Here is a 54941-nt window from a genome sequence, read left to right as displayed (position 1 = left end):
GTTGGTGATGGTCGGCAGGCGGAAGTTCTGGCCCTGCTCGGCCTCGCGGTGCGACACGGTGCTGAACGAGTACAGGGTCAGGTCATCGTTGATCGGCAGTTCGGCGTTGTAGGCCAGGTTATACAGGTCGATCTTGGGCGTGCCGTAGCCACCGTAGGTGGAGGTGCCGGCCTTGTTCAGGGCCTGGGCGTAGGTGTAGCCGTTGGCGCTGGCCTTGTTGTCGTCGTTCTGGTTGCGGGCGTCCAGGGACAGGTGGACGATGCCGCCGTCGCCGATCTCGAAGCCCTTGTCCAGGCTCTGCTGCACGGTCTGCTTCTTGCCGTCATAGCCTTGGCCGACGTTGGTCACCGAGGTGCCGCTGGCATCAGCCTTGAGGATCACGTTGATCACCCCGGCGATGGCGTCCGAGCCGTACTGGGCGGCGGCGCCGTCACGCAGCACTTCGACGTGGTCGATGGCGCCGATGGGGATCATGTCCAGGTCGGCGGGCGCGGCGCCGGTGTTGATGCCGTTGATATTGAGGGTGGCCGAGGTATGGCGGCGCTTGCCGTTGACCAGCACCAGCACCTCGGCGGCGTTCATGCCGCGCAGGTTAGGCGCGCGGGCCATGCCGCTGGCGTCCCAACCGGTCTTCTCCGGCAGGCTGAGCGAGGGGATGACCGCGCTCAGCGCTTCCATCAGCCCGGGCTTGCCGGTGGCTTGCAGGGTTTTGGCGCTGACCACGTCGATGGGCACCGGGCTGCTGGTGACGGTGCGCTGTTCGGCGCCACGGTTGCCGGTGACCACGACGGTGTCCAGGGCGCTGTCATCGGCGTGGGCGGTGGCAGAAAAAAGCACGCTGGTGATGGCGAACGCCAAGGGGCTAAGGGCGACGGCTGGGCTGAAAGGATTGCGTCCACTGCGTTGGCTGACGAATTCCATAGGTGTTGCGACTCCCGTCCTGCACCTGCGGGCGGGTGCCCGTCCGGGGCACCGATAAGGCCGCAGGCCTGATCTGATGGATACCATCCGGGGGTGGGGGTAGGTGGTCTGGGAGTTAAGATAGGGGAATAAGTGGGAGGCGTATAATTCTATTTGAGCATATATATGTATGATTTTATTTTATTGTATTTTGCTTATTTCATGCCATTAACGAATCTTATGAAAGCGCCAAAAACCCACGTGGGAGCGGGCTCTGCCCGCGAAGAATACACCGCGATCCTGCAGACTGATCGCGTAACATTCTTCGCGGGCAGAGCCCGCTCCCACACAGGATGGATGACTGGTTGTTGGCGGCGACTTGGGTCAGGCAGATATTTTCTGCGGGTGGCGGCGTGCTTCGGTATGCCGATTCTCCGGCACCGGCAGGCCCAGGTGGCCACGCAGTGTGTCGTGGCTGTATTCCTCGCGGAACAGCCCCTTGGCCCGCAACAGCGGCAGCACCCGCTCGGTGAACGCCTTGAACTCGCTGGGCGCGGTCAGGCGGATGTTGAAACCGTCCGAAGCGCCCTGCACGAACCAGCGCTCGATCTCGTCGGCCACGGTCTGCGGCGAACCGACAAAATGCGAGAACGGCGTGGCAAAACGCAGCGCGGCCTGGCGCAGGGTCAGATTCTGTTCGCGCGACACCTGCTTGATGTGCTCGGCGTGGCCGCGGTAACCGTTGCTGCCCAACTCCCCCAGGTCGGGGAACGGCTCGTCCAGCGCATACTGCTTGAAGTCGTGGTAGTTGAACGGCCGCCCCAGATGCACTAGGGCCTTGTCCAGGTCCAGTTCGCCGTGCAGTTGCCGTTCGATGGCCCGCGCTTCCTCGTCGGTGTCGGCAATGATCGGCGCGATGCCCGGCAGTATCACCACATGATCGGGGTCGCGACCGGCCTGGGCAGCGCGGCGTTTGACGTCACGGTAATACACCTGGGCGTCTTCGAAGTTGTCGACGCCGGCGAAGATGCCTTCGGCGAAATCCGCTGCCAGCGCCCTGCCCGACTCCGAAATGCCGGCCTGGAAAATCACTGGCTGGCCTTGTCTTGACCGGGCGATGTTTAGCGGCCCGGTCACCTGGAAGAACTCGCCCTTATGGTCCAGGCGGTGCTGGCGCGTGGTGTCGAGGAACACCTTGCGCTGCTTGTCGCGCGGGAAGGCGTCGTCCTCATAGGAATCCCACAGGCCCTGCACCACCTCCAGGTGTTCGCGGGCCTTGCGGTAACGCTCGGTGTGGTCGATGTGTTCCTCGCGGCCGAAGTTGCCGGCGGCGCCTTCGAGGCCGGTGGTCACCACGTTCCAGCCGGCGCGGCCGTGGCTGATCAGGTCCAGCGAGGCGAATTGACGGGCGACGTTGAAAGGTTCGGTGTACGAGGTGGTCAGGGTCGCCACCAGGCCGATCTTCGACGTGGCGCCGGCGATGGCCGACAGCAGCGTCAAGGGCTCCAGGCGGTTGAGGTAGTGCGGGGCCGAGTCCGGGGTGATGTAGGGGCTGTCGACGATGAACACCAGGTCGAACTTGGCCGCCTCGGCCTGGCGCGCCTGTTCGCGGTACCAGTCGATGTCGACGCTGGCGTCACCGGGAATCTCGGGGCTCAGCCAGTCGGCCTGGCCGGTGCCAACGCCGGTGAGGATGGCGCCCAGCTTCAGTTGTCGGGTCATGGCTATCGTCCTTGATCAGTGTTTGTAGTCGGTGTCGGTGCGTTCCAGCTGGCGGATCAGCGCATTCCAGTGGCGCGCCACGCCCGGGCCGTCGCCAGCGGAATGCCCCTTGGCTTGTTCTTCAACCTTTTCCACCACTTCACGGGGCGGGAACACCAGCTCGACGTTGCCCGCTGCCTGGGCGGCGACCTGAATGGCGCAGGCGCGTTCCAGGCCGTGCAGTTGCTGGAAGGCGTGCTCCACGCTGACGCCACCGGTAAGCAGGCCGTGGTTGCGCAGGATCATTACGCTCTTGTCGCCCAGGTCGGCCACCAGGCGCACGCGCTCGTCCAGGTCCAGGGCGATGCCTTCGTACCCGTGGTACGCGACGCGACCGGAGAAAGCGATGGAGTGCTGGGAGATCGGCAGCAGGCCGTCCTTCTGCGCCGACACGGCGATGCCGTCGCGGGTGTGGGTGTGCAACACGGCTTTGAGGTCCGGGCGGGCGCCGTGGATGGCGCTGTGGATCACGTAGCCGGCGTAGTTGATGCCAAGGCCCGTCGGGTCGTCGACGATGGTGCCGTCCAGGTCGACCTTGACCAGGTTGGAGGCGTTGATTTCATCGAACAGCAGGCCGAAGGCGTTGATCAGGAAGTGTTCTTCAGGGCCAGGCACGCGGGCCGAGAAGTGGGTGTAGATGTGGTCGGTCCAGCGATGCAGGGCGGCCAGGCGGTAGGCGGCGGCGAGCTTGACGCGCACTTCCCACTCTTCGGGGCTGACGCGGTCGCGTACGTTGGTGGACACGGGTTGAAGCGGTAAGGATGTGACGCTGCTCATGGGCACTGCTCCCTGTGGGGCCGAGGACTGTCGTGCACGCAGCCTAAGCGCCCTTGGGAGCATTTAAAAATCACATTTTATTCTAAGCTAATTATCATATTTTTTTATGTTGTCAGGCGGCGTCGCGGGCTTTCTTCAGGGAACGTGCCGCCAGCTCGCCAAACGCCTGCACCGGGCCCTGCAGGTTGCCAAGGAAACGCGGGAAGATCAGCCACAGGTCCATCACCGGTTTAAAGTCCTTGAGCGGCACCACGGCCAGCAGGTCGCGATGGGCGCTGCGCTCCAGCAGGTCGCGGGGCACCAGACCCAGGCCCATGCCTTCGGCCACCAGGCCCAGTTGCAACTCGGTGCCGAAGGTTTCCAGGTTGATCTTCAAGCCCAGGCCCTGGTCGGACAGGGTGCGCTGCAGGCCGGCGCGGAAACCGCAGCCGTCGGGGTTGAGGATCCAGCCGCCGTCATACACGTCGGCCAGCTTGCAAGGCCGCTTGGGCACCCGGTCGCGGGCGCAGACCACCACCAGCTCCATCTTGCCGATGGACTCGCCAATGATGTTGTCGGGGAAAATCTTGCCAGCCGGGAACAGCGCGGCGGCGGCGTCCAGCTCGCCCTTCTCGATCTTACCCACCAGGTGGCTGCCCCAACCGGTGGCTACCTGGGCGCGCAGGGCCGGGTATTGCTGGCGCAGGTGCTTGAGGGCGTCGAGCAGCACCACGTCGCCGATGGTCTGCGGCACGCCCAGGCGCAACACGCCGGTGGGCGGTGCATCGCTGGCCACCAGCTCACGCAGCGCGTCCATCTCGCGCAGGATGGTGCGGCACTGTTCGTACACCTGATGGCCGATCAGCGTGGGCTTGAGCGGCTTGGTGTTGCGGTCGAACAACTCCACCCCCAGCGCCTGCTCGAAGTTCTGTACCCGGCGGGTGATGGCGGGCTGGGTCAACTGCAACGACTCGGCGGCATGGCTGATCGACTGGCAACGGATTACCGCGACAAAGGCATCGATATCATCAATTTTCATTCGGGCCGCACATGGTAGAGAGGGGACATGATGTGGGAAAAGCATAGTACCAAAGGCGTAGGGGGGCAATGGTCTCAGGGCCGCGCTACACCCTCATCAATCCCATGCCGAACAAACAAGGCTAAAACCTCGGTCCATCAGGCCATGGCACGTTGCAACCAATGTGGGACCGGGTTCTACCCGGGAAGCGCCGCGCGGGCGGCGCGCGGTCTCAAGAACACCCCAAAGCCCCAAGACATGCACCTCCACCAGACGCCGCCAACCCCGTAGCCGCTGCCGAAGGCTGCGCTGGCCTTCTGCCCCACTGGAGGTCTTCAGGGTTCACACCGGCCAGCGCAGCCTGGCGGCAGCGGCTACGGGATCGCATCATGGCTGGCGGGTGCCAGCCGATGGTTTTCCGGCGCTCTTAAGATCGAGCGCCGCCCGCGCGGCGCTTCCCGGGTAAACCCGGTCCCACATTGGTTGCAACGCACCATGGCCTGATGGACCGAGGTCTTAGCCTTTGGTGGCCAGGCGAGGGAGCGGCGCAACCGCGCCCCCCAACCCATCCCATCCTTGATACAATTGCCCCACCCTCGCCCCCACCCCCGGTTCACCCATGAAGGCACTGCGCATCTCCCGCTTACCCATTCTGCGCCACCTGCTACGCCCCCTCCTCGATCCGCACCGCCGCTACCTCTACGCCCGCTACATCCACGCCGGCCGCGTGGCCGTGGGCTTGCTGGCGTCGATCCTGCTGACCACCGGGCTCAATCTGCCCCATGGCGAATGGGCGTCGGTGACGCTGCTGATCGTGATCGGCGGCCTGCAGCATCAGGGCAATATCGGTCGCAAGTCGCTGGAGCGGGCCTACGGGACGTTGATCGGCGCGGCCATCGGGCTGCTGTTGGTGGTGCAGCAGGATTACCTGCATCAACAGTGGTTCACCTACGTGGCCATGTCGACGGTGTGCGGGTTCTTTGCCTATCACGCCATCGGCAAGGGCGGCTATATCGCGCTGCTGTCGGCGATCACGGTGTTTATTGTCGCGGGGCACGGCGACAACCCCATCAGCGACGGGCTGTGGCGGCTGGTGGACATTCTGATCGGCATTGTCCTGGCCTTGGCGTTTTCGTTCGCCATCCCGCTGTACGCGGTGTACTCCTGGCGGTTCAGCCTGGCCAAGGGCTTGCGCGGTTGCGCCAAGGCCTATGGGCGCATTCTCAACGGGCATTCGGTGACCGATGACGAGCACCTGAAACTGGCCGCGCAACTCAACGCGATCATGGTGCAGTTGCGTTCGCTGATGCCGTCGGTGTCCAAGGAGGTACGCATCCCGCTGACCGAGCTTGAGGTGATTCAGGGCCAGTTCCGGCTGTGCCTGAGCACCCTGGAACTGCTGTCGAACCTGCGCCCGCGTGAGCACAGCGATTGGCACGACTGGCTGCACCCCGAGCATCGGCAGATCAACCGTCAGTTGATCGCCATGGCCCGCGCCCTGGAAACCGGCGCCACGGATCGCCTGGCGCGCAAAGTCGAGCGCGGCGTGGAGATCGAGCACGCTCAAGTACCCGACAGCCAGGACGCCCAGGGTTTCCGCCTGCTGACGCTGCAACTCGCGACCACCCTGGAAGGCCTGCGCCAGCGCCTGGACAAGACGTCCCGACGCTGGAACCTGTAATCAGGCCGACTGCGCGGCGCCTTCGGGCGCGGCGTAGCGACCGTAGGCCACCAGCACCAGGCCCAGCAGGGCCAGCACGCCACCGGCAGGGGCGATCCAGGCGTAGCCCAGGCCCAGTGTCAGCACCCCTCCCCCGACGGCCGCGCCCAGGCCGTTGCCCAGGTTGAACGCACCGATGTTCACCGACGAGGCCAGCCCCGGCGCATCGTGGGCCGCCTGCATCACGCGCATCTGCAACGGCGGGATCACCGCGAAGCTTGCCGTGCCCCACGCCAGCATCAGCAGCGTGGCGCTGGTCTGGCCTTGCAGCAGCTCGGGGATGCCGAGCATCAGCACGGCCAGCAACAGCAGGAAACCGGCCAATGTGCCTTCCAATGAACGATCCGCCAGCTTGCCGCTGATGTAATTGCCCAGCGTGAAACCGATGCCAATCATCACCAGCATCAAGGTGACAAAGGTCGGTGTGGCGTGGAGCAGGTTCTGCAGAATGGCGGCCACGTAGGTGTAGAGCGTGAACATGGCGCCCGCGCCCATCACCGTGGTCAGCAACGCCCGCAGCACAGGTCCGCGCACCAGCACACGCAGTTCGGCGCGCACATCGGGCGTGCGACCGCTTTCACCCTTGGGCAACCAGCAGGCCAGCGCCAGCATCGCTACCGCGCCCAGGCCGGCCGTGGCGGCGAACGCCATGCGCCAGCCGATGGTCTGCCCCAGCCAGGTGGCCGCCGGGACCCCGCCGATGTTGGCGATGGTCAGGCCCATGAACATGGTGGCCACGGCACCGGCACGCTTGTCGGCCGGCACCAGGCTGGCCGCCACCACCGAGCCGATGCCGAAGAAGGCGCCATGGGCCAGGCTGGTGAACACCCGCGACAGCAGCAGCGTGTCGTAGCCCGGCGCCACGGCCGAGAACAGGTTGCCGACGGTAAAGATCGCCATCAGGCCCAACAGCGCGCTCTTGCGCCGGGCCGGTGCCAGCAGCAGGGTCATCAGCGGCGCACCCACCATCACGCCAATGGCGTAGGCGCTGATCAGCAGGCCGGCGGTGGGGATCGACACTTGGACACCATCGGCGATCACCGGCAACAGGCCCATGGGCGCGAACTCGGTGGTGCCGATGGCGAACGCCGCCAGGGCCAGGGCAAACAGGATCAGCTTCATGGGTGGACCTCCAGGTCGCAGGGGTAAAACTTACTCGTGAGTAGCATTTGCCTGAAAAGGCTACTCGTGAGTAAGATTACTCACAAGTAAAATTTCCCTGAGCGCAGTATTGCCGTCATGCCTACCCAGCTTCCTCTTACCAAAGGCGAGCAGACCCATGCTCGCCTGCGCCGCGCTGCTGCGGCCGAATTTGCCCGACGCGGCTTTCACGAGACCAAGGTCAGCGACATCGTCAAGGCCAGCGGCCTGACCCAGCCCACCTTCTATAGCTACTTCGAGAGCAAGGAAGCGGCGTACGAGGAACTGGTGGGTGAATTTCGCCGGCGTCTGGAGGCGTTGATCAGCACCATGCTGATCAAGACCTCGCTGGATGCGGATGAACTGGTGGACAGCGTGGCTACCAGTTTTCTGCGCTTTTTCGATTTTCTGGCGCAGGACCCGGACCTGACGCAGATCGGCTTCTTTCAGCCACCAGGGTGCACCAAGACCAAGGCGGGTATGGCGACCTGGATTGGCAACAACATCGCCAAGGAGCAGCAGATCGGGCTGTTCCGCCGTGATGTGCCTGCGCAGATGATCGGCAAATGTTTTGTCGGCATGGTCGACCAGATGGCCCGCGAGCCGGTGAGCGCCGAGCAACGCCGGGCAAACGCACGCGGGTGTGCGGTGTTGCTGTGTGAGGGCTTGCAGCTGGCTCCACGCCCGTAGCCGCTGCCGCCAGGCTGCGCTGGCCCTCATCCACGCTGGAGATTTTCCGGGTTCACGCGGGCCAGCGCAGCCTGCGGCAGCGGCTACAGGCCCGTACTGTATATCGATACAGGTTTTGCTTGCGCCTCGCGGCGGTTTTGCTCATTCTATGGGCTTCGTTGTGCCATTGAAGACTGACCACGGCCATGCGCCTCTACCTCTGCGAAAAACCCTCCCAGGCCAAGGATATCGCCAAGGTGCTCGGCGCCAACCGGCGTGGGGACGGCTGCTGGGTGGGCACGGACGTGACCGTGACTTGGTGCATCGGCCACCTGCTGGAAACCGCACCGCCGGATGCCTACGACGAGCGTTACAAGCGCTGGGTGCTGGCCGACCTGCCCATCGTGCCGGAAAAATGGAAGATGCTGGTCAAGCCCAAGACCGCCAGCCAGTTCAAGGCGGTCAAGCGCCTGCTGGGCGAAGCCAGGGAGTTGGTGATCGCCACCGACGCCGACCGCGAGGGCGAGATGATCGCCCGCGAGTTGCTGGAGCATTGCCGCTACCGCGGCCCGGTGCAGCGCCTGTGGCTGTCGGCGCTCGACGACGCCTCCATCCGCAAGGCCCTGGCCGCGCTCAAACCGGGGGCCGAGACCTTCAGCCTCTACCATTCGGCCCTGGGCCGCTCGCGGGCGGACTGGCTGATCGGCATGAACATGAGCCGCCTGTTTACCTTGCTGGGTCGCCAGTCCGGCTACCAGGGCGTACTGCCGGTGGGCCGAGTGCAGACGCCGACGCTGCGCCTGGTAGTGGACCGCGATCGCAGCATCGCGGCGTTCGTGCCGGCGCCGTTCTGGGCCATCGACGTGCAGCTGGACCCGCGCGGCCTGCCCTTCACCGCACAATGGTGCCCGCCTGAGGACGTGTGTGACGATCAAGGCCGCTGCCTGAATCAAGCACTGGCCCAGTCCGCCGCCCAGGCCATCCAGGACGCCGGCAGCGCACAGTTGGTGAAGCTGCGCACCGAGCGCATGCGCGAAGCAGCGCCGTTGCCCTTCGACCTGGGCACCCTGCAAGAGGTCTGCTCCAAGAAGCTGGGCCTCGGCGCCCAGGAAACCCTGGACATCGCCCAGGCGCTGTATGAGCAGTACAAGGTCATCACCTACCCACGCAGCGACTGCGGCTACCTGCCCAATAGCCAGCACAGCGAGGCACCGGCGATCATCGCCGCCCTGGGCCGCGCCGACCCGGCCCTGGCCGAGCTGATGAAGCACATCGACCCCAGCCGCCGCTCGCGGGCCTGGAACGACGCCAAGGTCAGCGCCCACCATGGCATCATCCCCACCGCCGCCGGCACCGACCTGGGCCGCCTGGCCGGTAAACAACGGGCGGTCTACACCCTGATCCGCGCCCGTTACCTGGCGCAGTTCCTGCCCAACCACGAATATGATCGCACCCAGGCCGATTTCGATTGCGCCGGCCAACGCCTGCGCGCCGTGGGCAAACGCATTGTCGAACCTGGCTGGCGCCGCGCATTGCCCGAAGCCCTGACACCGGCCAAGGGCCGGGAAGCCCCGGCGCCGCAAGCCTTGCCTGCGCTGCAGGAAGGTCAGCCCTACGAGGTCGGCGATGTAAAGCTCAAGGACCTCTGGACCCAGCCACCCAAGCCCTTCACCGAAGGCGACCTGATCAAGGCCATGAAGAACGTCGCCAAGCTGGTGGACGATCCGCGCCTGAAGCAGAAACTCAAGGACACCACCGGCATCGGCACCGAAGCCACCCGCGCCGGCATCATCCAGGGCCTGATCGACCGCGGTTACCTGACCAAGAACGGCAAGGCCCTCAACGCCACGCCCGCCGCCTTCAGCCTGATCGACGCCGTGCCGCGCGCCATTGCCGACCCCGGCACCACGGCCATCTGGGAACAGGCGCTGGACATGGTGCAGAGCGGCGAGATGAGCCTGGAGGAGTTCGTGGCCAAACAATCGGCCTGGATGAGCCGTCAGGTGGAGCGCTGCGCTGGCCTGAGCCTGACCATCAGCGGCCCTGCCAGCCCACCGGGCCGGGGGGCGCCGTGGAAGAAGAAGCGCAAGCCTGCAGCCCGCAAAAGCAGCACCCCGCGTGCGCGCAAACCCAAGGCGGCGGCCACCTGAACTCAGGCAAAGCTGATATCGTCTGGCGCCACTGAACCTACGGAAAGGATACTTCGATGTTTGATTTCATTGCCCTGTCGATTGTGTTTGGCGTGGGTGCCACGGCGCTGCTCGACCTGTGGAACCTGCTGCTGAACAAGGTGTTCGGCTTGCCAATTCCGGCGTGGCATTTTGTAGGGCGCTGGTTTGCAGGGCTGCCGCGGGGGCAGTTCGTGCATCGAAACGGGATTGCCAAGTCCGCGCCGGTGGATGGCGAACTGGCCATTGGCTGGCTGATGCATTACGTGACGGGCAGCGTCTTCGCTGCCGCGCTGTTGCTGATCTGGGGCCTGGGCTGGGCCGTGCAGCCTACCTTCGCCCCGGCCTTGATCGTCGGGCTGGTCACCGTGGGAGCCGGCTGGTTCATCCTGCAGCCGGGCATGGGCGTGGGCATCGCCTGCTCCGGCGCACCCAAGCCTGCGCTGGCGCGCATGCTCAATGTGATCGGCCATATCGTGTTCGCCATCGGTCTGTACGGCACGGCCCGTTTGCTGGCGTAACACCCGTAGCCGCTGCCGAAGGCTGCGCTGGCCCTGCGCCTCGCTGGACATCTCCGGGGTTCATACCGGCCAGCGCAGCCTGGCGGCAGCGGCTACAGGCTGGGCTACTGCACCGGCAGGAAATTCAGGAACAGCAGGCTCTGCGCGTAATTCAGACCAATACGTCTATATCGCTCATCCAGCATTTGCGCCACCAGATCCAGGCGCGCCACTATCTTGCCAAACTCAGTGGCAAAGCTCAGGTTACTGCCCTCCTCCGAAATCGCGTTGGAAAACAGCAACGGCTCGCCCTGGGCGTCCTGGCGCTGGCTGAGCAACCAGGTGGCCTTTTCGATGTTGCGCGCCGCGTTGTTGATGAATGTGGGGTTCAACGTATCGGTCATGTAGAACGTCAGCCGGTTGCCATGGGCCGTCACCAGCATGCTGCCGATGGCGTAGATAAACGCCCCCACGCGATCACCCAGAAACTCCGGGCTCATGGCGTAGCTCAGCGCTGCCAGGTCCTTGCGCCCGCCCAATTGCGGCAAAGGCTGTTGCTGTTCAATGGCCTGACGCACCTGGCGCTCGGCGGTGGCGGCGTCGAGGAAGCCGGAGCGCTTCCACTGCGCAGGGTTGCGCAGGTACAGCTTGTTCATCAACAGGTAGAGGCTTTGCAGGTTGTCGTGCATGGCCAGGGTGGCCATGCGATCGACGCTGGTCTGGAAAAATTCGTCAGGTTTGCCGTTGCTGATCTGGGTGGCGATGTCCTGACCTGTCTGGCGGCTGCAACCTTGCAGCGCCAGCATCAACGTCAGGGCATACAGCGGCAGGCGCAACATTCTGGGTAATACGACAAGCATGCAATTGGGGGCCTGGGAGGGGGAAAAACCACGGCGATGCCGCAGGCGAGGCGATGTATAGAGGGGCAAAACGGCAAAAAGTGCGATCCGCCGGGCAGTTGCGCAACTGGTCGGGATTCACGCCACTGTCACTGGCACCGCTTTGTGAATGGCCGCAGACCCGGTACCCTCTGCGCTCATGCCCACCCAGGACCACGCCCTTGATCACGCTGCACGCGTTGCCGGACCCCGATCCCGCCGTCACCTGCGACACCTGCGCAGCCAAATGCTGCCGCCTGGAAGTGATGCTGATCACCGACACCGGGGTGCCCGAACGCTTCATCGAAACCGATGACTGGGGCTCGCAGACCATGGCACGCCTGGACGACGGCTGGTGCGCAGCGCTGGACCGCCGCACCATGAGCTGCAGCATCTACCGTCTGCGCCCGCTGATTTGTCGCGAATTCGAAATGGGCGGCAGCGACTGCCTGGAAGAGCGCCTGGTCCCCTGACCGCCCCGCCTCGCTCACACCATCGCCCGACGTCGCGGTTTGACCAGCGCCAGCGAGGAGCGAATGCGCCCGGCCAGCGAGCTGTCCCCATGCAGATTGTCGTAATGGAACACCGCCGTGGCGCGGATGCCATTGGGGTCGGCTGGCAGGTTGGTGTGCAGCGACCGGTACCCCCAGAACAGGTACATGTTGCCCGGCTCCATGGCAATTTGCGTGAAACGGTCACTGCCGCGTTCGTAGGCCTTGACCAGATTGCGCTGGGACCAGCGGTTGTCGATCTTCAGCTTGTCGATCAGGTTCATGGCGTAGGTGCCACGCAGGGGACGCTTGCTGGGCAGCATCAACAGGTCGCCCTTGTTCCCCTCAGGCATGCATACCGGCAGGATGGTGGTCAGCACGAACGAGTCGTAGTGGAAGATCATCGATTCGCGCCGCCCGCTATCACCCACCAGGCAGCGCAGCACCTGGTAGAGCCCGTCGTCATTGGCCCCGCGGCCCGTGGCCTGGGTGACGATGCGTCGGCACAGGTCGAGAAACACCGGCGAGCGCCCCCAGTCGTACAGCAGCGAGCCGGCCACCGCCTGAGGCCCTGACAGCGCCACGTAGTGGTTGCCGGCCTGGGCTACCTCGCGCTTGACCAGCGCCTGTACTTCTTGAAGTTCTGCCGCGCTGGCCCAGTTGGGTAGCACGGCGTAACCCTGTTGATCGATCGAGGCGGTCAGCGCCTTGATCTGTTCATCACTGAAACTTTCGTACTGCATGCCCATCTCTCCCCAATGTGAGTGGTGACCCAAGGCGGTGGGCGACTGCCCACGCGGCCAGCCGCGTGCCGCCCAGATGGGCAGCAGGCAGGCAGGTTCGACAAGACAGGCGTCCGCATGACAATGCGTCGGCGGTGTCGGTACACCCACGGCGATGCACTGTCGGGGTGCCCCGCACTTCAGACGGCCGCTCTAACGGCGGGCACGCAAATCGGGACTCAGATGAGGTTAGCAGCGGTTCTCAATTGCACTTAGTACTTTCGTACATTTTTCCATACCAGTCGTCGACTTGGACGATGTGACTCACCCATGGAACGAACAGAGCCAAAAAACCGACACCCCGAAATCATACGTTATCAATCACTGCACTACCCCCGCTTCGCGCAACCGGCGGATCTGCGCTTCGTCCAACCCCAAGCCCTGCAGCACGCTATCGGTATGGGCACCCAGTGCCGGGCCTTGCCAGCGCACCTCACCGGGCGTTTCCGACAGTTTGGGCACGATGCCAGGCATCTTCACCTGCGTACCGCCTGGCAATTGCGCCGACAGCAGCATGTCGCGGGCCTGGTAGTGCGGGTCGTTGACGATATCGGCCACTGAATAGATTCGCCCGGCCGGCACATCAGCCGCCTCCAGCGCAGCGAGGATGTGCTCCACGCTGTGGCGCGAGCTCCAATCGCTGATGGCCTGGTCCAAAAGCCCGCTTTGCGCCGCACGGCCGTCGTTGTGGGCAAACTCGGGCCGCTGACCCAGGTCATCGCGGCCAATGGCGCTCATCAGGCGCTTGAAAATGGGATCGCTGTTGCCGGCGATGACCACGAATGCGCCGTCCGCCGAGGGATAGGTGTTGGACGGGGCAATGCCCGGCAGCGCGCCACCGCTGCGTTCACGTACATGGCCCAGGTGATCGTACTCAGGCACCAGGCTTTCCATCACGTTGAACACGCTTTCCACCAGCGATACATCGACGATCTGGCCATCGCCTTGCCCGGTCTTGACGCGCAGCAGCGACATCAGCGCGCCCATGACGGCGTGCATCGAGGCCAGCGAGTCCCCCAGGCTGACGCCGACGCGGGCCGGTGGCGAATCGGGGCTGCCGGTGGTGTAGCGGATGCCACCCATTGCCTCGCCGATGGCGCCGAAACCGGGCCGGTCACGGTAGGGACCGGTCTGGCCGTAGCCGGAAATGCGCACCAGCGTCAGTTTCGGGTTCAGCTCATGCAACACGTCCCAGCCCAGGCCCAGCTTTTCCAGGGCGCCGGGGCGCAGGTTTTCGATGATAACGTCGGTGTCGCCGGCTAACCGTTTGATGATGTCGATGCCCTGGGGCGACTTGAGGTTCAGGGCCAGGGACTGTTTGTTGCGCGATTGCAGGTACCACCACAGGGACGTGCCTTCGTGCAGCTTGCGCCATTTGCGTAACGGGTCGCCTTGCCCCATGGACTCGACCTTGATGACCTGGGCGCCGAACTCGGCCATCAGCCGGGCGGCAAAGGGGGCGGCGATCAGCGTGCCGATTTCCAGGACCTTGATACCCTGCAGCGGACCGGGCATGGGGGTGGCCTCTTGTTGTTTGAATGCCGGGCTGACGCGGGCCCGGATCAGGCACGGACAGCCGTCAAGGTGTAGCACATCGGCAACTGCGCTGCCTGCTGCTCGTAGCGATCGTAGACTTCCTCGCGGTTGGAGTGGGCGAACTCCTTGAACTGGTTGATGCGCAGGCCGGCGGCGATGAGACTGGTAAAAATGTCACTCAGAGTATGGATGTGCCAATAGGACGGCGCGCCAGTGGCCGAGGCCTCGCCTTCGTAGATGATGGCCGTATCGTTCACATGTGGCGCCTCACAGAAATACGAGTCGGTTGGGGTAAAGGGGTCCGCGCCCTCGGGGTCGAACATCTCCAGGAAGGGATGGGTTTCGTAAATCACCAGCCGGCCACCGGGGCGCAGGGTACTGGCCACGCAGCGCATGAAAGCGTTCAGATCGGGCATCCAGTTGAGCACGCCGATGGTGATCACGGCCACGTCGAATGCGCCCTCAAGGGCGGATGGCAGATGATGGATATCGGCTTCGACGAATTCGGCCGGGTGTGGCGAGCACTCGTTCAGTTCCCGAGCCTGCTGCAGGAAAGCGCTGGATTGGTCGACGCCTACCCCACGGCGGGCGCCCAGGGCGAACAGCGAGAACACTTCGCGGCCGTTATTGCAGCCCAGTTGGATGACGTCCTGCCCTTGCACGCAGGCCTCTGTAAGGCAGTGCGTGAGGGTGGCGTCCAGGCAGGAGAAATCGGCGCGACCGATGTGGGTGGCCAGGCGTTGCCAAGCTGGCGACTGACGGTGGTACTGGGCGGACTGGTCCCAGGCCTCCTTGTTGCTGGCGATCATGTGGGCGGGGGTAAGTGTCGTCATGACAATGTTCCATGTGGGCCAGCGCAGGCTGCGGCAGCGGCTGCAGGGCTGTTTTTGTAGCAGCGGCCGCCAGGCCGCGTCAAACCCACATCATGAGGAAATGTATCCAAAACCAGGGAACTGGCCTTTTGCCCTTATGTCTGAGCCCCGACACAGGGAGTTTTATCGCCATGCACAGCTTGCACCGTTTTCACATCCACTACCGGCTCCACGGTCGTCCTTGCCATTTCGAGCAACGCGACACGGTGATGACCGACGCCGATGCCTGGTATTACGCCTCGCTGCACTCAGGCACCAGCCCGGCGCTTCAGGACGAGGGCGATGGCCAGGGAATGCTGTGTGCAAGGGCGCGAGAGGCAGGGCTGAGTGATGTGCGGTGGTTGAGGCTGGACTGAGGTTGTAGGACTGCTCTTACGAGGGAAAAAGTTCTGGCTTACATGGGGTCTGAAGGACCTCACGGGCAGTTACAAAGTGGCGGGGTTCGGTGCTGGACTCTCGGGTTTGAGGCCGTATAGTGGGGGCATTCAACAACAAAGGCGGCAAGGAAAAGGCTCATGACGTTTGTGACACGTGACGTATTCGACGCAAAAATTGAAACCATCGAGACCCGAATGGACGCGCGGCTGGAAGCCATCAACGCAAAGTTCGACGCCACCAGCGCACGGATCGATAATTTCATGATCGTACAAGCTGAACGGGATCGCCGCTTCTACGAAGGCCAGGAATTACGCGATAAACGCCTCGACGCCATGTCCACCCAAATGGGCGACCTCGCCGTGGAAATGCGCGCCGGTTTCAGCTCCCTGCGCACCACCATCCTGGTCACCGCCGTCACCGCCACCATCGCGATCGTCCTCGGCGTAGCCTCGTTCAACGCGACGCTGACCAACATCATGCTTGCAGCGTTCCAGCTCGGCAAGTCCGTGCAAATCACCGACACCGCGCCCTACCACATCGCACCGCCCGCCCCCGAAAAAGCCCCGCAACCCGCTGACTAACGAGTCATTTTTCAGCCAACCAGTCCGTCTTTTGCCCCAAACCCCGATGAACACGGCACGCCGCCAATCACTATGTAGTGCCCGTAAAAAATCACTACAAAAGATGTTGACGCGCCGTTCAGCGCCTTGCATAGTGAAGCTGTCTCCCCGATCGGGAGCCAAGGCAAGGGTTTCAAAGCCACTCGACAAGCCGTCGTTTGGTTGCGTGATGTGTACTGCCCACAAGGCAGATTGATGAAAGCTAACCGGCAGGTTGCCCGTATCGGGTGACCAGGCTGGCAAGACGATCTCATGATACTTGTGGCTGACTGCAGTGCCGTCACCCGTGAAGTTCCAGATCCGTCGCGCCTTCCTCCCTGCTGTAGTGGGCTTCCATCAACGCTACACACATCCCATCCCTGGCCATCTGCAACCGGCGTTTGCCTTGCAGCGCAGTGTATTGGCCGATTGGGGGCCATGTTTGAACTCATCACCGACAAGACGAAATAACAGTTGAGGGGACTTACATATGAACTTGAACAATCAACCTACCATTGAAGAACTGGCTCAATTGTTCGCATCGCGCAAAGACACGCTGGACAACCACATCCTGTGGGTCTGCGAATCGGGCGAAGTTCATATCGATGGGATGGCGCGCCACGCAGGCGAAGCGGAATTCGAGCAAAGCAAACCGACCATGCGGGCGCGTCTGCGCACCTACCGCCGCGGCCAGGGGTACATCGGTCGCAAGGCGGCGGCCGACCGGGAGTTCATTGGCCGGGTGCTGCATACCCTGGAAGACGAATGGCCACAGGCGCGGCAGGCGCATGACGTCAAGGTTATCGACCAGTACTGCTAAACTGTAGCCGCTGCCGCCAGGCTGCGCTGGCCGGTGTGAACCCTGGAGATTCCGGTGTGCACACGGCCCAGCGCAGCCTTCGGCAGCGGCTACGGACCGCGTTACGCCTGCCAGCCTTGGGTGCTTTGCTGGCGCACCGTTTGCCACTCGCTGTAGCCCCAGATGCCCGTCACCAGCAACGCCCCCACCACCGCCAATCCCCAGTGATGGCGCTCGCACAGACTGCATAGCACCTGCAACGTCAGCAGGAAGATACCTGCCCCCAGAAACGGTCTGGCCCCACGGGGTGGTTGCGATTTTTCCTGTCCATTCATGCGCGATGTCCCTTTTTCTTGTTTTCGCTGATGGCCACACGTTACCACGGCCAGCGCCGTAAGGAAGGCTATGGCGTATTACCAAAAAGGTGCATATACGCCGCATTTTGAGGCACGATGCACAGCATAAAAGCCATAACACCGATAATACTGTGCACTGTGAACACTCCACTCCGGTCCCCCTGCCCTGTTTGCCGCGCCAAGCGCGCTGGCCCGCTACTTGCTCTGCCAAGGCCCGTCCCCACCACGACCGCCTGCGGAGCCTGATAATGAGTTCAACCAGCGAGTTTGCCTTGAGCGAAGCCCCACGACAGGGCCGCAAGGGCCTGCTGTCCATTGCAATGGTGCTGTTCAGTTTCACCTTCTTCACCGGCACCATGTTTGCCGGCGGCAAACTGGGCATGGCCTTCGGGGTCAGCGACATGCTGTGGATCGCCTTCATCGGCAACAGCCTGCTGGCCCTGTACGCCGCCGCCCTGGCCCTGATTGCCTCGCGCAGCGGCCTGAACACCGTGCTGATGGGCCGCTTCTGTTTCGGCGAAGCGGGCAGTCGCCTGTCCGACTTTTTGCTGGGTTTTGCCGAGCTGGGCTGGTACGCCTGGGGCACCGCTACGGTGGCCATCGTGCTGGTGAAACTGCTGGACCTGAGCCAAGGGCTGACCACGCCGCTGATGGTGCTGTTCGGTTTCGGCTTCTGCCTCACCGCCCTGGTGGGTTACAAGGGCCTGGACGTGCTGTCGCGCATTTCGGTGCCGTTGATGTTCATCCTGCTGGTGGTGTCGATGGTCATTGCCACCCGCACCATCGGCGGCTGGCAGGGCCTGAGCGCCGTGCTGCCCCATGAAAGCATGAGCGTCTCGGCGGCCATCACCATGGTGTTCGGCACCTTCGCCAGCGGCGCCACCCAGGCCACCAACTGGACGCGCCTGGCGCGCAGTGGCCGCGTTGCGGTGATTGCCAGTGTGCTCAGCTTTCTGGTGGGCAACGGCCTGATGATCGTCGCCGGCGCCTGGTGCGCCATCGTCTATCAACAGGCCGATATCGTCGAAGTGATGATGCTGCAGGGCCTGTCGTTCGCCGCCGTGGTGATGCTGTGCCTGAACCTGTGGACCATTCAGGGCCCGACCATCTACAACGTCTCGGCCGCCGCCTGCCACCTGGTGCGCAGCGAACGCCGGCGCACCATGACCCTGATCGCCGCCGCCGTGGGTGTGGTACTGGCCATCGGTGGCATGTATGAAATGCTGATTCCGTTCCTGATTCTGCTGGGCTCGATCATTCCGCCCATTGGCGGGGTGATCATGGCCGATTACTGGTGCCGCCATCGCGGCCAGTACCCCTTGCTGGCCGACGCGCGCCTGCCGCGCTATAACCTGATCGGTCTGGGCGCCTACGCCGTGGGCGCGGTGGCGGCCTACAGTTCGCCGTGGATCGCCCCGCTGGTGGGCATCGGCGCCTCGGCCGCGTGCTACCTGGTGCTGCTGCAACTGAGCGGTCAGCGCCGCAACCAACTGCAAGAGAACCTATGAGTCTGACTGTGGAACAGATCCTGGCCCTGCCAGGCCTGGAAGACATGACCTTGCGCGCTGGCGCCCGTCAGTGCCATCGCAGCGTGCGCTGGTCGTACGTGGCGGAAAACGACGGCATTGCCGACTGGGTAATGGGCGGCGAACTGGTGTTCGTTACCGGCATCAACCTGGCCCGCGATGAAGCCGACCTGCTGCGCCTGGTGCGCGAGGGCGACCGCTGCGCCATCGCCGGCCTGGTGATCCTTACCGGCGATGCCTTCATCCAGCGCATCCCCGCCTCGGTGGTGGCGCTGGCCGAGGAACTGGGGCTGCCGTTGATTGAGCAGCCTTACGCGCTGAAGATGGTCATCGTCACCCACCTGATCGGTACGTCGCTGGTGCAAATGGCCCAGGTGCGCCGTTCCCGTCACGACATCCTCGGCCAGCTGTTGGCCGGTGACTACCCCAGCATCGCCATCGTCCGCCAGCGCGCCGCGCATCTGCAACTGCCCCTGAACGGCCCCCGGCGGGTATTGGTGATGCGCCTGTGCAACCAGGCGGCGCTGTTCGAGCAACAGTCGCCCACTGATGCCGAGCGCCAGTTGCAGCAAAGCCGCCAGGCCCTGGAAGACCAGCTGGACGCCTGGAACCGCGAGCGTCCGCTGCCACTGCCACTGGTGATTCAGGGCGAGCTGCTGGTGCTGCTGCTCAGTGGCGACGGCGACCCGCGCAGCCAGCTGGCGCCGCTGTACCGCGACCTGCTGGGCATGAGCGCACCGATGTCGCTATTCATGGGCCTGTCCGCCGTGGTCCATGACCCCAGCCAGTACCGCCAGGCCTTGGGCGAGGCGCGCCAGGCGCTGGAAGTGGCCGAGCACCTGCGCCCCGCCCACGGCCTGTGCGACTTCAACGAGCTGGGCGTGCTGCGCCTGCTGCAGGCTATCCCCGACCGCCGGGTGATCGACACCTTCGTGCGCCAGACCCTCGGGCCGCTGCAGGAGACCGGCCGCAAACAACCGCAAACCCTGCTGCACACCCTGGATGCACTGCTTCAGGAAAACGGCAACGGCCTCAAGGCCGCCCAGCGCCTGGGCATCCACCGCAACACCCTGAACCAGCGCGTGCAACGTATCGAACAACTCAGCGAGCAGTCGCTCGATGATCCCCTTTTTCGCATGAACGCTTCGGTGGCGCTGCTGGTATGGCGCATGGCCGAGGCCCAGTTACAGGACCGCCCATGAACATCATCAACGCTACCCTGCGCAAACGCCAAGGCCTGTTCACCGTGAGCTGGCAAGGCGAGCGCATCACCGCCATCACCCTTCAAGCCGACACCCAACCCGCCGTCGGCGATGACATCGACGCCTGTGGCCAACTGCTGATCGCGCCACTGGTGGAGCCGCACATCCATCTGGACGCCACCCTTACCGCCGGCGACCCGGAATGGAACATGAGCGGCACGCTGTTCGAGGGCATCGAACGCTGGGGCCAGCGCAAGGAAACCATCACCCACGAAGACACCAAGCAGCGCGCCCACACCACCATCCGCATGCTGGCCGAGCACGGCATCCAGCACGTGCGCACCCACATCGACGTCACCGACCCCACCCTGGGCGCGCTCAAGGCCATGCTGGAGGTGCGTGAAGAAGCCCGGCACCTGATCGACCTGCAGATCGTCGCGTTCCCCCAGGAAGGCATCGAGTCGTTCGACAACGGCCGCGCCCTGATGGAACAGGCCATCGAGATGGGCGCCGATGTGGTGGGCGGCATTCCGCACTTCGAGAACACCCGCGAGCAGGGCGTCAGCTCGATCAAGTTCCTCATGGACCTGGCCGAGCGCACCGGCTGCCTGGTGGACGTGCACTGCGACGAGACCGACGACCCCAACTCGCGCTTTCTCGAAGTGCTGGCCGAAGAGGCCCGGGTACGGGGCATGGGCAGCCGCGTCACTGCCAGCCATACCACGGCCATGGGCTCGTACGACAATGCCTACTGCTCCAAATTGTTCCGCCTGCTCAAGCGCTCGGGGATCAATTTTGTCTCCTGCCCTACCGAGAGCATTCACCTGCAAGGGCGCTTCGACACCTTCCCGAAACGCCGTGGCGTGACCCGCGTGGCCGAGATTGATCGTGCGGGCATGAACGTGTGCTTTGGCCAGGATTCGATCAAGGACCCGTGGTACCCGCTGGGCAACGGCAACATCCTGCGGGTGCTGGATGCGGGGTTGCATATCTGCCACATGATGGGGTTCGAGGACTTGGCCCGCAGCCTGGATCTGGTGACGGATAATAGTGCGCGCACGCTTAACCTGGGTGAGCGTTACGGGATCGAAGTGGGGCGGCCGGCGAACCTGGTGATCATGGATGCCGAGAGTGATTATGAGGCGGTAAGGCGCCAGGCCAAGGCGCGGGTGTCGATTCGCGGGGGCAAGGTGTTGATGACGCGAATTCCAGAGCGCGTGGAATTCGCGTAGCCGCTGCCGAAGGCTGCGCTGGCCCTTCGCCTCACCGCAGATCTTCAGGGTTCATACCGGCCAGCGCAGCCTGGCGGCAGCGGCTACAGAGAATTTTGCTGTTACAAAACGTTTCCCAAAAGGCAGAATGCGGTAGTCCGCCACTCGGCCACACAAGGAAACCCGCCCGTGCCCGCTACCCGCACCACGCCCGCCACCTGGATCGCTCTGCTGGTGGCCGTGACGTTCTTCATGGAGAACCTCGACGCCACGGTCATCAGCACCGCCCTGCCGGAAATCGCCCGACAGTTCGGCAAAGCCCCGGTGGACCTTAACATCGGCATCAGCGCCTACCTGCTGGCGGTGGCGATTTTCATCCCGCTGTCGGGCTGGGTGGCCGATCGCTTCGGCACCCGCCGGGTGTTTTCCTGCGCCATCAGCCTGTTCACCCTGGCCTCGCTGTGGTGCGGCCTGAGCCAGAGCCTGGAAAGCTTCGTGGCCGCGCGCGTGCTACAAGGCATCGGCGGCGCGATGATGGTGCCCGTGGGGCGCCTGGCGGTGTTGCGCACCACCGAGAAAAAAGATCTGGTAAAGATGATCGCAGTGATCACCTGGCCCGGCCTGGTGGCGCCGATCCTTGGCCCGCCACTCGGTGGCCTGATCGTCACCCACGCCTCCTGGCCCTGGATTTTCTACGTCAACCTGCCCCTGGGCCTGATCGCCCTGGCCTGCGCCCTATGGCTGGTGCCCAAGGGCACGGCCGAGCACAATCGGCCGTTCGACAGCGTCGGGTTTCTGCTGCTGGCCGGCGCCTGCGCGGCGTCCATGCTGGGCCTGGAATGGCTGGGCGGCGCGGAACACATGAGCACCGGTTTCGGCCTGCTGGTGGTGGGCGCCGTGCTGGCGGTGCTGGCGATCCGGCACTGCCGCCGTCACCCCACGCCGCTGTTGCCCCTGGGCCCGGTGGCCATCGATACTTTTCGCGTCAGCATTTTCGGCGGCTCGCTGTTTCGCGTGGCGATCAGCGCTTTGCCGTTCCTGCTGCCGCTGCTGTTCCAGGTGGGTTTCGGTTTCTCGCCGGTGTACGCCGGTAGCCTGGTGTTGGCCGTGTTCGCCGGCAACCTGGCGATGAAACCCTTCACCACCGCCACCATGCGCCGTTACGGCTTCCGCCGGGTGCTGCTGGTCAATGGCCTGATCGGCGTGGCGTCGATTGCCGCCTGTGCACTGTTCAGCGCCGACACCCCGTGGCCGCTGGTGGTGCTGGTGCTGTTCATTGGCGGGTTGTCACGCTCGATGCAGTTCACCTGCTACAACTCCATCGGCTTTGCCGACGTGCCCAAGGACCGCATGAGCGAGGCATCGACCCTGTTCAGCATGTTTTTCCAGTTGGGCATGGGCGTGGGCGTGGCCGCCGCGGCGCTGTTACTGCGCGTGTCCATGAGCGTCCAGGGCCATGCGGCCCAGGCCCAGCCCAGCGACTTCCGCGTGGCCTTCCTGGGCATCGCGGTGCTGGGGCTGATTGCGTTGGTGGACGCGGTGAAACTGCCGCGGCGGGCGGGTGAGCAGGTGTTGCAGGGCTGAGCCGCGTCGCCTGCATCGCGGCCAAGGCCGGCTCCTACCACGGACGGAGCGACCCCACCCCTGTAGCAGCGGCCGCCAGGCCGCGTCACAGACGCCGCGTTATACCTTGCGCACCGCGTGCACCAGACGCCGCCTTCGGCAGCTGCTACAGGGCAGCTGCGGCGACGTCGATTCAGCGGCGGCCAGGCATCAGCCGCAGTTCCAGATACTGCAGCAGCATGATGGTCTTGCCGTCGTTGATCTGGCCATTGCTGACCATGGCCAGGGCCTCGTCAAAGCCCAGTTCCAGCACCTCGATGTCCTCGCCCTCGCCTTCCAGGCCGCCGCCATCGCTGATGCGGTCCTGCTCTTCATACTCACCGATGAAGAAATGGATGCGCTCGGTCACCGCGCCAGGGCTCATGAAGGCCTCGTAGATCTTCTCGATGGCCTTGACCCGGTAGCCGGTCTCTTCTTCCACTTCCAGACGGATGCGCTCCTCGGGGCTGGCGTTGTCCAGCAGGCCTGCGGCGGTCTCGATCAGGTAGCCGTCGGTGCCGTTGAGGAAGGTGGGCAGGCGGAACTGGCGGATCAGCACCACAGTGCGCTTGGCCAGGTTGTACAACAGGATGGTAGCGCCGTTGCCGCGGTCATAGACCTCGCGGGTCTGGGTTTGCCAGCTGCCGTCGCGGCGGCGCAGGTCGAAGGTGTATTTGTTCAGCAGGTACCAGTTGTCCGAGAGCAGTACCTTGCCCGTGATGCGTACGGGGCTGTCAGCCATGAAAGATCCTTGAGAGTGAAACGGCAAAGGCGCAGGGTCACCCGCGCTCCGCCGTCGCGTCAAGCACCGGTGCCAACGGGCAGACCGCCTGCGCCCGAGCGCTCAGCGCCGCACGCAGGCCCTGCAACTGGGCAATGCGTTCGTCGATGGCCGCCAGTTTCTGCGCGAACACCGCGGCCAGGCGCTCCACCGGCTCATCATTGACCTGCCACAGGCTGGGCAGATTCTCGCCCACCTCGGCCAGGCTGAAGCCCAACTGCTGCGCGGTGCGGATGTACTGCACCAACTGCACCGTGTCCGGGTGGTAGTGCCGATAACCGTTGGCGCTGCGCGTGGCGCGAATCAGCCCGCGCTCCTCGTAAAAGCGCAGCGCATCGCAACTGACCCCGGCCGCCTTGGCCACTTGCCCTATTTTCATCCTGCCCCCTTGACCCTGGACCTGGCACCAGGGTTTAGCCTGGCGATCCTATCACTATGGAAGTATGTCGCAATGGATACCCCTCGTTACCTGCGCCGGGTGCGCGCCAGTGCCTGGTATGACCTGTTCGCCACCGGCGCCTTCATGACGCCGTGGACCATGGCCTGGCTGTTTGATCAATTGGGCCAATTGTCCGAAGCCTTGGGGCTGGGAAAGCCTGCGCCGCTGCTGGACCCGGCGCATATGCTGCTGGCCAACCTGCTGGGCAGCGTGGTGGTGGTGTGGGCGGTGCTGCGCTTGCGGCGCACGCGGGTTGAGCATGGCGCCTATGACGGCGCGGCGCGGGGGCTGTTTGCGCTGTGGCAGATCGTGGCGGTGGTGCAGGGGGCGAGCCCGGTGATACTGGCGTTTACCGTGATGGAGGTGGTGTTCGGGGTGTGGCAGTTGGCGCCGTTGCTGCGGCGCGGTCCCACAGCACCCCTGTAGCCGCTGCCGCAGGCTGCGCTGGCCCTATCCCACACTGCAGATTTTCAGCGTACTCAGGTGCCAGCGCAGCCTGGCGGCAGCGGCTACAGGCTGTCAGGGCTGCGCCACCTGCGCATTGAGGTCGCTCTCCTCTTCAGCCAGCGCCTGCGGCAACGACGCCCGCAGGTGCTCCACCCAGGTGCGGATCTTCGCGTCCAGATACAGCCGCGACGGGTAGATCGCGTACAGGTTGAGCCGCTGCAACCGATACCCCGGCAACACCCGCACCAACTCGCCACTGCGCAGCCCGTCGATGGCCGAATAACTGGGCAGCACGCCAATGCCCATGCCGCTGCGGATCGCCACGCGCATGGCGTCGATGGCATTGACCTGGAACGGTGACGCGCGCAATGCCGCCACCACCGGCCCGTCGGGCCCTTCGAACTGCCAGCGGTTGTCCGGGTACGCAACACTGCTCATCAACAGGCAATCATGGTGCTCAAGCTCCGCCGGCGTCAGCGGTGCGCCCCGTCGTGCCAGGTAGCGCGGCGCGGCGCACAGCACGCTGTAGATGGCGCCCAGCCGCTGGGAGATGTAGCCCGAATCCGGCAACTGCGCCGCCAGCACGATGGACACATCGAAACCGTCCTCGATCAGGTCCGGCACGCGGTTACTCAGGTGCAGGTCGAAGCTGACCTCGGGAAAACGCTCGCGGTACTCGGCCATGGCCTCGATCACGTAATGCATGCCGATACCCGCCATGGCATGCACCTTGAGGCTGCCGGCGGCGTAGTCCTGGGTGGCTTCCGCCTCGGCTTCGGCTTCGGCCACCGAGGCCAGGATGCTTTCGCAGCGGTGGTAATAGCGCTTGCCCGCCTCGGTCATGGCGATGCGCCGGGTGGTGCGGTTGAGCAGCCGCGTGCGCAGGTGGGTTTCCAGGTTGGATACCGCGCGCGACAGGTTGGCGGTGGTGGTGTTCATCTGTTCGGCCGCCACAGTAAAGCTGCCGCTTTGCGCCACGCAGACGAAGGCGCGCATGTACTGGAGTATGTTCATCGCCGTTTCACCGCTGGCAGGGACGTCGATTATAAAATTAATTACAACAAACAATCATCTTTTGTTGCGTTTATTGCATCACCCGCACACCGGTAAAATCCCTTCTATCCAGAAGCAACGGGCACACCAGGGGTTGACCAGCGGTGAAACAACTCATTTCCAAGCATGCACTACCCCTGGCGGTACTGACATTAACGTTAACAATCAGTGGTTGCATCAGCACCCACGGCATCGGTCCGCAGAGCCAGCCCATGCCGGCCGACCAGCTGCAGACCGACGCCGCCATTGCTCAGGCGCGCAGCGACGCCCACTGGCCTGACAGCCGCTGGTGGCAAGCGTACGGTGACGCCCAGTTGAACAGCTGGATTGACGACGCCCAACGCAACAGCCCCACCCTGGCCGAAGCCGCTGCCCGCGTGCGCCAGGCCAAGACCATGGCCGGTATCGAAGCGGCCAATGAAGCCCCGCAACTGACCGGCAAGGCCTCCATCACCCGCCACAAATGGCCCACCGACAACTACTACGGCCCGGGCGAGCTGGCCGACGTCACCAACTTCGACAACAACGCAGCCCTGGGTTTAAGCTATTCCCTGGACCTGTGGGGCCGTGACGCCAGCGCCACCGAACAGGCCCTGGACAACGCCCACGCCAGCGCCGCCCAACAGCGCGCGGCGCAGCTGGAATTGCAGGGCAATATCGTGCGCAGCTACATCCAGCTGTCCGAACAGTACGCCCAGCGCGACATCCTCAAGGCCCTGCTGGCGCAGCAGCAACAGGTGCTGGACCTGGCGCAGAAGCGCTTCGACCACGGCATCGGCACGCAACTGGAGGTCAGCCAGGCGCAGACCTCGTTGCCCGAAACGCGCCGTCAGATCGACAGCCTAAATGAATCCATTGCCCTGACCGGCAACCAACTGGCCGCGCTGGCCGGCAAAGGCCCCGGCGCCGCCCGTACCTTGCAGCGCCCTACTCTGACCCTGGCTGCGCCACTGGCCTTACCCGCCCACCTGCCCGCGCAACTGCTGGGCCAGCGTCCCGATGTGGTCGCCAGCCGCTGGCGGGTCAACGCCCAGGCACGCGGCATTGAAGTGGCGCGCGCCGGCTTCTACCCCGACGTGGACCTGAGTGCCAGCCTGGGCTTCAGCGGTACCGGTGGCGGCGTGCTGGAATTCCTCACCGCCAACAAGCTGGGCGGCAGCGTGGGCCCGGCCCTGAGCCTGCCGATCTTCGACGGTGGCCGCCTGCGCGGTCAGCTGGGCGCTGCGTCTGCCGGCTATGACCTGGCCGTGGCCCAGTACAACCAGACCTTGGTACAGGCCCTCAAGGACATCAGCGACCAGCTGATCCGTCGCCAGTCCATGGACAACCAGGCCGCCCTAGCCACCCAAGGCGTGGCCGACGCCCAACGCAGTTACGACATCGCGCGCATGGCCTTTCAACGTGGCCTGACCGGCTACCTGGAAGTGCTCAACGCCCAGACCCAACTGTTCCACGAGCAGCAAATCCAACAGCAAGTTCAGGCCACCCGCCTGCAAACCCAGGCCAACCTGGTGATTGCCCTGGGCGGCGGCGTACGTGCCGGCAGCGACAGCCCCAACCCGGCCCGCGCCACCCCGGCCAAACCGGGCCTGGCGCTGCTGCGCGGCGAGCAGCAGCCATGAGCCTGGCCACCGACTGGCGTCCCGCCCTGCGGGCCTGGACGCAACGCGATGGCGTGACCTGGATCTACCTGTTCAAGCTGCTGGCGGCGGCCTTCCTGACCTATTGGGTGGCCCTGCGCCTGGAACTGCCGCAACCGTCCACCGCCCTGGTCACCGTGTTCATCGTGATGCAGCCGCAAAGCGGCCCGGTGATCGCCAAAAGTGCCTGGCGTCTGCTGGGTACCCTGCTGGGCCTGGTGATGGTGATTACCCTGATCGCCCTGTTCGGCCAGCACAGTGATGTGTTCCTGGGTTGCCTGGCGCTGTGGGTGGGCCTGTGCTGCGGGCTGTCGGCGCGCTACCGCAACTTCCAGGCCTACGCCTTCGTGCTCACCGGTTACACCGCCGCCATCGTTGGCGTGCCGGCCCTCGCCCATCCTCAGGATGTGTACCTGTCAGCGGTGTGGCGGGCGGTGGAAATCGGCCTGGCGGTGATTTGCAGCGGCGTGGTGTCGGCGGTGATTTTCCCGCAGAGCAGCCGCACCGCCCTGCGCGCCACCATCGGCAAGCGCCTGGGCCTGTTCGCCGGTTTTGCCGCTGACAGCCTTAAGGGCCGCCTGGCACCCAGCGACTTCGCCCAGCACAACCGCCGGCTGGTGGCCGAGGCCGTGGGCCTTGAGAACCTGCGCAGCGTGACCGTGTTCGAAGACCCGCTGACCCACTTGCGCAGCGGCCGCCTGAGCCGTCTCAACAGTGAATTCATGCAGTGCACCACGCGCTTCAACGCGCTGTACCAGCAACTCGAACGCCTGCGCCACGAAGCACCGGCCGCTTGGCAAGAACTGCAACCCGCGCTGGCCGGGCTGGTGGCGCTGCTGGAAGACTATCGCGACACGCCTCTGGACAGCGCCAGCGCCGCGCCGTTGGCCGAACGTCTGGAGCGCCTGGCCGCCGACACTGCCGTGCGCCTGCAACACCTGCCCGCCACGGCTTGCCAGCAAGACCTGGACACCGCCGCCGAACTGCTGACCGGCCTGATCGCCGAGCTGCACGACTACGCGCAAACTCACACCTCCCTGGCCAGCCACTACCACCCGCGCGAACAGTGGGCCGTGGGTTTCACCCCACGTACCAACCTGTGGGTGTGCGCCGCTTCCGGCCTGCGCGGTTTCATCACCGTGGCCCTGGCCGCCACTTTCTGGTTGGCCACCGCCTGGCCCAGCGGCGTCAGCCTGATGATCTCCGCCGCAGCGGGTATCAGCCTGACCGCCTCTACCCCCAACCCATGGCGGGCGGGCGTGCAGATGGGCCTGGGCGTGGTGCTCAGCAGCCTGTTTGGGTTTGTCGAATACTTCTTCGTGTACCCGCACATCGACGGCTTCCCCCTGCTGTGCTTCGTGCTGGCCCCGGCGTTGCTGTTCGGCGGATTCCTGACCACGCGGATGTCGACCATGGGCATCGGCCTGGGCTTTTTGATCACCTTTGCCTCGGGCGCGATCCCGGCGAACCTGACGGTCTATAACCCGTCCGGGTTCATCAACGACTGCATCGCCAACATCATCGCCTTCGGCCTGTGCGCCGTGGCGGGCGCGGTGATACTGCCCACCAACGCCCCTTGGGCGTGGCGCCACCTGCAACGCGACCTGCGTCGGCAAGTGGGCTTTGCCGTGCAGGGCAGCCTCAAGCACCTGCGTCAACGCTTCGAAAGCCGCACCCGCGACGTGCTGCAACACGCCAGCACCCTGTCGGCGGCCCGTCCGCAGGTGCAGCAGCAGATGCTCGAATGGGCGCTGAGTGTGCAGGACGTGGGCCACGCCGTGGTGCAGTTGCGTGAACAGGGCGGCGTGCCAGCCGAGGTCGGCCAGGCGCTGACCCGCCTGTTCGATCGCCCAAGCCTGGCGCACCACCAGCAGACGCTGGGCGCGCTTGACCAGGCCTTGGCGCAGCAACCTGCGCAGCCCCGCGCCGCCTACCTGCACTTCATCCGCAGCGCCCTGCTCAACCCGCGCTCGCCGTTGGCCTGCCTGTGACCCGGACCTGACCATGCCCCGCGAACTGTATTTGCTCGAGCTGTACCTGCCCACCCTGATGCTGGTGCTGGGCGCCAGCACCCTGCTGATGTGGCTGCTGGACCGGGTATTGATTGCCCTGAATGTATACCGATTCTTCTGGCACGCCCCCCTGGTGCGCCTGAGCCTGTTTATCTGCCTGTTCAGCGCCCTGGCGCTGACGATCTACCGTTGAGATAGCCGACATGAAAAAACTCTTCAGCGTGGTGGCAACCCTGTTGGTGGTGGCTGCGGCCGCCTGGCTGGGGTCTGCCCTGTGGAACCACTACATGGCCCAGCCCTGGACCCGCGATGGCCGCGTGCGCGCCGACATCATCAACGTGGCGCCGGACGTCAGCGGCGTGGTGGTGGAAGTGCCGGTGCACGACAACCAACTGGTGAAAAAGGGCGACGTGCTGATGCGCATCGACCCGGCCCACTACCAGGTCGCCGTCGACCAGGCCAAGGCCCTGGTGGCCTCGCGCAAGGCCACCTGGCAGATGCGCGAAACCAATGCCCGCCGCCGCGCCGACATGGACAACCTGGTGGTGTCCAAGGAAAGCCGCGAAGACGCCGGCAACACGGCCAGCTCCGCCCAAGCCGACTACCAGCAGGCCCAGGCACAATTGGCCGCCGCCGAGCTGAACCTGGCGCGCACCCAGGTGCTGGCCACCACTGACGGCTACGTCACCAACCTCAACGTACACCCGGGCGACTACGCCAAGGTGGGCGAAGCGAAGATGGCCGTGGTCGATCGGCATTCGTTCTGGGTGTATGGCTATTTCGAGGAATCGAAGCTGCCCAACGTGCACGTGGGCGATGCCGCGCAGTTGCAGATGATGAGCGGTGAAGTGCTCAAGGGCCACGTGGAGAGCATCTCGCGCGGCATCTACGACCGCGACAACCCCGAGAGCCGCGAGTTGGTGGCTGACGTCAACCCGACGTTCAACTGGGTGCGGTTGGCGCAGCGGGTGCCGGTGCGCATTGCGCTGGATGATGTGCCGGCCGACATGCTGCTGGCGGCGGGGACGACGTGTACGGTGGTGATTCAGCCTGCGCCCGGCCGCTGAACGGCGTCGCCTGCATCGCGACCAAGGTCGGCTCCTACAGGCGCATTGTAGGAGCCGGCCTTGGCCGCGATTCAGGCGACGCGGTCTGAGTGCACCTGAAACGCTTTCACCGCCTGAGCCACCGCCGGCAGGCGGTCACGCTCGGCCAGCCAGGTCAGCATCAAACGCTCGTCGCTGGCCAGGTCCACCACCCGGCGCTGGCGCAACCCGGTCAAACTCTGATCCCCCGGCCACACCGGCAGCAACGCCACCCCTACCCCCGCCTTGGCCAGCGCCACCGCCGCGGAAATATCCGAGCACTCGAAGGCCACCTCCGGCCGCAAACCGGCATCGGCAAACGCCTGCTGCACTCGCTCATAAAACCCATGCCCCTGGCGCCTGCGCACCACAATCAACGGCACCGCCGCCAGGTCCGCCAGGCTGCACGCATCCGTGTCAGGCAATAGCCCAGGCGCGCATTCAACGGCCGCAAGCGTCAGCGGCTGCAAGGGTTCAGTGTGCAAGAGGGGGTTGGTGACGGGCCATTGGCTGAGGGCGAAGTCCAGCTGCCGGGATTGCAGCATGTCCTCCAGCACGGCAGGTTCGGCGTGATAGACAGAGAACAGAATACCGGGCAGCTGCTGGCGCAACTCCCCCAGCACCCGTGCCAGGAACGCGGCACCGGAGGTCACGGTACCGATGCTGACCTTGCCGCTGACGCCCTGGGCCAGACCGCGCATTTCGGCGTCGATCTCATCGGCCAGGTTCAGCAGTTCGCAGGCACGGCGGTACAGGTGCTGGCCGGCCTCGGTCACCAGCAGGCCACGGCCCTGGCGCTCGAACAGTTGCAGGCCGTAATCGGCTTCCAGGGTCTTGAGGTGCTGGCTCAGGGGTGGCTGCGCGATGTGCAGCTCCTGGGAGGCGGCAGCGATGGATTTACGCTCGACGATGGTTTTGAAATACAGCAGGTGGCGCAAGTTCATGAAGGGCTTGGTCCATGGGGCATGGGCCAAGGATAGCGCAAGCGCCTGTTTAGTTGGAGCAGCCCTTGCCCATCACGCGGTACACCAGGGAGTGGCGCTGACCCTGGCTGTCTTCGTAGGTCATGGTCACCGGTACCACCGCGCACACGTCAGGGATGTCGCCGGCGTCGATGACCTTGGCGATATCCAGTTTCTGGCCGTAGCGGTAAGTCTGGGCAGGTTCGGCGTGGGCGGCTGCGGCGAAGCCAAGGGTCAGGGCGGCCAGGGTGATGAGCTTGTTCATAACGATCTGTTCTCCAAGTGATTTTTCCTTGGAGACAGGTTAAGGGCCGGCCTGCCCAGTGAATATGATTGAAAACGTCAGCACTCATACTCAATTGATAAGGACAACGCCTAACGCGGTCACGTAGCCGCTGCCGCCAGGCTGCGCTGGCCCTGTGCCTCGCTGGAGATCTGCTGTGAACATCAGGGCCGGCGCAGCCTGGCGGCAGCGGCTACAGGTCAGTTCAGATTGCGAGGAATGTCCAGGCCCAGGTTTTCGCGGAGCGTGGTGCCGGGGTACTCGGTGCGATACACACCCAGCTCTTGCAGAATTGGCACCACCTGCTCGGTGAAGCGCCGGAACTGCTCGGGGTGGCCGATGTAGATATTGAACCCGTCCACCGCCCGCGCTTCGAACCATTCGGCCATTTTGCTGGCCACGGTGCGCGCGGTGCCGACGAAGGCGCCGGGGCGCAGTTGGCGGGAGGCCTGCACGGCCTGGCGCAGGGTGAGGTTGTCGCGCACGGCGTTGTCGGTGATGCGCTTGGCCACGGTGAAGAAGCTGCTGCGGGCGGCTTCCAGCGCCTGCACCGGGAACGGCGCGTCCAGGTCGTACTGGCTGAAGTCGTGCCAGCCAAACGAGCGGCCGAACTCCAGCAGGGCCTGCTCAAAACTATGGTCGGTTTCGTGGTAGTGACGCTCCAGTTCCCGGGCCTGTTCGTCGGTGTCGGCGACGAACACTTCGGCGCCGGGCAGCACCAGCACTTGCTCGGGATCGCGGCCCTGGCGCTGGGCGCGCTCCTTGATCTCGCGGTAGAACGCTTGGCCCTGCTCAAGGCTGGGCGCATGGGTGAACACCACGTCCGCAATCGCTGCACCCAGTTCCCTGCCCTGCTCCGAGTCACCGGCCTGGAAAATCACCGGTTGGCCCTGGGGCGAGCGCTGCAGGTTGAGCGGGCCGACCACCGAGAAGTGCTCGCCCTTGTGGTTGAGCGCATGCAGCTTGGCCGGGTCGAAATAGCGGCCGGTGCTGCGGTCGCGCACGAAGGCGTCGTCTTCCCAGGACTGCCACAGGCCCTGCACCACCTGCACGTGTTCCTTGGCGCGGCCGTAGCGGGTGTCGTAATCGTAGTGCTCGTCGCGGCCGTAGTTGCCGGCAGTGCCGGCGTCGCCGCTGGTGACCACGTTCCAGCCGGCGCGGCCCTTGCTGATCAAGTCCAGCGAGGCCAGGCGGCGGGCGACGTTGAACGGCTCGTTATACGAGGTGGTCAGCGTGCCCACCAGGCCGATATGCCGGGTGCTGACGGCCAGCGCCGACAGCAGCGTCAGTGGCTCCAGACGGTTCAGGTAATGGGGTGGCGAGCCGGGGGTGATGAACTGGCTGTCGACGATGAACACCAGGTCAAACAGCGCCGCTTCCGCCTGGCGGGCGATGTCGATGTACCAGTCGATGTTGACGCTGGCGTCGGCCGGCAGTTGCGGGTCCAGCCACAGGTTGTGGCGGCCGGGGCCGCCGACGCCCATGGTCAGGGCGCCGAGTTTGAGGGTGCGTTTGCTCATGGGAACAATCCTTGTCGGGTTACGGCGCAACCTGGGCGGTGGCCGGTTGCTGCACGGCAGCGTTGAACGAGGTGTCGAACAGGCTGGCCGCCGGGTAGGACTTGATCAGCCCCAGGCCACTGAAGAAATCGATGGTTTTCTGCGCGTCGGCGATGTTTCGCTCGGTCACCGGGCCCACATCGGTTTTCGCCCGGCTGAACCAGGCCCTGGCAATGTCGCGGTCGGCGCGGGTGCGTTCGGCCCAGGCGTCGGCGTACGCCTCGTTGTGCGCGGGGTCGTTGACGCTCCATTCGCGAGCCTTTTTCAGGCGTTGCAGGAAGTCGGCGATGGCGGCGCGCTTTTCTTCGCGTGAATGGTTGTTGGCCACCACGAAGCTTTGCGCAGGGATCAGCCCTTGAGCCGTGGCGATGACACGGCCGCCCTGGCGTTCCTGTTGGGTGACGTAGGGCTCCCACGTGGCAATCACGTCCACGGAACCGCCGTCCAGGGCGTGGGAGGCATCGAGGGCGCTGAGGTAGCGGATGTCCACGGCATCGCGTGGCACGCCGGCCTTGTCCAGGGCGCTGAACAGCAGTTGCTGGCTCCAGGAGCCTTTCCAGATGGCCACGCGCTTGCCGCGAATGTCGGCCACGGTCTTGATCGGCGAATGCTTGCCCACCACGATGGCGATACCGTCCAGGTTTTGTTGGGTCACGGCGATCACCTTGATCGGTGCACCCAGGGCACCGAGGAACAACGGCGGCGCATCGCCCAGCAGGCCCAGGTCGAGGCTGCCGGCGTTCAACGCCTCGGCGACGGGGGAGCCGGCGGTGAACTGCTTCCATTCCAGGGTATAGGGCAGGTTGTCGAGCACACCGGCGGCGTCCATCACTGCGCGGGTGTTGTAGCTCTGGTCGCCCACGGTCAGGGTCAGGGCGCTGGCGCCCAGGCTGATGGAGGTGGCCAGCACGGCGGCGGCCATTTTCACGAATGTGCGCAAGGCAATCTCCCTAGCATCGGTTATAGATAAGCGTTTGGTAGAAACCATTGCTTATAAGCTAACGACGCCCGCGACATTTGTGAAATTCATTTTAGACATAACCTAATATGATTATTTTGCAGCAAGCAGCCGCAATCGGCGGCGCTGGACGGTGTGAACCCTGGCGATGTTCAGGGGAGCATAGGGCCAGCGCAGCCTGGCGGCAGCGGCTACGGGCGCTCCCGCATTTGGTGAAACCCTGTTTGCGACCTTCGCCCAGTAGTTCCCCGAACATGATGTTCGGTTATACTGCCGGACGTTTCCCTGTTTGTACTTCTGCTTTTCCTACGTTATGGCGGCCAGGTTTCTGGTATTCGGTCCTACTTGCACGATCCATTATGAAATTCATTATCCTTGCACTCTTCCTCGGCTCCATTGCCTTCGTACACTTTCGCGGGCGCGTGCGCCACAAGTTCACCCGGCAGTTGAGTGACCACTCCAGTTTCCTTGCCCCGGTCAACGCCTTCCTGTACCTGTTTTCCAAACTACCGGCGCGACCGTACTTGGACACCCGCGACTTCCCGGACCTGGCGCCGTTGCAGCAACACTGGGAGGAAATCCGCGAAGAAGGCGTGCGCCTGATGGAAATGGGCGAGATCAAACGCTCTGCCGGCTACGACGACGTGGGCTTCAATTCGTTCTTCAAGACGGGCTGGAAGCGCTTTTACCTGAAGTGGTATGGCGACAGCCACCCCTCGGCCAGCGAGCTGTGCCCGCGTACCACCGAACTGCTGGCCGGCATCGGCTCGGTCAAGGCCGCGATGTTCGCCGCCCTGCCGCCTGGCTCGCGGCTTGTGCGCCACCGTGATCCTTACGCAGGCTCCTACCGTTACCACCTGGGCCTGCAGACCCCGAACGATCCAGGCTGCTACATCAACGTGGACGGCGAGGCGTACCACTGGCGTGACGGTGAGGCGGTGATGTTTGACGAGACGTATATCCATTACGCCGAGAACACGACGGATCAGAACCGCATCATCCTGTTCTGCGACATCGAACGCCCCCTCAAGTATCGCTGGGCGACGGCGTTCAACCGCTGGTTCAGCTACAAGGTGATGGCGGCTGCGGCGGCGCCCAATAATGAGGGTGACAAGACGGGGGGCATCAACCGACTGTTCAGCCGTATCTACACCATTCGCGAACGCGGCAAGGCGCTGAAGAAGCGTAACCGTACCCGTTATTACGCGGAGAAGTGGGCGGTGGTGGCGGTGTTCGTGTTGTTGTTCATCTATATCTGAATCAGTGGCGCCCTGTCGCAATAACGGGGCGCCGGGTAATTTAATTGCAGTTTACGCAACAGTCTTTTTCATAATAAACCAACTTCCCCGCTAACTTCCCCATCTCGCGCGTAGCCGCTGCCGCCAGGCTGCGCTGGCCCGTATGAACCCTGAAGATCTTCAGCGCGGCACAGGGCCAGCGCAGCCTTCGGCAGCGGCTACGGCCAATTCCGCGGCCTGGGCCTCGCGGGTACGCCGCGCGGCCATCCCCACGCTGAACCCGGCCAGGCCCAGCAGGGCCGCGCTACTCAAGACTGCGGCCGCCGCCAACGCCGGGTCGCGGCCAAAGCCTACGGCAAAGGTGCACAACGCCCCCACCGCCATCTGCCCAAAGCCATACAAACCCGCAGCCGAGCCCACCAAGTGCGCGTCCACGCTCAACGCCCGGCTCATCGCCGCCGGGCTGGCAAGGCCAGCGCCCACGGCAAACAGGCTGACCAGCCCGACCATCCACGCCACCGACACCCAGCCCGCGCACACCACGGCCAGCAAGCTTGCGGCCGAGGCAATGCTCAGCCCGGCGCCCACCAGCAACAAGCGGTCTACCGATACGCTGCGAATCAGCCGGCGGGTCAAGGCATTGCCCACCGACATGCCGACAATCAGCATGCCCAGGTAGATGCCCACCTCGCTCAACGGGCGATGCAGTTCTGTGCCGATGATAAAAGGCGCGGCGGCGATAAAGGCGTAGATGGCGGTGGTCATGCACGCCCCGCCCACGGCAAAGCCGAGAAACACCGGTGAGCGCAACAGATGCCCATAGTCACGCGCCAGCGCACGGGCGCTGACCTGGCCGCTGGGCGAGCCGGTTTCGGGCAGCAGCCGCCAGGTGCACAACAAGGTCAATGCACCCAGGCTGGCCAGCACCAGGAAGATCGCGCGCCAGCCCAGGTGTTCACTGATCAGCGAGCCGATCAATGGCGCAAAGCCTGGGCCGATCATCATCATGAGGTTGAGCAGTGCCAGGTCGCGCACCGCGTCGTCCAGCTTGGCACCGTCACGCACGATCGCCCGGCCCAGGGCCAGCCCCGCGCAACCGCCCAGGGCCTGGACCAGCCGCGCCAGCACCAGGGTGTGGAGGTCGCCGGCAAAGGCGGCGCAAAACCCGGCCACGGTGTACAGGCTCAAGCCCACCAACAGCATGGGCCTGCGCCCCAGGCCGTCGGACAGCGGCCCATAGGCCAGCTGCCCGAACGCCAGGCCCAGGATGTAAATGCTGATGGTGCGCTGCATCGCGGCGCTGTCCACGCCCAACGCCTGGGCGGCGGCCGGCAGCGCCGGGACGAACATGTGCATGGCCAGCGTGCCGCTGATGGTGATCAGCACCAGCAGCCAGACAGGGGCACGCGGGTTGGACGTTGAAGCGGGACGGGGCATATAGATAGCAGCCTAACGAGTAGGCTGACAACTATAGGGAACCGCCCTCCTCCTTGTCTACGTGTCGCTTGTCGCCGGTGTCGCGCAACAGGTCGTAGAGCACGGTGGCCGGGCCCAGTATCGCAATCACAACCAGCGCGATCAGGCCGATAGTCGAATGGTTCATGGTCAATCCCTGCCAGGCTGGGTGATGGAGCAAGAATCCCCCCTTTGGCGCTGGCCTGGCAACCGTTTTTACCGAGTCTTTACGCCGGACCGCGAATCATTCAGCTGGCATTCAATCGCCCATGTTGCAGGCGTCGGCCATGCGGCGGTAGTTGAGCACGTGTTCCTGGCGCTGCGAATCCAGGTAGGTCATGTGCGCACTGACCACTTTGCAGGTGATCGAGTCGTCAGCGTTGTCGGCCAGCACTTTCTGTACGTCCAGGTGCTGACCATAGTGGTAGCTGTCCTGGATCGGCGCGGCAGCGGCTTGCGCTGCGACGGCGCCGAAGCTGGTGGCGGCAAACACGGCGATGGCGCTGATGGTCTTGATGTTCATGGTACTGCCCTCAATCATTCAATTGGCTACGGGGTGGCCAGGGTGATTGGCTGGCCGTGGTGCTATTGAATGCCTTGGGGGTATCTGCAATGTGTCCTGGGGGGCCTGTAAAACAGGGGTTTTGCACCACTGTGTATCTATTGGCCACCAGATACACTGCAATACAAAGCCAGGCGAGCAAAGCGCACATCGCTGGGTAGAATGCGCGCAACCGCCTTTGAGGAGCAGTCATGGAGCACGTGGACCACATTCTGATCGTCGACGACGATCGCGAGATCCGGGAACTGGTGGGCAACTACCTGCAAAAGAACGGTCTGCGCACCACCGTGGCCGGCGATGGCCGGCAAATGCGCGCCGCGCTGGAAGACGGCCCCATCGACCTGATCGTGCTGGACATCATGATGCCCGGCGACGATGGCCTGCTGCTGTGCCGCGAACTGCGCGCCGGCAAGTACAAAGCCGTGCCGGTGTTGATGCTGACGGCCCGCAACGATGAGACCGACCGCATCATTGGCCTTGAGATGGGCGCCGATGACTACCTGACCAAACCCTTCGCCGCCCGCGAACTGCTGGCGCGCATCAACGCCGTGCTGCGCCGCACCCGCATGCTACCGCCCAACCTGCAAGTCACCGAAGCCGGCCGGCTGCTGGCCTTTGGCAGTTGGCGCCTGGACACCAGCGCCCGTCACCTGCTGGACGCCCAGGACACCCTGGTAGCCCTGAGCGGCGCCGAATACCGGCTGCTGCGAGTGTTCCTCGACCACCCCCAGCGCGTGCTCAACCGCGACCAGTTGCTGAACCTGACCCAAGGCCGCGACGCCGACCTGTTCGACCGCTCCATCGACCTGCTGGTCAGCCGCCTGCGCCAACGCCTGCTGGACGACGCCCGGGAGCCGGCGTACATCAAGACCGTGCGCAGCGAGGGCTACGTGTTCTCCATGCCGGTGCAGGTGATCGGGGCGCCGGCATGAAGACCTGGTTCCCGTGGCCGCGCACCCTGGCTTCGCGGCTGTCGCTGATCTTTTTGGCCGGCCTGGTGCTGGCCTACGGATTGTCGTTCGGCGCGCAGTATTGGGAGCGCTATCTGAGCTCCGAATCGATGATGCACAAAACCATGGAGCGCGACGTGGCCACCGGCGTGGCCATCCTCGATCAACTGCCCGCCGAGCAGCGCGGCGAGTGGATACCGCGCCTGGAGCGCCAGGTGTATCGCTTCGAGCTGGGCGACGGCAACGGCGGTCGGCCACTGCCCATCGCTGAATTGCCCCACGCCGGCCAGGCCATCCTCACGGGCCTCAACAACAGCCACGGCTTGCGCTTCACCCACACCGTGGACCCGCGCCAAACCTTCCAGGCCCACCTGCGCCTGAACGATGGCACGCCGATCACTATCGACGTACACCCCTCCTCGATGCCCATCCCGCAGTGGCTGCCAATTATGCTGCTGATCCAACTGGCGGTGGTGTGGGGCTGCACCTGGCTGGCCGTGCGCATGGCCACCCGGCCGCTGACCCGCCTGGCCAGCGCCGCCGAGGCCCTGGACCCCAACAGCAGCGGCCAGCGCCTGGACGAGAGCGGCCCTAGCGAGGTCACCCATGCCGCGTCCGCCTTCAACGCCATGCAGGATCGCATCGCTGCCTACCTCAAGGAGCGCATGCAACTGCTAGGCGCCATCAGCCACGACCTGCAGACGCCGCTGACGCGCATGAAACTGCGCGCTGAATTCATGGACGACGGCGTGGAACGCGACAAACTGTGCAACGACCTCAATGAAATGGAGCACCTAGTGCGCGAAGGCATCGCCTATGCCCGTACCCTGCATGGCGCCACCGAAGCCAGTTGCCGCGTCGACGTGGACGCCTTCCTGCAGAGCCTGGTGTTCGACTACCAGGACGTCAACCAGCCGGTGAGCCTGGCGGGCAATAGCCTGGCGCAGATCGACACCCGGCCCCAGGCGCTGCGGCGCATCCTGACCAACCTGGTGGACAACGCGTTGAAATTTGCCGGAGACGTGAGCCTGGGCAGTACCCAGGCGGCGGATGGCAGCGTGACTATTGAAGTGCTGGACAACGGAGCGGGGATTGCCGAGGCGCATCTGGAGGAAGTGTTCAAGCCGTTTTTCAGGCTGGAGAATTCGCGAAACCGGGACACCGGCGGGACAGGGCTGGGGTTGGCGATTGCACAGCAGTTGACGGTGGCGATTGGGGGGGATTTGACGTTGAGTAATCGTGAGATGGGGGGGTTGAGGGCGGTGTTGCGGTTGCCCAACTGACCGTAGCCGCTGCCGCCAGGCTGCGCTGGCCCTGTGCCCCACTGAAAATCTTCAGCGTACACAAGGGCCAGCGCAGCCTGGCGGCAGCGGCTACAGGGTGGTCTATTTGCCGGCGGTATAGTCGCCGGCATACCTCTGCAGCAACTTCAAAGTCACCCCATTCGTCCACCCGAACCCATCCTGCAACTCATACTCACCACCCCCACCGCCTTGCCCCATCCCGGACAGGTCGTACTTCTCCACCAACTTGCTCTGCACGCTATACAGATCCTGCACCTGATGCAGAAAGCGCGTGCCGATCTGCGCCGCCAGCCCGGTTTCCTGATACCGGGTCAGGCCCTGCACCGCTACCCACTGCAACGGCGCCCAGCCATTGGGCTCGTCCCACTGCTGACCATTGGTGACCTGGGTGGTGGCGATACCACCGGGCCGCAGCAAGCCGCCGCGCACCGCATCGGCGGTGGCCTTGGCATGCGCAGACGACGCCAGGCCCGTGTACAGCGGAAACACCGTGGCCGCCGTCAGGGCCGGGCGTTGCTGCGCCGCACGCCAGTCGTAGTCCACGTAATAGCCACCGGCGCTGTTCCACAGGTGCGTCTCAATCGCCGCTTGGCGCTGCTGCGCACGCTGGTCGAAGGTCTGGGTGCAGGCGCTGTCGGCCGTGGTCTGGCAGGCCTTGGCGATGGTTTTTTCCAGGTGGTACATCAGGCTGTTGAGGTCAACCGGCACAATGGACGTGGTGCGGATGGTGGCCAGGCTCTTGCCGTCACCCAGCCAGCGCGAGCTGAAGTCCCAGCCGCTTTCGGCGCCGGCGCGCAGGTCGCGCCACACTTGCTCTTTGGGCCGCCCGGCGGCCTGGTCGGCGGTTTTCACGTCCTGCAGCCAGGATTCCTGGCGCGGCGTGGCGCTGGCGTCCCAGTAGCGGTTGAGCAGGCTGCCGTCGGGCAGCTTGACCACATGGCGCAGCGCCTGCCCGGCCTGCAGGCTTTGCGCGCCCTCCATCCAGTAGGCGTATTCCTTCTGCAGTTGCGGCAGGTAGCGGCCGTAGGCCTGGTCGCCCTCGATGCGCGCCTCCAGGTCCACCATGTAGGCGAAAAACGGCGGCTGCGAGCGGCTCAGGTAGTAGGTGCGGTTACCGTTGGGAATGTGCCCGTAGGTGTCGATCATGTAGGCGAAGTTGTCGACCATCTGCCGCACCTGGGCTTTGTCACCGCTCTGCTCCAGGCCCAGCATGGTGAAGTAGGAATCCCAGTAGTACATCTCCCGGAAGCGCCCGCCCGGCACTACGTAGGGCTGGGGCAACGGCAGTAGGCTGCTGTACTGCGGCACCTGGTCGTAGCTGCGGCTGAGCACCGGCCACAGCTTGTCGATGTGTTCCTTGATCGGCGCACCGGGTTTGGGCGCCGGGCTGTCGGCCTCGCCGGACTCGATGAAGTTGGCGGTGACGAAGGTTTTCAGGTCGAAACCCGAACGCTCGCGCTGGGCCAGGTAGTCGGCGCGGATCTTGGCGGGGTCGCGTTTGGGCAAGGCGTCGACGAAGTGTTTCTGGTCGCTGAACACCTGGTCGCGCTGCACCGCTTCGAACAGTTCCGGGTAGGCCTGGTCGGGCGGCAAGGCCGGGCGGTTGGCGGCGTCGTTGGCGCCCCACATGGCCGGTGGCTGGCTGGAACAGGCGGCCACCAGCAGGGCGGCGCAGGTCAGGCTGGTAAAGTGCAAAGGTCGCATGGGCGGACTCCTTGTCGGATCGATGGCAACAGTCAAGTGACCGCCCGCCGTCCGCCAGGGTTCACTCCGATTCTGCGGCAAGGGGCTGCGACCTGGGTTCCAGATGGCGCTCGCCCAGAAATACCAGCACCACGGCGGCCAAGACCAGGGTGATGGCTGCCAATACCCAGGTCAGCTCAGTGAAGGCGTGGGCCACCGCCTGGGTCAGCACCGCGCGCGGCACCTGTGGCACCAGCGTGGCCGCCTGGTCCAACTCCCCTGCCCCCAGGTACTGTGCGACTTGGGTGAGTGGCAGCGAGGCCAATGGGGGCAGTGCCAGGTTCAGTTGGTGAGCGATCAGGCTGCTGCTCAGCGCCGTGACAATGGCCAGGGCAATGCCCTCGCCCGCCACCCGCGTGGTGCTGAAAATCCCGGTGGCCATGCCCGCGCGCTCCTTGGGCACCACGCTCACCGACAAGCCATCCATCAGCCCCCAAGGCAAGCCGGTGCCGATACCGATCACCAGCATCGGCGCCACCCAGGCCGCCGCGCTGGCGTCTGCTTGCAGGCGCCCCAGCCACCACAGGCCCACGGCAGCCACCGCCAGGCCCAGCGCGCAGATCAGCCCGGCGCTGGCAACGCGCGTCAACCAGGCGGCAATGCCCGGCACCACCAGCATCGGTGCACACAGCGCCAACATCGCCACCCCGGCGTCGATCTCGCTGCGGCCCTCGATGCCCACGAAGCGCAACGGCAAGGCCACCAGCAGCACCACGAAGCAATAGCAGGTGGCGATGGGCAGCACCTGCACGCCCAGAAAGCGCGGGTAGCGGAACAGGCTCAGGTCCAGCATGGGCCGCGTCGCCCGGCGCTGACCGACGACGAAGGCCGCCAGCAACAGCAGTGCCGCCAGCAGCTTGGCGCTGACGTCGACGCTGGCCCAGCCGCTGACGGGCACCTGCATGATGGCCCACGTCAGCAGCCCAAGGGCGGCGGTGAACAGCACGGTGGCCGTCACGTCCAGACGCCCCGCCTGCGGGTCGCGGGACTCGCGCAGGTGACGCCGCCCCAGCACCAGCGCAACGACGCCGATCAACGCCGCGGTAAAGAACACCGAGCGCCAGCCCCATTGGCCGATCAGCCAGCCCGACAGCATCGGCCCCAGCGCCAGGCCCACGCCAAAACTGCTGCCCAAGGCGCTGTAGGCACGCGTCCGCGCGCTGCCTTCGAACAATTCAGCCAGGGACGCCGAGCCACCGGCCAGGGCGGCCGCCGCAGCAACGCCCTGCACCCCGCGCAACACGTCCAGTATCGCCACGCTGGGCGCAGCGCCCAGGGCCAGTGACACCAGCACATACAAGGCCACGCCGCCGACAAACAGGCGACGGCGCCCGTAGGTGTCGGCCAGGGTCCCGGCCGCCAGCAGCAGGCTGCCGAAGGTCAGCATGAAGGCGTTGGTGATCCATGCCAGCGCCAGTGGGCTGCCGCCCAAGTCGCGGCCTATGGCGGGGGTGGCGATGGCCCCGGCGGAAAAGCTCAACGGCAGGATGATCGCCGCCAGGCACACGGCCAGCAGGCCGTAACGGGCGGAATGGGAAGTGGGGGGAGTCATGTGCAACGTCCTGTAGCCAATGTCGATGGCCCGAGGATAGGATGTCGTCAATCCTGGAAAAACAGGCCAGCCGTCCCGTCTAACCGGACAAACTGTCCGCAAAGGTTGCCATGGAAAGCCTCAGCGGCCTGACCGCCTTCGTCCGCGCTGCCGAATTGCGCAGCTTTGTCGCCGCCGCCCAACGCCTGGGCATCTCCGCCTCGGCGGTGGGCAAAAGCATTGCCCGCCTGGAAGACAGCCTGGGCGTGCGCCTGCTCAACCGCAGCACCCGACACATCAGCCTCACCGAAGCCGGCGAGCTGTTCTACGCCCGCAGCAGCCGCGTGGTGCGCGAGTTGGAAGAAGCCCAGGCCGAACTGTCGCGCCAGCGCGACGTGCCCCACGGCCGCCTGCGCATCAGCCTGCCGGCGCTGGGCTACCGCATGCTGCTGCCGATCCTGCCCGAGTTCACCCGGCGCTACCCACAGATCGAGCTGGACCTGGACTTCAGCGACCGCATGGTCGACGTGATCGCCGAAGGCATGGACGCGGTGATTCGCAGCGGCGAGGTGCTGGATTCGCGGCTCAAGTCGCGCAGCCTGGGGCAGTTTCGCTTCATGCTGGTGGCCGCGCCCGACTACCTGGCGCAGCGTGGTGTGCCGGCCTGCCCGGAGGACCTGCGTGAGCATGCCTGCCTGTTCTATCGATTCCACAGTAACGGCCAGCTCCAGGCCTGGGCCTTTGAAGGTCGCGAAGGCCTGCCGCCGCTGGAGTTGCCGGGCACGTTGACGTTCAACAATATCGAGGCGCTGATTGGCGCGGCGGTGGCCGGGTTGGGGATTGCCTACCTGCCGGACTTCACCTTGGGCCAGTACCTGCGCGAAGGTCGCTTGTGCAGTTTGCTGGAGGATCGGCTGGTGGCGGGTGGCACGTTTTCGTTGCTGTGGCCGGGGAGCCGGCAGCCGTTGCCGAAGTTGCGGGTGTTTATCGATTTTCTGGCGGAGCGGTTGGTGCTGGGGCCGCATTTGGCCTGATCCATTGCGGCGCCTTCATCGCGGCCAAGGCCGGCTCCTACCACGGACGGCGTAGGAGCCGGCCTTGGCCGCGATGGCTGGCGTGCGGTTCATGAATCCTGCGCCACACGGCAGCCTTTGCGGTTGCGGATTTCCTCGTCGGTGGGCCGCGTGGGGTCGAAGCGGAAGGTGCGGTCCGAATAGATCTCCAGCCAGCCCCAATCGCAGGTGCTTTCATCCTGCCCGGGCGCGGGTGGGCGCGCCCACCAGGGTTCGCGGCTGATCAGGGTGCGAGGGGTTGGCTTCATGAGTGAGTCCTTGCAGGTGCGAGCACTTGAGTCTGAAAGGATAGACACCTGGTGCGACGCAGGCAGGCCATGGTGCGTTGCAAAATGTGGGACCGGGCGATGGTGTTGCGTCGCCTGCCCCCTGAAACCGGTTACAAAAAGTCCGACCAACGCCCTTCAGTCCTTCCACGCTGTGCCGATAGCTAGCTAACGAGCCCCTGAATGCGCTTCGCATTTACGTTCGCACTGCCCAAGCAAGGTGTTTTATGAAGTTGACCCTAGGTAAAAAACTGGCCCTGTCGGCCAGCGTCGCGCTGCTGCTGGTTGGCTGCAGCCTGACCGCGCTGCACTACGTCGAGAGCCGTGACAACATCGAAACCGGCATCGCCCAGCAAGTCAGCAACACCGGCAAAGTGTTCGCCGCCAACGTCAACTACTGGCTGACCAGCAAACAGATGGCTATGGCCTCGGTGGTGGCCGGTGCCGGCGACGATACGCTGCTGGCGCAACTGCAGCAGGCCAAGGTATCCGGGGGGTTCGACAACGTGTTCCTGGCCCGCCCCGATGGCAGCCAGATCAACGCCAATGGCGCCACCCTGCCGCCCGACAACAACGACCCGCGCAAGTGGAAGTGGTATCAGCAGGCGCTGCTGGCGCCCAACGACGTGTACTTCTCCACCCCGTCGGTGGCGGCGGCTACCCAGAGCTTCGTGCTGTCGCTGGGCAAGGTGCTGACCCGCAACGGCGCCACCCTGGGGGTGCTGGGCGCGGACGTGAGCATGAGCGAGATTCTCAGCCAGCTCAAACAGATCAAGCTGCCGGGCAACGGCTCGGCATTCTTCGTCGACCACGACGGCATCATCCTCGGCCATAACGACAAGAACGCCCTGGACAAGCCGGTCGACAGCCTCTACCCGGCGCTGACCAGCAGTGCCCTGCAGTCCCTGGCCGCCAGCGACGGCGTGCAGTTCCTGCTCAACGATCAAGGCCAGCGCCTGTACGTGATCCCCATCGAACACCAGCACGAAAAACTGGTGCTGGTGCTGGACAACGACCTGCTGCTGGCCCCGCTGCACCGCAGCCTGTGGGTGGCGCTGGGCACCCTGGTGGGCATCCTGATTCTGTCGCTGCTGGTTGTCAACGCCCTGTGCGTGTGGCTGTTGCGTCCGCTGGGCGCCATGTCCCGTGGCCTGCAGGTGATCGCCAGCGGCGACGGCGACCTGACCCAGCGCATCGCCCAGCAGTCCGATGACGAAGTGGGCGATCTGGGCCGCCATTTCAACCAGTTCGTCGGCAGCCTGCACACCCTGATCGGCCACGTGCGCCACCAGGCCGTGGAGATCGGCCAGGAGTCCACCAGCGTGCTGCACCGCAGCAGCGATTCGGCCAAGAGCCTGGAGCGCCTGCAACAGGAACTGACCCTGGTGGCCACCGCCGTCACCGAGATGGCCTCGGCCACCCAGGAAATCGCCGGCAACGCCGAGCGCACCGCCGCCTCCGCCGAACAATCGTCGGTCAGCAGCCTCAAGGGCCTGGAGCTGGTGCGCAAGACCCAGGGTTCGATCGTCGACCTGTCCAGCGAAATCAGCGCCGCCGCCCAGGTGGTCAACGAGCTGAGCGACTATTCGCAGTCCATCACCAGCGTGCTCACCAGCATCCAGGCCGTGGCTGAGCAGACCAACCTGCTGGCCCTCAACGCGGCCATCGAAGCGGCCCGCGCCGGCGAGCACGGCCGCGGCTTCGCGGTGGTGGCCGACGAGGTGCGCATGCTGTCCCAGCGCACTCAGGAATCGACCAAGTCGATCCAGGCCACGGTCAGCAATATCCAGCGCATCACCGGTGATGCGGTGGCGCGCATGAGCAACAGCTCGGACCTGGCCCAGCGCAGCGTCGCCGACGCGCAGCAGGCCTATGCGTCGCTGGAGGAAATCACCGAGGCCGCCAGTGAAATCTCCGGCATGTCGCAGCAGATTGCGTCGGCGGCCGAGGAGCAGTCGTCGGTAACCGAGGAGATTACCCGCAACGTGGTCACCATCAAGTCGCTGGGCGAGGACTTGGTGGAAGGTTCGCTGGATGCCGAGAAGCAGTCGCGGTCGTTGCAGGAGCATGCCAGTGACCTGAATGGCAAGGTGGCGCGCTTTATTCTCTGACGCCCTGTAGCCGCTGCCGCAGGCTGCGCTGGCCCTCATGTACGCTGGAAATCTGCAGTGCACATCAGGGCCAGCGCAGCCTGCGGCAGCGGCTACATTGACACTGCGCAACCCTTGCCTTCATGCTCGCGCCACCTCTTAAGCGCAGGACATGGAATGTTTCGCTCGCTCTTCGCCACCCCCGCCCGCACCCGCCTGACACTGATCATCTGGTTGTACCTGCTGGTTGCCGGGCACATCCTGGGCGGCCTGCTGTTGACCTGGTCCGACGGCCTGGGTTTCTACCTGCACTGGGTCGACAACGCCTTCTGGACCACTCCCGTACCGGCTGAAGCCGCCACCCAGCAACGCTGGTGGTTCGCGCTGTTCGGCGCCACCCTGCAAAGCTACGGCATCGGCATGCTCGCCCTCACCCACCTGGGCCAGCGCCTGCGCAGCGCCGCAGCCTGGGGCTGGCTGCTGCTGGGGATACTGGTGTGGGGCCCGCAGGACATCTGGCTGTCGGCCAGTGCCGGGGTCTGGGTCAATGTGCTGGTCGACGGCCTGGCGCTGCTGGCCCTGGTGCCGCCGCTGCTGTGGTTGATGCTGAATGACCGCCGCGCGGTGCAGCCATGAACAAACCGGTCCTGTATCTGCTGGCCGGCAACGGCAGCGCCGCCCAGTGGTGGGACGATGCCCTGCCGCATTTCGCCCACTACCGCCCTGTGCCGGTGGAATTGCCCGGGTTCGGCGACAATCCGCAGCCGCCCTGCGAAGACCTGCCCGCCTACGCCGAGGCGTTGTTGGCCATGACCCAACCCGGCAGCGCGATTTTTGCCGTGGGCGTCAATGCGCTGATCGTGCTGCACGCCTTGCAGCGCCGGCCCGGCCACTTCAGCCGCACCGTGCTGCTGGCACCGGTGGGCGCCTTCCTGTGGCGTCGGCGGTTGCCGGCGCTGATGTCGCCGATGCCGATCCGCAAGGCCATCCACTGGGCGCTGTCGCATCGGCCGGCCTGGTTCGCCCGCAAGTTCTCGAGCCAGAACTGGCCCGCCGCGCATTACCAGCGCATGGGCGACGGCTACCGACGCTGCCGAGCCTTCGTGCCCTACTGGGACATGGTTCGCGCCGACACCGCCTTGCCACTGCTGGAATGGATCAGCGACCCCATCGAGTTGATCTGGGGTGATCAGGACAAGGTGCTGAACATCGAGCAGGCCGCTGCCTGGTCGGCGATCCTGGCCCGCGCCGACCTGATCGTCAGCCTGGTCCCCGGCTGGGGCCACTACCCGTGGATCGACACGCCCGCCGCCTTCTGCCAGGCGCTGGAAGCGCCCACCGCCGGTTTTATCGCCCACACCAAGGGCGGCCGCCTGCGCCTGGCGCACATGGCCGGCCTGCCGGTGCCGCCGGCCTTGAGCGTGACCTGCGGCAACGATCCGCGGTTGGAAAACTGGCTGGCCACGCACCCGGACGCCCTGTGGGCCGTGCGTTCTTCAAGCCATGCCGAAGACCAGGCTGACAGCGCCAATGCCGGGCTCAGCACCACCTTTCTGCGCGAAGCCGCCAGCCAGGTGGCCATGCGTATAGACCAACTGGTCGCCGAGGGTGTCGAGGAGGTCGTGGTGCAGCGGTTCATCGAACCGCAGGTCTCAGGCATCGCCTTCACCCGCCACCTGGCCGTGGAAGTGGAATGGGTGGACGGTCACCTGGAAGGCCTGGCCGACGGGCAGCGCACCCCGCAACGGGCCACCCTGTCGCGCCTGGACGGTGGCTGGTCGAATGGCCCATTCAACGCAGGGCACGGCCTCGAGCCGGCGCAGCTGTGGGCCTTCCTGCAGGAAGTGCTGCGGGTTTTCCACTACGTGCCGGGCGACATCGAATGGGCCTGGGACGGCGCGCAACTGTGGCTGCTGCAATACCGCCCAGTGACCGACTACGGCTGGCGTCGCCACCTCACCGCCGCCAACATCGCCGAGATCCTGCCGCCGCAGCCCAGCCGCCTTGTCGAGTACGCACAGCGCCGCGCCGCCGCCAGCATCCCGGCGATCATGGCGCGCTGGGACACCCGGGTGCTGGAGGACAACGAGCCCTTCACCGCGCTGTTCGGCAATGCTTCCTACATCAACAACGACCTGTTCCTGGCACGCCTGGCCGACTGGGGGCTGCCGTCGAGCCGCTACGGTGACGAAGTGGGCGGCGCCACCCCGCACCTGCCCCTGCGCCCTGGCCGGGTGCTGCGCAGCCTGCCCCTGTTCCTGCGCATGCAGCGTCAGGCCCGCGCGCACTTGCAGCATCTGGAGCCGGGGCTGCGCCGTTTCGAGCGCGAATTGGACAGCCTGCAGGGCGCCTCGGGCCAGGTGCTGGCGGATTGGTTCAGCCGCTTCTATGTGTTCGTGGTGCAAGGCAACCTGTGCATTGGCACGGCGCTGGCCAGCAGCGGCGGCGCGTGGCTGGGCAACCCCGCCACGGCTTATGGTGACCTCAGCCACAGCCCCCATCGCCTGCCCTGGGAGACCGACCCGGCCGCGCCCCGGCCGCCTGCCACCGACTTGCCACTGCAAGCCTTCCCCGCCTGGCCCGCTGCCATTCACCTGGCCCACCGCCTGGGGCTGCCGGGCTTGCGCGGCTACTACCTGCAAGTGCGTGAATGGTACCGCGACAACCTGATGCGCCTGTTTTTCAAACTGCACCACAGCCTGCCTGCCGCCGACCGCGACCACTGGTTCGCGCCGCACCCCCACGTGCGCGAGCGCCAGGGCAGCTTCTGGCAGGACGGCAACGAGGGCCGCGAACAGGCCACCGGTTTCATGATCTACCCCGGCCAGGTGCGTGGCATCCTGGGCCAGGACATATTGCTCGAACACACCCTGGACCCTGGCCGCCATGCGCACTACCGCCAGGCCCGCGCCGTGATCGCGCGCATGGGCGGCCGCCTGTCCCACGGCGCCACCTTGCTGCGCGAACTGCGCACCCCGTCGGCGGTACTGCCCCAGGTCGACAGCGCCTGGCTGGGCCAGGCCGTGATCTATCATGATGGCCACCTTTCACTGGACCACGAAGGAGCGTAACCATGAAGAAAAAGGTATTCATCGATTCGGACATGGGCTGGGACGACGTGCTGTCGATCGCCTACCTGATGAAAGACCCCAGCGTCGAGATCATCGGCCTGACCGTGACCGGCTGCGGCGAAACCAACCTGGGATGGGGGCTGCTGATCGCCCAGCATCTGCTGGGCATCGGCGGGCACCACCACGTGCCGCTGGGGCGCGGCACCGACATCCCCCTGAGCCTGAACAACCTGTTCCCGCAGCCGTTCAAAAGCGACATGAACGACATCATGGGCCTGATCGGCACCCTCAACCCGGCGCAGCTGCCAGAGGTGTCCGTCAAACCCGCCTGGGAACTGCTGCACGACACCCTCACGGCCAGCACCGACAAGGTCACGATCCTGTCCCTGGGCGGCTTCACCACCCTGGCCAAACTGCTGGCCCTGAAGCCGGCCGCCAGCGACCTGGCCAAAATCGAGCGCATCGTCGCCATGGCCGGCGCGGTGCACGTGGACGGCAACGTGGCCGCGCTCAACAACGCCCTGCCCGCCTGGGACCAGGGCAGCCGCTACAGCAGCAACCACTATGCCGAATGGAACGTGTTCGTCGACCCGCTGGCCGCCGACCAGGTGTTGCAGTCCGACATCCCCGTCACCCTGGTGCCGCTGGACGCCTGCAACCACGTCATCCTCGACCCCAGCTACGTCACCACCATCACCGCCACCGACCCGGTCGCTACTTTGGTCAGCAACGTGTTCAAGAAAAAGACCGGGGACAATGCCGAAGGCAACCTGCCGGTGCCCATCTTCGACCCGTTGGCGACCTTGCTGATGACCGGGGCCGTGACGGCCAACCGGACGTTGAGCGAGTACCTGGCGGTGGACGTCGAGCAGACCGAACAGGACAATCACTGCGGTCAGTTGCGGGTGAAGGCCCACGGTTCGCGCAAGGTCGACTACGTGACCGGCGTGTCCCAGGCCCAGTTCGCCCGCCAGTTCGCCGCCATCATCAACCGCCCGACCTGACGCCGTAGCCGCTGCCGCTGCCGCTGCCGCCAGGCTGCGCTGGCCCCTGAGTGCACTCATAGTATTCAGCGCACATCAGGGCCAGCGCAGCCTGGCGGCAGCGGCTACATGCTTGCGCGCAGGCAGCGGTGGGCAACAGCCTAATGGTCTTCTCGGGAGTGCCATACACGCAGCACATAGACCGTCGGCGTCTGAATCTCGTAACGCATCTCATAATTGCCAATCAGAAGGCGCCGAACCTCCCGCGGATCGAACTCTTCTAGGCGCTCCCCGATTCGGGGATTTGACAGCAAGGTTTGCGGCGCGGCGACCAGCTGTTGAACCGTTCTGGCTGCAGCCGGCCGGTTTACTGTTGCCAGAAAATCGTAGAGCCGTGCGATGTCGGAAAGCCCTTTTTCCGTCCATTTCAATACCATCAACGCGGCACCGGCATCACTGCGTCCGTACCAAGACTCTCGGCCCACGCTTGCACAGCCTGATGATCGATCACCCTTCCGGTATCGACATCTTGCATGGCTTCACGGGTCAGGCGGCTGCGTTCTTCTTCCTGATCAAGCCATGCAATCAGCGCCTGCTTGATGATCCAGTTCTTGGACCGTTCGAGCCGTTCGGCCATCAAATCTATCTTTTCCGCCAACTGAACCGGGATATGGGCCGTCACGGATCTGCTTTTCGTAGTGGTCATCATGAGAAGGCGCTCCAGAGGTGCGAGGAGTAAAAATGCAACGGTGTGCAGAATAGAGTATCGAGCTGCAGCAGTATGATGGAATTGTAATCACAATGAATAATTTATCATCACGCGCGTTTCGTATCGGGACGCCTGGGCGATTGTGCGATCATCTTTTCACCGTTCAACCTGATCGCAAGGAGCGCCATGAACACCCTCGTCCACCCCTGCCCACCCCCGCCCCACTCCGCCATCGCCCTGCATGCCCCCGGCGCCGACTTTGTCGATTGCCACCAAGTGCAGGTTCGCGACCCGCAGCGCACCGCGCTGCGCCATCTGCTGACGATGCTGGCCGCCACCCCGCCGTGGCTCGACAACCTGATGAAGTTGCGCAACCAACTGGTGCAAGCCGTGGGTTTGAAGGACTTGGGCAGCCTGGCCCGGGTCGACCTGGCGCGGCCGGATGAGGACTACCAGCCGGGCGATCGGGTGGGGATTTTCACGCTGCTGGCCAACAGCGAAGACGAGGTGCTGGTGGCCGACCAGGACAAGCACCTGGACGTGTTCTTGGCCGTGACGCGCCTGCCACTGACGGCGGACGGCACGCGCACCGTGGTGCTGTCCACGGTGGTACGCACGCATAACTGGCTGGGCAAGGTCTACATGCTGCCGGTGGCGCCGTTCCATCGACGCATTGCGCCGATGACCCTGCGCGGGATCAATCGGCGCTAAGCACTGTTAAAGTAAACAACAAGGCGAGCCCGAAACGCACCGCGTTTGGGGCGAGCGGTGGCTGTAGTCGGATAGCCACCTTTAAGCAAAAGCGGCGTATGGCTACATCAGCTCTACTTCAGTCGCCTCTATTCCCTTCTGACCTTCCTTCGTATTGAACTTGACTGCTTGCCCTTCCGTGAGCGTTGCGACACCAGGGGTGATTATCGCGGTGCCGGGTACGAAAATCGAACTGGCATCGTCTCTTGAGGTAATGAAGCCGAAACCTCTTTCACTGCTGAACCAATTTACGGTCCCTTGCTGCTTGTTGACAGGCATGGCGCGATCTCCGTGGTAACCGTTACGTTGCGCCGGATTGCCCGGTGCATACGGTACCTACTAGACGCCGGGGGGTTCCAGCGCACAACTGATAGAACTGACAGCTACTGGCAAGTAGCCTCTCAGATCACCAGCAGGCCTACAGCCACCAGCGCAGGCCAAAGAAAAACGCCATGCTCAGCAACATGCTGAGCAAGGTGTTGCGCGTATACACCACCAGCCCCACCGCCACCAACGAACTGATCAGGTAAGGATTGTCCCAGTTCAGGTTCAACTGCTTGTCGGGCATGAACACGATTGGCCCGCAGATGGCCGTGAGCATGCCCGGCACTGCAAAACCCAGGAACTGCCGCGCGTTGCTGCTCAGGCGCACCGGCAGGCGCGGCTCCAGGAACACATAGCGGTTGAGGAACACCAGCGCGCCCATGCCGACAATCACCAGCCAGATCATGCCCGTGCCCCCTGCAGTTTGTTGCAGACAAAGCCGGCGCTCATGCCCGCCAAGCCCGACAGCACCAGCGCCGAGCCCCAGTGCCAGTAGCTGAACAGCACCGAGCAGAACAGTGACACCGCCACGCAGACCACGGTCGGCACATTGCGCACCACTGGGGTGATCAGGGCAATGAAGGTAGCGGCGATGGAAAAGTCCAGGCCCAGGTGCTCGATACCGGGGATGCTGCTGCCCAGCAGGATGCCGGCCAGGGTGAACAGGTTCCAGGCCACGTAGAAGGTCAAGCCCACGCCCAGGGCGTACCAGCGGCTGAAGGTCTGCTGGTCGTAGCGGCTGGTCAGCGCGAACAGTTCATCGGTGAGCAGAAAGCCCAGCCCCACGCGCCAGCGGCCCGGCAGGCCGGCGATCATCGGGCGCATGCTCATGCCGTACAGCAAGTGCTGGGACGTCAGCAGCGCCGTGGTCAGCAGGATCGACAGCACCCCGGCGCCGCCCTTGAGCATGCCGATGGCCACCAGTTGCGCCGCGCCGGCGAAGACGATGCTGGACAGGCCCTGGCCTTGCCAGGGGGTGAGGTTGGCCTCGATGGCCATGGAGCCGGCCAGCAGGCCCCAGGGCGCCGTGGCGAGCGACAGCGGCATGATGGCAGCAGCGCCACGCAGGAAGGCGTGGCGCGGGAGAAGTGTGTTAGGCATGTTCTTATAAGTTGGCGGGAAACGGGAGAAGACTGTGTCAGATGGGCGTGGCGCCTGTCTTGAACAATATTGCGCACTTGCCTGTTGCCGCTGCCACCAGGCTGCGCTGGCCCTGCCTCGCTGGAGATTTTTTGTGTACATGCTGACCAGCGCAGCCTGGCGGCAGCGGCTACGGGGTGCGCGCTTTTGCACCGGGTTTCAGCGTTGGCGCACAGGCAAAGGGCATGCGTGCGGCGATCCTTTTACCCAAGGCCCTGATTTTCCGGAAAATCACCTTTGGCACACATTCTGCCTATCACCTCGTATACAAAAAACAGTTGCGAGGGACACAAGCAATGTCACACCAACCTCCGGCCGGCTACAGCCCGCGCCTGTACAACCATGACCTGGGCCCCACCCCGCAAACGTGGAGCTGGTACAACATCTTCGCTTTCTGGATGAGCGACGTGCACAGCGTGGGTGGCTACGTGTTCGCCGCCAGCCTGTTCGCCCTCGGCCTGGCCAGTTGGCAGGTGCTGATCGCGCTGCTGGTGGGCATCTGCATCGTGCAGGTGATCGCCAACCTGGTGGCGCGGCCCAGCCAGCAGGCTGCGGTGCCCTACCCGGTTATCTGTCGCCTGGCCTTCGGCGTGTTTGGCGCCAACATCCCCGCCGTGATTCGCGGGCTGATCGCTGTGGCCTGGTACGGGGTGCAGACGTACCTGGCGTCCAGCGCCCTGGTGATCGTGGTGCTGCGTTTCTTCCCGGCGCTGGCGGCGTACCAGAGCGTAACCTTCGCCGGCCTGTCGTACCTGGGGTGGTTCGGCTTCCTGTCGCTGTGGGTGGTGCAGGCGTTCGTGTTCTGGACCGGCATGGAGTCGATCCGCCGCTTCATCGACTGGGCAGGCCCTGCTGTATACGCGGTGATGTTCGCCCTGGCTGGCTGGATCGTGTGGCGCGCCGGTTGGAGCAACATCAGCTTCACCCTGGCCGAAAAAGCCGTATCGGGCTGGGCCGCCGTGGGCCAGGTGGTCATGGCCATTGCCCTGGTGGTGTCGTACTTCTCCGGGCCCACGCTTAACTTCGGTGACTTCAGCCGCTATTGCCGCAGCATGAGCGACGTGCGCCGTGGCAACTTCTGGGGGCTGCCGATCAACTTCCTGGCGTTCAGCCTGGTGACCGTGGTGATCGTTTCCGGCACCCTGCCGATCTTCGGCGAAATGATTCACGACCCCATCGCCACCGTCGCCCGCATCGACAACACCACGGCAGTGCTGCTGGGCGCCTTCACCTTCGTCACCGCCACGGTGGGCATCAACATCGTCGCCAACTTCGTGTCCCCGGCGTTCGATTTCGCCAACGTCTCGCCCAGCCGCATCAGCTGGCGCATGGGCGGCATGATCGCCGCCGTACTGTCGGTGTTCATCACGCCGTGGAACCTGTTCAACAACCCTGAGGTGATTCACTACACCCTCGACGTGCTGGCGGCGTGCATTGGGCCGCTGTTCGGCATCCTGCTGGTGGACTATTACCTGATCAAGCGCCAGCAGATCGACGTGGATGCGCTGTTCAATGATGGACCGACGGGGCGTTACTGGTACAGCAACGGGGTGAACTGGGTGGCGGTGCAGGCGCTGGTGGTGGCTGCGCTGGCGGGGCTGTGCTTTACCTTTATTCCGTGGTTCAAGCCTATGGCCAACTTTGCCTGGTTTACCGGGTGTTTTCTCGG

Annotated in this window: 55 protein-coding genes and 1 pseudogene (2 of these 56 cut by a window edge); 28 read left to right on the top strand and 28 right to left on the bottom strand. The window is 64.7% G+C overall.

Features of this window, described 5'->3' with window-relative positions:
* The 4 genes from ACZ9GA_RS11070 to ACZ9GA_RS11055 all read right to left on the bottom strand — a co-directional run.
* Positions 1-921, bottom strand: partial view of a TonB-dependent receptor plug domain-containing protein gene (locus ACZ9GA_RS11070; protein WP_457362636.1) — the start only. Its footprint begins 1515 nt before the window's first position; the window shows 921 of its 2436 coding nt (coding positions 1-921); the start codon lies at positions 919-921; its stop codon lies off the left edge, out of view.
* Between the two features lie 363 nt (positions 922-1284).
* Entirely contained in the window at positions 1285-2622 is a 1338-nt protein-coding gene (locus ACZ9GA_RS11065) for an LLM class flavin-dependent oxidoreductase (protein ID WP_457362637.1), read from the bottom strand.
* Positions 2623-2637: 15 nt separating this feature from the next.
* Positions 2638-3438 carry a class II aldolase/adducin family protein gene (locus tag ACZ9GA_RS11060; RefSeq protein WP_027977784.1) on the bottom strand — a complete coding sequence of 267 codons (801 nt, stop codon included), beginning with the start codon at positions 3436-3438 and terminating at the stop codon, positions 2638-2640.
* Positions 3439-3550: 112 nt separating this feature from the next.
* A complete protein-coding gene (locus tag ACZ9GA_RS11055) occupies positions 3551-4456 on the bottom strand; it encodes a LysR family transcriptional regulator (protein WP_455922953.1) in 906 nt (301 codons plus the stop codon).
* 598 nt (positions 4457-5054) lie between these two features.
* Between ACZ9GA_RS11055 and ACZ9GA_RS11050 the strand changes: the two genes are divergently transcribed.
* Positions 5055-6116 (top strand): FUSC family protein, encoded by a 1062-nt coding sequence (locus ACZ9GA_RS11050; protein ID WP_457362638.1) that lies wholly within the window; start codon positions 5055-5057, stop codon positions 6114-6116.
* On the opposite strand, the gene ACZ9GA_RS11045 is transcribed toward ACZ9GA_RS11050, so the two are convergent.
* Positions 6117-7277: an MFS transporter gene (locus ACZ9GA_RS11045; RefSeq protein ID WP_457362639.1), complete on the bottom strand. Its 1161-nt coding sequence runs from the start codon at positions 7275-7277 to the stop codon at positions 6117-6119.
* 117 nt (positions 7278-7394) lie between these two features.
* Here ACZ9GA_RS11045 and ACZ9GA_RS11040 point away from each other — a divergent pair, with 117 nt between their 5' ends.
* The 3 genes from ACZ9GA_RS11040 (at position 7395) to ACZ9GA_RS11030 (ending at position 10653) form a co-directional block, all read left to right on the top strand.
* The gene (locus ACZ9GA_RS11040; RefSeq protein WP_457362640.1) at positions 7395-7985 is read left to right on the top strand and encodes a TetR/AcrR family transcriptional regulator; all 591 of its coding nucleotides are present in this window, start codon (positions 7395-7397) and stop codon (positions 7983-7985) included.
* A 185-nt stretch (positions 7986-8170) separates the two neighbouring features.
* On the top strand, positions 8171-10114 hold the full coding sequence (locus ACZ9GA_RS11035; RefSeq protein WP_457362641.1) for a DNA topoisomerase III: 1944 nt from the start codon (positions 8171-8173) through the stop codon (positions 10112-10114).
* Positions 10115-10170: 56 nt separating this feature from the next.
* Positions 10171-10653, top strand: coding sequence for a DUF2938 family protein (locus tag ACZ9GA_RS11030; RefSeq protein ID WP_457362642.1), 483 nt, complete (start codon positions 10171-10173; stop codon positions 10651-10653).
* A gap of 104 nt (positions 10654-10757) precedes the next feature.
* Here ACZ9GA_RS11030 and ACZ9GA_RS11025 read toward each other — a convergent pair whose 3' ends face one another.
* Positions 10758-11492 carry a hypothetical protein gene (locus ACZ9GA_RS11025; protein WP_457362643.1) on the bottom strand — a complete coding sequence of 245 codons (735 nt, stop codon included), beginning with the start codon at positions 11490-11492 and terminating at the stop codon, positions 10758-10760.
* A 200-nt stretch (positions 11493-11692) separates the two neighbouring features.
* On the opposite strand from ACZ9GA_RS11025, the gene ACZ9GA_RS11020 reads away from it, so the two are divergent.
* A complete protein-coding gene (locus ACZ9GA_RS11020) occupies positions 11693-11983 on the top strand; it encodes a YkgJ family cysteine cluster protein (protein ID WP_027978028.1) in 291 nt (96 codons plus the stop codon).
* Positions 11984-11997: 14 nt separating this feature from the next.
* Here ACZ9GA_RS11020 and ACZ9GA_RS11015 read toward each other — a convergent pair whose 3' ends face one another.
* The 3 genes from ACZ9GA_RS11015 to ACZ9GA_RS11005 form a co-directional block, all read right to left on the bottom strand.
* Positions 11998-12744 (bottom strand): hypothetical protein, encoded by a 747-nt coding sequence (locus ACZ9GA_RS11015; RefSeq protein WP_457362644.1) that lies wholly within the window; start codon positions 12742-12744, stop codon positions 11998-12000.
* A gap of 360 nt (positions 12745-13104) precedes the next feature.
* Complete coding sequence (locus tag ACZ9GA_RS11010) at positions 13105-14298, bottom strand: CaiB/BaiF CoA transferase family protein (protein WP_457362645.1); 1194 nt, start codon at positions 14296-14298, stop codon at positions 13105-13107.
* A gap of 47 nt (positions 14299-14345) precedes the next feature.
* Positions 14346-15152, bottom strand: coding sequence for a class I SAM-dependent methyltransferase (locus ACZ9GA_RS11005; protein WP_457362646.1), 807 nt, complete (start codon positions 15150-15152; stop codon positions 14346-14348).
* Between the two features lie 170 nt (positions 15153-15322).
* Between ACZ9GA_RS11005 and ACZ9GA_RS11000 the strand changes: the two genes are divergently transcribed.
* The 3 genes from ACZ9GA_RS11000 to ACZ9GA_RS10990 all read left to right on the top strand — a co-directional run bounded on the left by ACZ9GA_RS11000 (position 15323) and on the right by ACZ9GA_RS10990 (position 16988).
* On the top strand, positions 15323-15547 hold the full coding sequence (locus ACZ9GA_RS11000) for a DUF6555 family protein (RefSeq protein ID WP_457362647.1): 225 nt from the start codon (positions 15323-15325) through the stop codon (positions 15545-15547).
* Between the two features lie 159 nt (positions 15548-15706).
* On the top strand, positions 15707-16150 hold the full coding sequence (locus ACZ9GA_RS10995; protein ID WP_457362648.1) for a hypothetical protein: 444 nt from the start codon (positions 15707-15709) through the stop codon (positions 16148-16150).
* A gap of 508 nt (positions 16151-16658) precedes the next feature.
* On the top strand, positions 16659-16988 hold the full coding sequence (locus tag ACZ9GA_RS10990; RefSeq protein ID WP_457362649.1) for a hypothetical protein: 330 nt from the start codon (positions 16659-16661) through the stop codon (positions 16986-16988).
* A 101-nt stretch (positions 16989-17089) separates the two neighbouring features.
* On the opposite strand, the gene ACZ9GA_RS10985 is transcribed toward ACZ9GA_RS10990, so the two are convergent.
* On the bottom strand, positions 17090-17302 hold the full coding sequence (locus tag ACZ9GA_RS10985; RefSeq protein ID WP_457362650.1) for a hypothetical protein: 213 nt from the start codon (positions 17300-17302) through the stop codon (positions 17090-17092).
* 269 nt (positions 17303-17571) lie between these two features.
* Between ACZ9GA_RS10985 and codB the strand changes: the two genes are divergently transcribed.
* The 4 genes from codB to ACZ9GA_RS10965 all read left to right on the top strand — a co-directional run bounded on the left by codB (position 17572) and on the right by ACZ9GA_RS10965 (position 22846).
* Positions 17572-18831: a cytosine permease gene (gene codB, locus ACZ9GA_RS10980; RefSeq protein WP_457362651.1), complete on the top strand. Its 1260-nt coding sequence runs from the start codon at positions 17572-17574 to the stop codon at positions 18829-18831.
* Positions 18828-20051, top strand: coding sequence for a PucR family transcriptional regulator (locus ACZ9GA_RS10975; RefSeq protein ID WP_457362652.1), 1224 nt, complete (start codon positions 18828-18830; stop codon positions 20049-20051). The genes codB and ACZ9GA_RS10975 overlap by 4 nt, the downstream gene beginning before the upstream one ends.
* Entirely contained in the window at positions 20048-21283 is a 1236-nt protein-coding gene (gene codA, locus ACZ9GA_RS10970; RefSeq protein ID WP_457362653.1) for a cytosine deaminase, read from the top strand. The genes ACZ9GA_RS10975 and codA overlap by 4 nt, the downstream gene beginning before the upstream one ends.
* Before the next feature lie 168 nt (positions 21284-21451).
* Positions 21452-22846, top strand: coding sequence for an MFS transporter (locus ACZ9GA_RS10965; protein WP_457362654.1), 1395 nt, complete (start codon positions 21452-21454; stop codon positions 22844-22846).
* A 172-nt stretch (positions 22847-23018) separates the two neighbouring features.
* Here ACZ9GA_RS10965 and ACZ9GA_RS10960 read toward each other — a convergent pair whose 3' ends face one another.
* The gene (locus ACZ9GA_RS10960; RefSeq protein ID WP_457362655.1) at positions 23019-23606 is read right to left on the bottom strand and encodes an NUDIX domain-containing protein; all 588 of its coding nucleotides are present in this window, start codon (positions 23604-23606) and stop codon (positions 23019-23021) included.
* 37 nt (positions 23607-23643) lie between these two features.
* Positions 23644-24024, bottom strand: coding sequence for a MerR family transcriptional regulator (locus tag ACZ9GA_RS10955; RefSeq protein WP_457362656.1), 381 nt, complete (start codon positions 24022-24024; stop codon positions 23644-23646).
* A 72-nt stretch (positions 24025-24096) separates the two neighbouring features.
* Between ACZ9GA_RS10955 and ACZ9GA_RS10950 the strand changes: the two genes are divergently transcribed.
* The gene (locus ACZ9GA_RS10950; RefSeq protein ID WP_457362657.1) at positions 24097-24510 is read left to right on the top strand and encodes a hypothetical protein; all 414 of its coding nucleotides are present in this window, start codon (positions 24097-24099) and stop codon (positions 24508-24510) included.
* A gap of 93 nt (positions 24511-24603) precedes the next feature.
* On the opposite strand, the gene ACZ9GA_RS10945 is transcribed toward ACZ9GA_RS10950, so the two are convergent.
* Positions 24604-25545 carry a LysR family transcriptional regulator gene (locus ACZ9GA_RS10945; protein WP_455924034.1) on the bottom strand — a complete coding sequence of 314 codons (942 nt, stop codon included), beginning with the start codon at positions 25543-25545 and terminating at the stop codon, positions 24604-24606.
* A gap of 143 nt (positions 25546-25688) precedes the next feature.
* Between ACZ9GA_RS10945 and ACZ9GA_RS10940 the strand changes: the two genes are divergently transcribed.
* From ACZ9GA_RS10940 to ACZ9GA_RS10925, 4 genes are read left to right on the top strand one after another with little or no spacing between them, the layout of a single operon-like run.
* Positions 25689-27206 carry an efflux transporter outer membrane subunit gene (locus ACZ9GA_RS10940; protein WP_457362658.1) on the top strand — a complete coding sequence of 506 codons (1518 nt, stop codon included), beginning with the start codon at positions 25689-25691 and terminating at the stop codon, positions 27204-27206.
* A complete protein-coding gene (locus tag ACZ9GA_RS10935) occupies positions 27203-29215 on the top strand; it encodes an FUSC family protein (RefSeq protein ID WP_457362659.1) in 2013 nt (670 codons plus the stop codon). Before ACZ9GA_RS10940 ends, ACZ9GA_RS10935 begins: the two co-directional genes overlap by 4 nt.
* Positions 29216-29228: 13 nt before the next feature.
* A complete protein-coding gene (locus ACZ9GA_RS10930; protein WP_457362660.1) occupies positions 29229-29429 on the top strand; it encodes a DUF1656 domain-containing protein in 201 nt (66 codons plus the stop codon).
* Between the two features lie 10 nt (positions 29430-29439).
* Positions 29440-30303: an efflux RND transporter periplasmic adaptor subunit gene (locus tag ACZ9GA_RS10925; RefSeq protein WP_457362661.1), complete on the top strand. Its 864-nt coding sequence runs from the start codon at positions 29440-29442 to the stop codon at positions 30301-30303.
* A gap of 71 nt (positions 30304-30374) precedes the next feature.
* Here the strand turns inward: ACZ9GA_RS10925 and ACZ9GA_RS10920 are convergent, their stop codons facing one another.
* The 4 genes from ACZ9GA_RS10920 to ACZ9GA_RS10905 all read right to left on the bottom strand — a co-directional run bounded on the left by ACZ9GA_RS10920 (position 30375) and on the right by ACZ9GA_RS10905 (position 34047).
* Positions 30375-31265, bottom strand: coding sequence for a LysR family transcriptional regulator (locus ACZ9GA_RS10920; protein WP_457362662.1), 891 nt, complete (start codon positions 31263-31265; stop codon positions 30375-30377).
* A 49-nt stretch (positions 31266-31314) separates the two neighbouring features.
* On the bottom strand, positions 31315-31548 hold the full coding sequence (locus ACZ9GA_RS10915; RefSeq protein ID WP_457362663.1) for a DUF2790 domain-containing protein: 234 nt from the start codon (positions 31546-31548) through the stop codon (positions 31315-31317).
* A 218-nt stretch (positions 31549-31766) separates the two neighbouring features.
* The gene (locus ACZ9GA_RS10910) at positions 31767-33086 is read right to left on the bottom strand and encodes an LLM class flavin-dependent oxidoreductase (protein WP_457362664.1); all 1320 of its coding nucleotides are present in this window, start codon (positions 33084-33086) and stop codon (positions 31767-31769) included.
* Positions 33087-33105: 19 nt separating this feature from the next.
* Positions 33106-34047 (bottom strand): ABC transporter substrate-binding protein, encoded by a 942-nt coding sequence (locus ACZ9GA_RS10905; protein ID WP_457363756.1) that lies wholly within the window; start codon positions 34045-34047, stop codon positions 33106-33108.
* Positions 34048-34442: 395 nt separating this feature from the next.
* On the opposite strand from ACZ9GA_RS10905, the gene lpxO reads away from it, so the two are divergent.
* Positions 34443-35342, top strand: a complete 900-nt coding sequence (gene lpxO / locus ACZ9GA_RS10900; protein ID WP_457362665.1) for a lipid A hydroxylase LpxO — start codon at positions 34443-34445, stop codon at positions 35340-35342.
* A 159-nt stretch (positions 35343-35501) separates the two neighbouring features.
* Here the strand turns inward: lpxO and ACZ9GA_RS10895 are convergent, their stop codons facing one another.
* The 3 genes from ACZ9GA_RS10895 to ACZ9GA_RS10885 all read right to left on the bottom strand — a co-directional run bounded on the left by ACZ9GA_RS10895 (position 35502) and on the right by ACZ9GA_RS10885 (position 37299).
* The gene (locus ACZ9GA_RS10895; RefSeq protein WP_457362666.1) at positions 35502-36758 is read right to left on the bottom strand and encodes a multidrug effflux MFS transporter; all 1257 of its coding nucleotides are present in this window, start codon (positions 36756-36758) and stop codon (positions 35502-35504) included.
* A 31-nt stretch (positions 36759-36789) separates the two neighbouring features.
* Entirely contained in the window at positions 36790-36924 is a 135-nt protein-coding gene (locus ACZ9GA_RS10890; protein WP_274379842.1) for a hypothetical protein, read from the bottom strand.
* Positions 36925-37035: 111 nt separating this feature from the next.
* Positions 37036-37299, bottom strand: a complete 264-nt coding sequence (locus tag ACZ9GA_RS10885; RefSeq protein ID WP_457362667.1) for a DUF2790 domain-containing protein — start codon at positions 37297-37299, stop codon at positions 37036-37038.
* Between the two features lie 230 nt (positions 37300-37529).
* Between ACZ9GA_RS10885 and ACZ9GA_RS10880 the strand changes: the two genes are divergently transcribed.
* Both ACZ9GA_RS10880 and ACZ9GA_RS10875 read left to right on the top strand, forming a co-directional pair.
* Positions 37530-38270, top strand: a complete 741-nt coding sequence (locus tag ACZ9GA_RS10880) for a response regulator (protein WP_457362668.1) — start codon at positions 37530-37532, stop codon at positions 38268-38270.
* Entirely contained in the window at positions 38267-39571 is a 1305-nt protein-coding gene (locus ACZ9GA_RS10875; RefSeq protein WP_457362669.1) for an ATP-binding protein, read from the top strand. The genes ACZ9GA_RS10880 and ACZ9GA_RS10875 overlap by 4 nt, the downstream gene beginning before the upstream one ends.
* A 102-nt stretch (positions 39572-39673) precedes the next feature.
* Here ACZ9GA_RS10875 and treA read toward each other — a convergent pair whose 3' ends face one another.
* Entirely contained in the window at positions 39674-41296 is a 1623-nt protein-coding gene (gene treA / locus ACZ9GA_RS10870) for an alpha,alpha-trehalase TreA (RefSeq protein ID WP_457362670.1), read from the bottom strand.
* 61 nt (positions 41297-41357) lie between these two features.
* Positions 41358-42887: an MFS transporter gene (locus ACZ9GA_RS10865; RefSeq protein ID WP_457362671.1), complete on the bottom strand. Its 1530-nt coding sequence runs from the start codon at positions 42885-42887 to the stop codon at positions 41358-41360.
* A 110-nt stretch (positions 42888-42997) separates the two neighbouring features.
* On the opposite strand from ACZ9GA_RS10865, the gene ACZ9GA_RS10860 reads away from it, so the two are divergent.
* Positions 42998-43900: a LysR family transcriptional regulator gene (locus ACZ9GA_RS10860; RefSeq protein ID WP_457362672.1), complete on the top strand. Its 903-nt coding sequence runs from the start codon at positions 42998-43000 to the stop codon at positions 43898-43900.
* Between the two features lie 89 nt (positions 43901-43989).
* Here the strand turns inward: ACZ9GA_RS10860 and ACZ9GA_RS10855 are convergent, their stop codons facing one another.
* Positions 43990-44187: a hypothetical protein gene (locus ACZ9GA_RS10855; protein WP_457362673.1), complete on the bottom strand. Its 198-nt coding sequence runs from the start codon at positions 44185-44187 to the stop codon at positions 43990-43992.
* Positions 44188-44432: 245 nt separating this feature from the next.
* Between ACZ9GA_RS10855 and ACZ9GA_RS10850 the strand changes: the two are divergent.
* From ACZ9GA_RS10850 to ACZ9GA_RS10830, 5 genes and pseudogenes are all read left to right on the top strand, one after another.
* Positions 44433-45458: pseudogene (locus ACZ9GA_RS10850) on the top strand (HAMP domain-containing protein); the annotation flags it as partial.
* 153 nt (positions 45459-45611) lie between these two features.
* A complete protein-coding gene (locus ACZ9GA_RS10845) occupies positions 45612-46316 on the top strand; it encodes a methyl-accepting chemotaxis protein (protein ID WP_476227606.1) in 705 nt (234 codons plus the stop codon).
* Positions 46317-46472: 156 nt separating this feature from the next.
* Positions 46473-46931, top strand: a complete 459-nt coding sequence (locus ACZ9GA_RS10840) for a cell division protein (RefSeq protein WP_457362674.1) — start codon at positions 46473-46475, stop codon at positions 46929-46931.
* Positions 46928-49366: a PEP-utilizing enzyme gene (locus tag ACZ9GA_RS10835; protein WP_457362675.1), complete on the top strand. Its 2439-nt coding sequence runs from the start codon at positions 46928-46930 to the stop codon at positions 49364-49366. Before ACZ9GA_RS10840 ends, ACZ9GA_RS10835 begins: the two co-directional genes overlap by 4 nt.
* 2 nt (positions 49367-49368) lie before the next feature.
* Complete coding sequence (locus ACZ9GA_RS10830) at positions 49369-50370, top strand: nucleoside hydrolase (protein ID WP_457362676.1); 1002 nt, start codon at positions 49369-49371, stop codon at positions 50368-50370.
* 140 nt (positions 50371-50510) lie between these two features.
* On the opposite strand, the gene ACZ9GA_RS10825 is transcribed toward ACZ9GA_RS10830, so the two are convergent.
* The gene (locus ACZ9GA_RS10825) at positions 50511-50786 is read right to left on the bottom strand and encodes a type II toxin-antitoxin system RelE/ParE family toxin (RefSeq protein ID WP_457362677.1); all 276 of its coding nucleotides are present in this window, start codon (positions 50784-50786) and stop codon (positions 50511-50513) included.
* Positions 50786-51058, bottom strand: coding sequence for a CopG family ribbon-helix-helix protein (locus tag ACZ9GA_RS10820; RefSeq protein ID WP_457362678.1), 273 nt, complete (start codon positions 51056-51058; stop codon positions 50786-50788). The genes ACZ9GA_RS10825 and ACZ9GA_RS10820 overlap by 1 nt, the downstream gene beginning before the upstream one ends.
* Before the next feature lie 186 nt (positions 51059-51244).
* Here ACZ9GA_RS10820 and ACZ9GA_RS10815 point away from each other — a divergent pair, with 186 nt between their 5' ends.
* Complete coding sequence (locus ACZ9GA_RS10815; protein ID WP_457362679.1) at positions 51245-51769, top strand: DUF2867 domain-containing protein; 525 nt, start codon at positions 51245-51247, stop codon at positions 51767-51769.
* 102 nt (positions 51770-51871) lie between these two features.
* On the opposite strand, the gene ACZ9GA_RS10810 is transcribed toward ACZ9GA_RS10815, so the two are convergent.
* The 3 genes from ACZ9GA_RS10810 to ACZ9GA_RS10800 all read right to left on the bottom strand — a co-directional run bounded on the left by ACZ9GA_RS10810 (position 51872) and on the right by ACZ9GA_RS10800 (position 53233).
* Positions 51872-52087: a cold-shock protein gene (locus tag ACZ9GA_RS10810; protein ID WP_457362680.1), complete on the bottom strand. Its 216-nt coding sequence runs from the start codon at positions 52085-52087 to the stop codon at positions 51872-51874.
* A gap of 139 nt (positions 52088-52226) precedes the next feature.
* Positions 52227-52538, bottom strand: coding sequence for an AzlD domain-containing protein (locus ACZ9GA_RS10805; RefSeq protein WP_457362681.1), 312 nt, complete (start codon positions 52536-52538; stop codon positions 52227-52229).
* Positions 52535-53233: an AzlC family ABC transporter permease gene (locus ACZ9GA_RS10800; protein WP_457362682.1), complete on the bottom strand. Its 699-nt coding sequence runs from the start codon at positions 53231-53233 to the stop codon at positions 52535-52537. The genes ACZ9GA_RS10805 and ACZ9GA_RS10800 overlap by 4 nt, the downstream gene beginning before the upstream one ends.
* 335 nt (positions 53234-53568) lie before the next feature.
* Here ACZ9GA_RS10800 and ACZ9GA_RS10795 point away from each other — a divergent pair, with 335 nt between their 5' ends.
* On the top strand, positions 53569-54941 hold the 5' portion of the coding sequence (locus ACZ9GA_RS10795; protein ID WP_457362683.1) for an NCS1 family nucleobase:cation symporter-1. 73 nt of this gene lie beyond the right edge of the window; the window shows 1373 of its 1446 coding nt (coding positions 1-1373); its start codon is at positions 53569-53571; its stop codon lies off the right edge, out of view.

This window comes from Pseudomonas sp. TE3644 (assembly GCF_056278815.1).
The sequence above is the reverse complement of the archived record's forward strand: the minus strand, read 5'-3'. Positions and strand labels throughout refer to the sequence as shown.

Bases quoted from the DNA above. Each gene is read 5' to 3' on its own strand.
- ACZ9GA_RS11065 (WP_457362637.1), bottom strand. From the start codon at position 2,622: ATGACCCGACAACTGAAGCTGGGCGCCATCCTCACCGGCGTTGGCACC.
- ACZ9GA_RS11060 (WP_027977784.1), bottom strand. From the start codon at position 3,438: ATGAGCAGCGTCACATCCTTACCGCTTCAACCCGTGTCCACCAACGTA.
- ACZ9GA_RS11055 (WP_455922953.1), bottom strand. From the start codon at position 4,456: ATGAAAATTGATGATATCGATGCCTTTGTCGCGGTAATCCGTTGCCAG.
- ACZ9GA_RS11050 (WP_457362638.1), top strand. From the start codon at position 5,055: ATGAAGGCACTGCGCATCTCCCGCTTACCCATTCTGCGCCACCTGCTA.
- ACZ9GA_RS11045 (WP_457362639.1), bottom strand. From the start codon at position 7,277: ATGAAGCTGATCCTGTTTGCCCTGGCCCTGGCGGCGTTCGCCATCGGC.
- ACZ9GA_RS11040 (WP_457362640.1), top strand. From the start codon at position 7,395: ATGCCTACCCAGCTTCCTCTTACCAAAGGCGAGCAGACCCATGCTCGC.
- ACZ9GA_RS11035 (WP_457362641.1), top strand. From the start codon at position 8,171: ATGCGCCTCTACCTCTGCGAAAAACCCTCCCAGGCCAAGGATATCGCC.
- ACZ9GA_RS11030 (WP_457362642.1), top strand. From the start codon at position 10,171: ATGTTTGATTTCATTGCCCTGTCGATTGTGTTTGGCGTGGGTGCCACG.
- ACZ9GA_RS11025 (WP_457362643.1), bottom strand. From the start codon at position 11,492: ATGCTTGTCGTATTACCCAGAATGTTGCGCCTGCCGCTGTATGCCCTG.
- ACZ9GA_RS11015 (WP_457362644.1), bottom strand. From the start codon at position 12,744: ATGCAGTACGAAAGTTTCAGTGATGAACAGATCAAGGCGCTGACCGCC.
- ACZ9GA_RS11010 (WP_457362645.1), bottom strand. From the start codon at position 14,298: ATGCCCGGTCCGCTGCAGGGTATCAAGGTCCTGGAAATCGGCACGCTG.
- ACZ9GA_RS11005 (WP_457362646.1), bottom strand. From the start codon at position 15,152: ATGACGACACTTACCCCCGCCCACATGATCGCCAGCAACAAGGAGGCC.
- ACZ9GA_RS11000 (WP_457362647.1), top strand. From the start codon at position 15,323: ATGCACAGCTTGCACCGTTTTCACATCCACTACCGGCTCCACGGTCGT.
- ACZ9GA_RS10995 (WP_457362648.1), top strand. From the start codon at position 15,707: ATGACGTTTGTGACACGTGACGTATTCGACGCAAAAATTGAAACCATC.
- ACZ9GA_RS10990 (WP_457362649.1), top strand. From the start codon at position 16,659: ATGAACTTGAACAATCAACCTACCATTGAAGAACTGGCTCAATTGTTC.
- ACZ9GA_RS10985 (WP_457362650.1), bottom strand. From the start codon at position 17,302: ATGAATGGACAGGAAAAATCGCAACCACCCCGTGGGGCCAGACCGTTT.
- codB (WP_457362651.1), top strand. From the start codon at position 17,572: ATGAGTTCAACCAGCGAGTTTGCCTTGAGCGAAGCCCCACGACAGGGC.
- ACZ9GA_RS10975 (WP_457362652.1), top strand. From the start codon at position 18,828: ATGAGTCTGACTGTGGAACAGATCCTGGCCCTGCCAGGCCTGGAAGAC.
- codA (WP_457362653.1), top strand. From the start codon at position 20,048: ATGAACATCATCAACGCTACCCTGCGCAAACGCCAAGGCCTGTTCACC.
- ACZ9GA_RS10960 (WP_457362655.1), bottom strand. From the start codon at position 23,606: ATGGCTGACAGCCCCGTACGCATCACGGGCAAGGTACTGCTCTCGGAC.
- ACZ9GA_RS10955 (WP_457362656.1), bottom strand. From the start codon at position 24,024: ATGAAAATAGGGCAAGTGGCCAAGGCGGCCGGGGTCAGTTGCGATGCG.
- ACZ9GA_RS10950 (WP_457362657.1), top strand. From the start codon at position 24,097: ATGGATACCCCTCGTTACCTGCGCCGGGTGCGCGCCAGTGCCTGGTAT.
- ACZ9GA_RS10945 (WP_455924034.1), bottom strand. From the start codon at position 25,545: ATGAACATACTCCAGTACATGCGCGCCTTCGTCTGCGTGGCGCAAAGC.
- ACZ9GA_RS10935 (WP_457362659.1), top strand. From the start codon at position 27,203: ATGAGCCTGGCCACCGACTGGCGTCCCGCCCTGCGGGCCTGGACGCAA.
- ACZ9GA_RS10930 (WP_457362660.1), top strand. From the start codon at position 29,229: ATGCCCCGCGAACTGTATTTGCTCGAGCTGTACCTGCCCACCCTGATG.
- ACZ9GA_RS10925 (WP_457362661.1), top strand. From the start codon at position 29,440: ATGAAAAAACTCTTCAGCGTGGTGGCAACCCTGTTGGTGGTGGCTGCG.
- ACZ9GA_RS10920 (WP_457362662.1), bottom strand. From the start codon at position 31,265: ATGAACTTGCGCCACCTGCTGTATTTCAAAACCATCGTCGAGCGTAAA.
- ACZ9GA_RS10915 (WP_457362663.1), bottom strand. From the start codon at position 31,548: ATGAACAAGCTCATCACCCTGGCCGCCCTGACCCTTGGCTTCGCCGCA.
- ACZ9GA_RS10910 (WP_457362664.1), bottom strand. From the start codon at position 33,086: ATGAGCAAACGCACCCTCAAACTCGGCGCCCTGACCATGGGCGTCGGC.
- ACZ9GA_RS10905 (WP_457363756.1), bottom strand. From the start codon at position 34,047: ATGGCCGCCGCCGTGCTGGCCACCTCCATCAGCCTGGGCGCCAGCGCC.
- lpxO (WP_457362665.1), top strand. From the start codon at position 34,443: ATGAAATTCATTATCCTTGCACTCTTCCTCGGCTCCATTGCCTTCGTA.
- ACZ9GA_RS10895 (WP_457362666.1), bottom strand. From the start codon at position 36,758: ATGCCCCGTCCCGCTTCAACGTCCAACCCGCGTGCCCCTGTCTGGCTG.
- ACZ9GA_RS10890 (WP_274379842.1), bottom strand. From the start codon at position 36,924: ATGAACCATTCGACTATCGGCCTGATCGCGCTGGTTGTGATTGCGATA.
- ACZ9GA_RS10885 (WP_457362667.1), bottom strand. From the start codon at position 37,299: ATGAACATCAAGACCATCAGCGCCATCGCCGTGTTTGCCGCCACCAGC.
- ACZ9GA_RS10880 (WP_457362668.1), top strand. From the start codon at position 37,530: ATGGAGCACGTGGACCACATTCTGATCGTCGACGACGATCGCGAGATC.
- ACZ9GA_RS10875 (WP_457362669.1), top strand. From the start codon at position 38,267: ATGAAGACCTGGTTCCCGTGGCCGCGCACCCTGGCTTCGCGGCTGTCG.
- treA (WP_457362670.1), bottom strand. From the start codon at position 41,296: ATGCGACCTTTGCACTTTACCAGCCTGACCTGCGCCGCCCTGCTGGTG.
- ACZ9GA_RS10865 (WP_457362671.1), bottom strand. From the start codon at position 42,887: ATGACTCCCCCCACTTCCCATTCCGCCCGTTACGGCCTGCTGGCCGTG.
- ACZ9GA_RS10860 (WP_457362672.1), top strand. From the start codon at position 42,998: ATGGAAAGCCTCAGCGGCCTGACCGCCTTCGTCCGCGCTGCCGAATTG.
- ACZ9GA_RS10855 (WP_457362673.1), bottom strand. From the start codon at position 44,187: ATGAAGCCAACCCCTCGCACCCTGATCAGCCGCGAACCCTGGTGGGCG.
- ACZ9GA_RS10845 (WP_476227606.1), top strand. From the start codon at position 45,612: ATGGCCTCGGCCACCCAGGAAATCGCCGGCAACGCCGAGCGCACCGCC.
- ACZ9GA_RS10840 (WP_457362674.1), top strand. From the start codon at position 46,473: ATGTTTCGCTCGCTCTTCGCCACCCCCGCCCGCACCCGCCTGACACTG.
- ACZ9GA_RS10835 (WP_457362675.1), top strand. From the start codon at position 46,928: ATGAACAAACCGGTCCTGTATCTGCTGGCCGGCAACGGCAGCGCCGCC.
- ACZ9GA_RS10830 (WP_457362676.1), top strand. From the start codon at position 49,369: ATGAAGAAAAAGGTATTCATCGATTCGGACATGGGCTGGGACGACGTG.
- ACZ9GA_RS10825 (WP_457362677.1), bottom strand. From the start codon at position 50,786: ATGGTATTGAAATGGACGGAAAAAGGGCTTTCCGACATCGCACGGCTC.
- ACZ9GA_RS10820 (WP_457362678.1), bottom strand. From the start codon at position 51,058: ATGATGACCACTACGAAAAGCAGATCCGTGACGGCCCATATCCCGGTT.
- ACZ9GA_RS10815 (WP_457362679.1), top strand. From the start codon at position 51,245: ATGAACACCCTCGTCCACCCCTGCCCACCCCCGCCCCACTCCGCCATC.
- ACZ9GA_RS10810 (WP_457362680.1), bottom strand. From the start codon at position 52,087: ATGCCTGTCAACAAGCAGCAAGGGACCGTAAATTGGTTCAGCAGTGAA.
- ACZ9GA_RS10805 (WP_457362681.1), bottom strand. From the start codon at position 52,538: ATGATCTGGCTGGTGATTGTCGGCATGGGCGCGCTGGTGTTCCTCAAC.
- ACZ9GA_RS10800 (WP_457362682.1), bottom strand. From the start codon at position 53,233: ATGCCTAACACACTTCTCCCGCGCCACGCCTTCCTGCGTGGCGCTGCT.